General features: G+C 39.8%; 47 protein-coding genes and 1 pseudogene (2 of these 48 cut by a window edge). 28 read left to right on the plus strand and 20 right to left on the minus strand.

The features are described from left to right. Both rlmD and dgt read right to left on the minus strand, forming a co-directional pair. Window positions 1–741 carry the 5' portion of a 23S rRNA (uracil(1939)-C(5))-methyltransferase RlmD gene (gene rlmD / locus MNY66_RS12425; protein WP_047256881.1) on the minus strand. The gene continues 594 nt to the left of window position 1, outside the view, so only the first 741 of its 1,335 coding nucleotides appear in the window; the start codon lies at window positions 739–741; its stop codon lies off the left edge, out of view. A 431-nt stretch (window positions 742–1,172) separates the two neighbouring features. After that, on the minus strand, window positions 1,173–2,696 hold the full coding sequence (gene dgt, locus MNY66_RS12430) for a dGTPase (protein WP_241501002.1): 1,524 nt from the start codon (window positions 2,694–2,696) through the stop codon (window positions 1,173–1,175). Window positions 2,697–2,953: 257 nt separating this feature from the next. Here dgt and mtnN point away from each other — a divergent pair, with 257 nt between their 5' ends. Both mtnN and btuF read left to right on the plus strand, forming a co-directional pair. Continuing rightward, window positions 2,954–3,646 carry a 5'-methylthioadenosine/S-adenosylhomocysteine nucleosidase gene (gene mtnN, locus MNY66_RS12435; protein WP_047256883.1) on the plus strand — a complete coding sequence of 231 codons (693 nt, stop codon included), beginning with the start codon at window positions 2,954–2,956 and terminating at the stop codon, window positions 3,644–3,646. Between the two features lie 121 nt (window positions 3,647–3,767). Further along, the gene (gene btuF, locus MNY66_RS12440) at window positions 3,768–4,613 is read left to right on the plus strand and encodes a vitamin B12 ABC transporter substrate-binding protein BtuF (protein ID WP_241501003.1); all 846 of its coding nucleotides are present in this window, start codon (window positions 3,768–3,770) and stop codon (window positions 4,611–4,613) included. A 151-nt stretch (window positions 4,614–4,764) separates the two neighbouring features. Here the strand turns inward: btuF and erpA are convergent, their stop codons facing one another. After that, a complete protein-coding gene (erpA, locus tag MNY66_RS12445) occupies window positions 4,765–5,109 on the minus strand; it encodes an iron-sulfur cluster insertion protein ErpA (protein WP_047256884.1) in 345 nt (114 codons plus the stop codon). A gap of 413 nt (window positions 5,110–5,522) precedes the next feature. Here erpA and hemL point away from each other — a divergent pair, with 413 nt between their 5' ends. Beyond that, a complete protein-coding gene (gene hemL, locus MNY66_RS12450) occupies window positions 5,523–6,809 on the plus strand; it encodes a glutamate-1-semialdehyde 2,1-aminomutase (protein ID WP_053907752.1) in 1,287 nt (428 codons plus the stop codon). Window positions 6,810–7,002: 193 nt separating this feature from the next. Here hemL and mrcB read toward each other — a convergent pair whose 3' ends face one another. Further along, window positions 7,003–9,519, minus strand: coding sequence for a bifunctional glycosyl transferase/transpeptidase (mrcB, locus tag MNY66_RS12455; protein WP_047256886.1), 2,517 nt, complete (start codon window positions 9,517–9,519; stop codon window positions 7,003–7,005). A 357-nt stretch (window positions 9,520–9,876) separates the two neighbouring features. Next, a complete protein-coding gene (hrpB, locus tag MNY66_RS12460; protein WP_156171057.1) occupies window positions 9,877–12,399 on the minus strand; it encodes an ATP-dependent helicase HrpB in 2,523 nt (840 codons plus the stop codon). A 120-nt stretch (window positions 12,400–12,519) separates the two neighbouring features. Between hrpB and sfsA the strand changes: the two genes are divergently transcribed. From sfsA to panD, 8 genes and pseudogenes are all read left to right on the plus strand, one after another. Next, complete coding sequence (gene sfsA / locus MNY66_RS12465; RefSeq protein WP_241501004.1) at window positions 12,520–13,236, plus strand: DNA/RNA nuclease SfsA; 717 nt, start codon at window positions 12,520–12,522, stop codon at window positions 13,234–13,236. Between the two features lie 185 nt (window positions 13,237–13,421). After that, window positions 13,422–13,877 (plus strand): RNA polymerase-binding protein DksA, encoded by a 456-nt coding sequence (gene dksA, locus MNY66_RS12470; RefSeq protein ID WP_047256889.1) that lies wholly within the window; start codon window positions 13,422–13,424, stop codon window positions 13,875–13,877. A 70-nt stretch (window positions 13,878–13,947) separates the two neighbouring features. Continuing rightward, a pseudogene (gene gluQRS, locus MNY66_RS12475) lies at window positions 13,948–14,847 on the plus strand (tRNA glutamyl-Q(34) synthetase GluQRS). A gap of 404 nt (window positions 14,848–15,251) precedes the next feature. Beyond that, window positions 15,252–16,598: a polynucleotide adenylyltransferase PcnB gene (pcnB, locus tag MNY66_RS12480; RefSeq protein WP_231637039.1), complete on the plus strand. Its 1,347-nt coding sequence runs from the start codon at window positions 15,252–15,254 to the stop codon at window positions 16,596–16,598. Window positions 16,599–16,603: 5 nt separating this feature from the next. After that, window positions 16,604–17,095 carry a 2-amino-4-hydroxy-6-hydroxymethyldihydropteridine diphosphokinase gene (folK, locus tag MNY66_RS12485; RefSeq protein ID WP_047256890.1) on the plus strand — a complete coding sequence of 164 codons (492 nt, stop codon included), beginning with the start codon at window positions 16,604–16,606 and terminating at the stop codon, window positions 17,093–17,095. 62 nt (window positions 17,096–17,157) lie between these two features. After that, entirely contained in the window at window positions 17,158–17,949 is a 792-nt protein-coding gene (panB, locus tag MNY66_RS12490; protein ID WP_047256891.1) for a 3-methyl-2-oxobutanoate hydroxymethyltransferase, read from the plus strand. 114 nt (window positions 17,950–18,063) lie between these two features. Then, a complete protein-coding gene (gene panC / locus MNY66_RS12495; RefSeq protein ID WP_047256892.1) occupies window positions 18,064–18,927 on the plus strand; it encodes a pantoate--beta-alanine ligase in 864 nt (287 codons plus the stop codon). 117 nt (window positions 18,928–19,044) lie between these two features. Next, complete coding sequence (gene panD / locus MNY66_RS12500; RefSeq protein ID WP_047256893.1) at window positions 19,045–19,425, plus strand: aspartate 1-decarboxylase; 381 nt, start codon at window positions 19,045–19,047, stop codon at window positions 19,423–19,425. A gap of 185 nt (window positions 19,426–19,610) precedes the next feature. Here panD and MNY66_RS12505 read toward each other — a convergent pair whose 3' ends face one another. Beyond that, the gene (locus MNY66_RS12505; RefSeq protein WP_047256894.1) at window positions 19,611–20,381 is read right to left on the minus strand and encodes an ABC transporter permease; all 771 of its coding nucleotides are present in this window, start codon (window positions 20,379–20,381) and stop codon (window positions 19,611–19,613) included. Next, window positions 20,378–21,316: an ABC transporter ATP-binding protein gene (locus MNY66_RS12510; protein WP_241501005.1), complete on the minus strand. Its 939-nt coding sequence runs from the start codon at window positions 21,314–21,316 to the stop codon at window positions 20,378–20,380. The genes MNY66_RS12505 and MNY66_RS12510 overlap by 4 nt, the downstream gene beginning before the upstream one ends. 379 nt (window positions 21,317–21,695) lie before the next feature. Here MNY66_RS12510 and can point away from each other — a divergent pair, with 379 nt between their 5' ends. Next, window positions 21,696–22,349: a carbonate dehydratase gene (can, locus tag MNY66_RS12515; protein ID WP_047256896.1), complete on the plus strand. Its 654-nt coding sequence runs from the start codon at window positions 21,696–21,698 to the stop codon at window positions 22,347–22,349. Window positions 22,350–22,469: 120 nt separating this feature from the next. Here can and hpt read toward each other — a convergent pair whose 3' ends face one another. Then, complete coding sequence (hpt, locus tag MNY66_RS12520) at window positions 22,470–23,006, minus strand: hypoxanthine phosphoribosyltransferase (RefSeq protein ID WP_241501006.1); 537 nt, start codon at window positions 23,004–23,006, stop codon at window positions 22,470–22,472. Window positions 23,007–23,408: 402 nt separating this feature from the next. Between hpt and MNY66_RS12525 the strand changes: the two genes are divergently transcribed. Further along, entirely contained in the window at window positions 23,409–23,756 is a 348-nt protein-coding gene (locus tag MNY66_RS12525; protein WP_047256898.1) for a YacC family pilotin-like protein, read from the plus strand. 154 nt (window positions 23,757–23,910) lie between these two features. Here MNY66_RS12525 and MNY66_RS12530 read toward each other — a convergent pair whose 3' ends face one another. Then, window positions 23,911–24,558: a TetR/AcrR family transcriptional regulator gene (locus tag MNY66_RS12530; RefSeq protein ID WP_047256899.1), complete on the minus strand. Its 648-nt coding sequence runs from the start codon at window positions 24,556–24,558 to the stop codon at window positions 23,911–23,913. 555 nt (window positions 24,559–25,113) lie between these two features. Between MNY66_RS12530 and MNY66_RS12535 the strand changes: the two genes are divergently transcribed. Both MNY66_RS12535 and MNY66_RS12540 read left to right on the plus strand, forming a co-directional pair. Beyond that, a complete protein-coding gene (locus MNY66_RS12535; RefSeq protein ID WP_047256900.1) occupies window positions 25,114–26,349 on the plus strand; it encodes a Tm-1-like ATP-binding domain-containing protein in 1,236 nt (411 codons plus the stop codon). Window positions 26,350–26,414: 65 nt separating this feature from the next. Continuing rightward, on the plus strand, window positions 26,415–27,245 hold the full coding sequence (locus MNY66_RS12540) for a phosphoenolpyruvate hydrolase family protein (RefSeq protein ID WP_241501007.1): 831 nt from the start codon (window positions 26,415–26,417) through the stop codon (window positions 27,243–27,245). A 133-nt stretch (window positions 27,246–27,378) separates the two neighbouring features. Here the strand turns inward: MNY66_RS12540 and MNY66_RS12545 are convergent, their stop codons facing one another. Beyond that, the gene (locus tag MNY66_RS12545) at window positions 27,379–28,275 is read right to left on the minus strand and encodes a diaminopimelate dehydrogenase (RefSeq protein ID WP_047256902.1); all 897 of its coding nucleotides are present in this window, start codon (window positions 28,273–28,275) and stop codon (window positions 27,379–27,381) included. A 384-nt stretch (window positions 28,276–28,659) separates the two neighbouring features. Between MNY66_RS12545 and MNY66_RS12550 the strand changes: the two genes are divergently transcribed. Both MNY66_RS12550 and MNY66_RS12555 read left to right on the plus strand, forming a co-directional pair. After that, window positions 28,660–30,006, plus strand: a complete 1,347-nt coding sequence (locus MNY66_RS12550) for an MATE family efflux transporter (protein WP_047256903.1) — start codon at window positions 28,660–28,662, stop codon at window positions 30,004–30,006. Between the two features lie 331 nt (window positions 30,007–30,337). Next, window positions 30,338–31,663: an L-cysteine desulfidase family protein gene (locus MNY66_RS12555; RefSeq protein WP_047256904.1), complete on the plus strand. Its 1,326-nt coding sequence runs from the start codon at window positions 30,338–30,340 to the stop codon at window positions 31,661–31,663. Between the two features lie 102 nt (window positions 31,664–31,765). Here MNY66_RS12555 and yjiA read toward each other — a convergent pair whose 3' ends face one another. Both yjiA and MNY66_RS12565 read right to left on the minus strand, forming a co-directional pair. Then, entirely contained in the window at window positions 31,766–32,734 is a 969-nt protein-coding gene (gene yjiA, locus MNY66_RS12560; RefSeq protein ID WP_047256905.1) for a GTPase, read from the minus strand. A gap of 217 nt (window positions 32,735–32,951) precedes the next feature. Continuing rightward, on the minus strand, window positions 32,952–35,102 hold the full coding sequence (locus MNY66_RS12565) for a carbon starvation CstA family protein (protein ID WP_047256906.1): 2,151 nt from the start codon (window positions 35,100–35,102) through the stop codon (window positions 32,952–32,954). Between the two features lie 672 nt (window positions 35,103–35,774). Here MNY66_RS12565 and MNY66_RS12570 point away from each other — a divergent pair. Next, a complete protein-coding gene (locus MNY66_RS12570; protein ID WP_241501008.1) occupies window positions 35,775–37,385 on the plus strand; it encodes a GMC family oxidoreductase in 1,611 nt (536 codons plus the stop codon). Between the two features lie 123 nt (window positions 37,386–37,508). Here MNY66_RS12570 and purT read toward each other — a convergent pair whose 3' ends face one another. From purT to MNY66_RS12585, 3 genes are all read right to left on the minus strand, one after another. Next, window positions 37,509–38,687 (minus strand): formate-dependent phosphoribosylglycinamide formyltransferase, encoded by a 1,179-nt coding sequence (purT, locus tag MNY66_RS12575; RefSeq protein ID WP_241501009.1) that lies wholly within the window; start codon window positions 38,685–38,687, stop codon window positions 37,509–37,511. A gap of 165 nt (window positions 38,688–38,852) precedes the next feature. Further along, on the minus strand, window positions 38,853–39,773 hold the full coding sequence (gene rarD / locus MNY66_RS12580) for an EamA family transporter RarD (RefSeq protein WP_047256909.1): 921 nt from the start codon (window positions 39,771–39,773) through the stop codon (window positions 38,853–38,855). A 254-nt stretch (window positions 39,774–40,027) separates the two neighbouring features. Then, window positions 40,028–40,972 carry an aminoimidazole riboside kinase gene (locus tag MNY66_RS12585; RefSeq protein ID WP_047256910.1) on the minus strand — a complete coding sequence of 315 codons (945 nt, stop codon included), beginning with the start codon at window positions 40,970–40,972 and terminating at the stop codon, window positions 40,028–40,030. Window positions 40,973–41,379: 407 nt separating this feature from the next. On the opposite strand from MNY66_RS12585, the gene MNY66_RS12590 reads away from it, so the two are divergent. Further along, window positions 41,380–42,834, plus strand: coding sequence for a glycoside hydrolase family 32 protein (locus MNY66_RS12590; protein ID WP_241501010.1), 1,455 nt, complete (start codon window positions 41,380–41,382; stop codon window positions 42,832–42,834). Window positions 42,835–43,041: 207 nt separating this feature from the next. On the opposite strand, the gene MNY66_RS12595 is transcribed toward MNY66_RS12590, so the two are convergent. Then, the gene (locus MNY66_RS12595; protein WP_047256912.1) at window positions 43,042–44,037 is read right to left on the minus strand and encodes a LacI family DNA-binding transcriptional regulator; all 996 of its coding nucleotides are present in this window, start codon (window positions 44,035–44,037) and stop codon (window positions 43,042–43,044) included. 496 nt (window positions 44,038–44,533) lie between these two features. Between MNY66_RS12595 and MNY66_RS12600 the strand changes: the two genes are divergently transcribed. The 8 genes from MNY66_RS12600 (at window position 44,534) to ghrB (ending at window position 52,558) form a co-directional block, all read left to right on the plus strand. Further along, window positions 44,534–45,166 (plus strand): response regulator transcription factor, encoded by a 633-nt coding sequence (locus MNY66_RS12600; protein ID WP_241501011.1) that lies wholly within the window; start codon window positions 44,534–44,536, stop codon window positions 45,164–45,166. 423 nt (window positions 45,167–45,589) lie between these two features. Further along, the gene (gene dhaM / locus MNY66_RS12605) at window positions 45,590–47,047 is read left to right on the plus strand and encodes a dihydroxyacetone kinase phosphoryl donor subunit DhaM (RefSeq protein ID WP_047256640.1); all 1,458 of its coding nucleotides are present in this window, start codon (window positions 45,590–45,592) and stop codon (window positions 47,045–47,047) included. A gap of 250 nt (window positions 47,048–47,297) precedes the next feature. After that, complete coding sequence (locus MNY66_RS12610) at window positions 47,298–47,855, plus strand: iron transporter (protein ID WP_047256641.1); 558 nt, start codon at window positions 47,298–47,300, stop codon at window positions 47,853–47,855. Between the two features lie 128 nt (window positions 47,856–47,983). Further along, window positions 47,984–48,319, plus strand: coding sequence for a cupredoxin domain-containing protein (locus MNY66_RS12615; protein WP_241501012.1), 336 nt, complete (start codon window positions 47,984–47,986; stop codon window positions 48,317–48,319). A gap of 36 nt (window positions 48,320–48,355) precedes the next feature. Then, window positions 48,356–49,201, plus strand: coding sequence for an FTR1 family iron permease (locus MNY66_RS12620; protein WP_241501013.1), 846 nt, complete (start codon window positions 48,356–48,358; stop codon window positions 49,199–49,201). Between the two features lie 54 nt (window positions 49,202–49,255). After that, on the plus strand, window positions 49,256–50,146 hold the full coding sequence (locus tag MNY66_RS12625) for an EfeM/EfeO family lipoprotein (RefSeq protein ID WP_241501014.1): 891 nt from the start codon (window positions 49,256–49,258) through the stop codon (window positions 50,144–50,146). Window positions 50,147–50,157: 11 nt separating this feature from the next. Continuing rightward, the gene (gene efeB, locus MNY66_RS12630) at window positions 50,158–51,474 is read left to right on the plus strand and encodes an iron uptake transporter deferrochelatase/peroxidase subunit (RefSeq protein ID WP_241501015.1); all 1,317 of its coding nucleotides are present in this window, start codon (window positions 50,158–50,160) and stop codon (window positions 51,472–51,474) included. A gap of 103 nt (window positions 51,475–51,577) precedes the next feature. After that, the gene (ghrB, locus tag MNY66_RS12635; protein ID WP_241501016.1) at window positions 51,578–52,558 is read left to right on the plus strand and encodes a glyoxylate/hydroxypyruvate reductase GhrB; all 981 of its coding nucleotides are present in this window, start codon (window positions 51,578–51,580) and stop codon (window positions 52,556–52,558) included. Between the two features lie 67 nt (window positions 52,559–52,625). Here ghrB and MNY66_RS12640 read toward each other — a convergent pair whose 3' ends face one another. From MNY66_RS12640 to MNY66_RS12655, 4 genes are all read right to left on the minus strand, one after another. Next, window positions 52,626–53,792 (minus strand): glycerate kinase family protein, encoded by a 1,167-nt coding sequence (locus MNY66_RS12640; protein WP_047256647.1) that lies wholly within the window; start codon window positions 53,790–53,792, stop codon window positions 52,626–52,628. 168 nt (window positions 53,793–53,960) lie between these two features. Then, entirely contained in the window at window positions 53,961–54,344 is a 384-nt protein-coding gene (gene crcB, locus MNY66_RS12645) for a fluoride efflux transporter CrcB (protein WP_047256648.1), read from the minus strand. 47 nt (window positions 54,345–54,391) lie between these two features. Then, window positions 54,392–55,525, minus strand: coding sequence for an ion channel (locus tag MNY66_RS12650; RefSeq protein WP_337260528.1), 1,134 nt, complete (start codon window positions 55,523–55,525; stop codon window positions 54,392–54,394). A 295-nt stretch (window positions 55,526–55,820) separates the two neighbouring features. Then, window positions 55,821–56,066, minus strand: coding sequence for a helix-turn-helix domain-containing protein (locus MNY66_RS12655; protein ID WP_241501018.1), 246 nt, complete (start codon window positions 56,064–56,066; stop codon window positions 55,821–55,823). A 728-nt stretch (window positions 56,067–56,794) separates the two neighbouring features. Between MNY66_RS12655 and MNY66_RS12660 the strand changes: the two genes are divergently transcribed. Then, on the plus strand, window positions 56,795–57,671 hold the 5' portion of the coding sequence (locus MNY66_RS12660; protein WP_241501019.1) for a phosphoethanolamine transferase CptA. It continues 833 nt past the right edge of the window; only the first 877 of its 1,710 coding nucleotides appear in the window; the start codon lies at window positions 56,795–56,797; its stop codon lies beyond the right edge, outside the window.

Genomic DNA, 57,671 nt, shown 5'->3' on the forward strand with positions numbered 1-57,671 from the left:
CGTTTCAAGCTGGCTATCCCCCTGGTTTAGTAACACCTTGAGACTATGCTGCAATGCAAATTGATGCAATTGTAGTTTATCTGCTTTGGGAAGCGGATCGAGATGCCGTAATACCACCATCAGCACATTATCGGCATAGATTAGCTCAACATGACCCAAACGCGGGGCGGATTTTAGTTGATTTAGGCATTTTGATAATGGCAATAAAATATTTTCTAGCTCAGGCTGCATGACTGGGCACATTTTTATGTCCACTAGCGTATTCGACTGACTTTGCCTAAAGCCCATCACCAAATGCCGTTGTTTTGCTTGGTATTGAAGCCCCAAGCGTGCTCGGCGCCGATAACCGTATTCGGCACCACAAATTACCGGTTCAGCGGATAATTCAACGCCAGTTTCTCTGGCGACTAAACGAGATAAAACATCGGCTTTACTTTTTCGTTGTAAAGCAATTGCCGCATGTTGTTGCTGGCATCCGCCACATTTAGCAAAATGCTGACATTTAGGTACCACTCGCCAAGGGCTGTCTGAAAAGCGTTTAATGATTTTCGCCTTGCCAAATTGACGTTTTTCTTCGATTAATTCAACGCTGGCTTCTTCTCCGGGTAAGAGACCGGCAACAAAAATTGTTTTACCATCAGCACGAGCAACGCCCTGCCCTGCGGCATCTAAATTATCTGCACAAACCGTGAGAGTACGGCGTTGAATGGAACGGCGATGTGGCGAGTAAAATTGCACCATATTAGTCACTACGAGGAATAAAATTTTAAGTTAACCCTATTATAAGGGGAAATTAACTTTCTGGCACCGAACTTCTTAAAAAGAATCTGTAAATTAGTCAAGCAAAGACATAATTCATCCGTAAGAACAGCGCATTAATTAATACATCATCATCGATATTCAACGACGGATATTAGTCTATTTTGCCTTAGCTCTATCGTTATTATCATTGAAATATGATTTATCATTTATTGACTGAAAATAACGTATCTAAGAATGTCATATTTTTCTTAAGTATATCATTTACCCCGAATACTTTAACTAAAAAACTGTGAATTAAATTGAGGCCACATAATAAAACACATCTGATTTACCTTTATTAAGGGTTAAATCCATTATTGATAGTCATAACAAAACCATTAACCAAACTTTAAGTTGATAATTAAGCTTAATTAATTGCTTACCATAAATTTACGATATTCTTCATATGCATAATGATCAGTCATGCCACTGATATAATCTTGAATTAATCGTGCTCGATAATAAAATTCCAACATATCTTTTTCTTTATCATCAGTGGCAGCGATCTGTTCAATAGCTTCTCGATAAGAGAGCCGATGCTTATTGGATAACTTATGCAATAATCGAGTTTCAATAAAATAATCTGGGTGGTGATCATCTTTAGCTAATGCCATAAAATCGACGCGAGACATCAATAATAACGGACGGTAAGCATCAAGCAGCCCATTGATAATTTTGTAACCTTGTAATTCAAGTTGTTCAACTTCAGGGTGACTAAAAACATGACGAGAAGCAACGCGTTTTAATGCCAATAACAATCGATGTTCTTGGCTTTTATCTTCTAATAATGCGCTGTTAAAATGTCCAGAATAAATATCTGGCAAATTATCGATAAATCTCTGGGCACTATAAGGCGCTAATTTACTCGTAATATTGACCCGTAAATACATAAAAAACTGATCTTGCTGAATACGCCGAGTATGATTATTGCTAATATTTTTATACGCTCGAATAACTGTTTGCTCAAACAAATCACCCGGTGTAACGTCGCCCCATTCTTGGCGAATATAATCCTTCAACTGATCGACGGTAAATATGCCTTTTTCAACTGCGTCATCTAGATCAGCAATACAATACGAAATATCATCGGCAGCTTCCATAATATATGACAATGGGAAGCGGCAATATTTATCCATATTTAACGCTTTGCATAATTCACTAATAAACGCAGATTCTGACCAGTAATAGCCGGGTTTTTTCATTAGATAATTAAATTCAGGCGGGATAGGCGCTAAATCATAAGCTCCTCGAGTATATTTTAAAATGGAACCAATCTGGGCATAGGTTAAATTCAATTTAAGTAATTGATGAGCCATACGTAGCCCCTGCGCATTACCTTCAAATAAACACAGATCGCGACGTAATTGGCGACGAAATAAATCCCCCCTTGGTTCACCCGTTAATTTTAGCGGCGCAATAAAACAGGGATCGGCTTGCTGGGTATCCCATTGATATTCTGGTGATAATAGCTGTTTAAACCAACTCTGAATCGCCGCTTCACCAAAATGTCCAAACGGAGGATTACCAATATCGTGCATCAAACACGCCATTTCGACTAAACTTTCAAAAGCATCAATTCGATCAGTTAATCCATAGTGTTCAATCAAACCGCGTTTTCTTAATTCAGCAAATACAGTTTTAGAGATATAGCGCCCAACTTGTTGAACTTCAAGGGAATGAGTTAAACGACTTCTTACCGCCGCATTTTGTTCTAGTGGAAAGACTTGGGTTTTCTGTTGTAAACGGCGAATAGCTGCGGAATTAATAATTCGACCACGATCGCTTTCAAATTGGCGATTAATTAAATCTTCATCATCTGGAATTGACGTAATATTTTTTTGGCTATTATAACTGCGCTGGTAACTCAATTTTTGTTTGAAATTAATCTCAGCCATTGATTTCCCCTTGGCTTATTTGGCGGTATCTCATCATCACTTAATTAATGATAAAACCTTATAGCCACCCGACTTTTCAATGCTACACTTAATGGCATTAGCGCTGTAACGGCTCATATTATGGTTCGGGAGGCAGTTTATTATTTTCATAATTTATTACTACTTTTTATATTTACTCATCCCCGCTAAATAATCTACCATAATTGAGCGAGTATACAGACGTAAGTGTTTAATTAACCAACAAAGAGTATCACATAATGAAAGTCGGTATTATAGGTGCAATGGAGCAAGAAGTGACCCTTCTGCGCGCTCAAATTGAAGGGTGTCAAACACTGGCTCTTGGCGGCTGTGAAATTTACAGCGGTAAATTAAACGGGATTGATATCGCACTACTAAAATCAGGTATTGGTAAAGTATCGGCGGCAATTGGCACCACTTTATTACTTGAGCACTTCAAACCCGATTTTGTTATCAATACTGGCTCTGCCGGGGGATTAGACGCCTCATTGAATGTTGGCGATATTGTGGTTTCTACTGAAGTGCGCTATCACGACGCTGATGTCACTGCTTTCGGCTATGAACCAGGCCAAATGGCACAATGTCCACCCGCGTTCATCGCTGACGAAAAATTAATTGCACTGGCAGAAAAATGCATCCAACAATTAAATTTAAATGCGGTTCGTGGCTTAATTTGCAGTGGCGATGCCTTTATTAATGGCTCTGAGCCGCTAGCACGTATTCGCCATATCTTCCCGCAAGTGGCCGCGGTAGAAATGGAAGCCGCAGCTGTCGGCCACGTTTGCCATCAATTTAACGTGCCATTTGTGGTGGTTAGAGCAATTTCTGATGTCGCAGATAAACAATCTCACACCAGTTTTGATGAGTTCTTACCTGTAGCCGCACGCCAATCTTCATTAATGATTACTGCGATGCTCACTGAGCTTAATTAATCATCATACTAATCACTGTGCTATTAATTTGCGCGATAAAAATAATTGGCGTTATTGATAGCACATAGAATTATTGGTTTTATTAACTGTCGCTAATTTTACCTATCACGGATCGCGCGCGATGCATAAAATACACGTTAGAATTCCCCCAATCGCAGCCGTTATTTTCACCCTGTTATTTACCAGTATATTTTCAATCACAGCAAGTTATGCAGAGGTAAAACAACGTGTTATCAGTTTATCACCCGCTAATACAGAGCTAGCCTACGCCGCAGGCATGGGAGATAGTTTAATTGCAGTTAGTGCCTATTCCGATTATCCCCCTGAAGCCAAAAAACTAGAACAAGTTGCTGATTGGCAAGGGATTAACTTAGAACGTATTATTGCCTTAAAACCTGATTTAATTCTCGCATGGCGCGGAGGGAATCCGCAGCGGCCGCTCGACCAAATCGCAGCCTTGGGTATTCCGGTGATCTATTTTGATCCCAATTCAATCAATGAAATTATTGCGGCAATAAATACGCTAGCAGAATATAGCCCACATCCTGATATCGCTAAAAAATCCACACAATTATTGCAACAGCAATTAGATGATTTACATCAGAAATATCAAAATAATGCCATAAATAAACCGGTATTTATTCAGCTAGGAACGCAGCCACTGTTTACCGCCGGAGGGAAAACCTTACAAAATGAAATTGTGGCTTTATGTGGGGGACAGAATATTTTTGCCAACAGCCAAATTCCTTGGCCGCAAGTGAGCCGCGAACAAGTTTTAGTCCGTCAGCCGGAATATATTATTATCGCAGGTTCTGAAGATCAAAAATCAATTATTGAGCAGTTTTGGCAACCTCAAATGAAGGTCAAAATTATCTCATTAAATCAAGATTGGTTTCACCGAGCCGGTCCGAGAAGCCTACTAGCCGCTCAACAATTGTGCGCGCAAATCAATCCTATCAACCAATAAACCAAATTTAATGACGATAAAAAACCAAGGGGCGGAGCCCATCCCCTTGGTCATTTTGTAGCTCGCTGACCACTGACCATTCAGTACCACGAAAATTAGTGGGCTGAATATAGTGAAATAGGGGGGGATTCTAATCGTATTATCACCAACATCAGACACTGAAAGATGAACCACAGCCACACGTCGTTTTAGCATTCGGGTTGGTTACAATAAAACGTGATCCCTCAAGACCTTCGGTGTAATCAACACAACCACCGACTAAATATTGTAAGCTCATAGGATCAACAACCAGTTCAACGCCTTGTTTCTCGATTGTTAAATCACCTTCATTGACTTTATCGTCAAAGGTAAACCCATACTGAAAACCACTGCATCCGCCGCCGGTGATATAGACACGTAAACGCAGATTTGGATTCTCTTCATCAGAAACCAAGTCTTTAACTTTAATCGCTGCTGCATCGGTAAATTGCAGAGGCAGTGCTACATTATCACTCATTTCATTACTCCAAACCGGAAACCGGTAATCTCATTCAGAAGCCAGCAAGGCTTACTCTGATCTGTCTCTACTCTAAATACTGCCCTTAAACTGGCGCAGTTGCAGAACATGATAATTCACAATAGTCCGACAAGATAACCCGGTAAAACTCAAGGTAATCTAATGAAATAACATCAATTTGAATTTTTTGTTATTTCTATTTGAAAACCCTTTATTCATCGCCTTATGCTGAGCACACCTGCAACCTAAAGTATGGCGAGTATCGTAATTATCTAATACCCGACCAATGGGTTCAACTATTGTGACACTTTTTGGCACTTTTGGAAAACAGTGCTGCGGAGTATTTGGCTTAACCCCTACAGTGCTTTAGAATGGCGGTATTAATTAGCTCACCTTCTTACTTGGAGCCCTGAATGAGCCATTCTCAAACACTTTATGACAAAGCACAACAACTTATCCCCGGCGGCGTAAATTCACCGGTACGTGCCTTTAACGGTGTCGGCGGTACCCCTCTATTTATTGAGCGGGCTGATGGTGCCTATATCTATGATGTAGATGGTAAATCTTATATTGATTATGTCGGTTCATGGGGCCCGATGGTCTTAGGTCATAATCACCCAGCCATTCGTGATGCCGTACTAAAGGCGGTTAATAAAGGCCTGAGCTTTGGTGCACCAACCGCAGCTGAAGTACAAATGGCAGATTTAGTCTGCGAATTAATGCCATCCATTGATATGATACGTATGGTTAACTCGGGAACCGAAGCGACTATGAGCGCAATCCGCTTAGCCCGTGGTTATACCGAACGTGACAAAATCATTAAATTTGAAGGCTGCTATCATGGCCACGCGGATTGCTTGCTGGTTAAAGCGGGCTCAGGCGCGCTAACCATGGGTGAGCCTAATTCTCCGGGCGTGCCAGAAGATTTTGTAAAACATACGCTGACCTGTACTTATAATGACTTATCTTCAGTGCGTCAAGCGTTTGAAAACTACCCTGAGGACATTGCTTGTATTATTGTCGAGCCGGTCGCAGGTAACATGAATTGCATTCCGCCAAATCAAGACTTTTTACCGGGCCTACGCGCACTGTGTGATGAATTCGGTGCCTTGCTTATCATTGATGAAGTCATGACAGGCTTCCGCGTTGCCCTAGGTGGAGCTCAAGACTACTACGGCGTAGTGCCAGATTTAACCTGCCTAGGTAAAATTATTGGCGGCGGTATGCCTGTCGGCGCATTTGGTGGGCGTTTTGATGTAATGCAAAAACTGGCTCCTATTGGCCCAGTTTATCAAGCAGGGACTTTATCCGGTAACCCTGTCGCGATGGCGGCGGGATTAGCCTGTTTAAATGAAGTCGCTCAACCTGGCGTACATGCTCGACTCGCGGAATTAACCGACAAGCTGGCGCGTGGATTAGAAAAAGTAGCTGAAGAAGAAGGGATCCCGCTGGTCGTCAATCATGTTGGCGGCATGTTTGGTATTTTCTTCACCGATGCCAAACGCGTAACTTGCTATCAAGATGTGATGCAGTGTAATACCGAACGCTTTAAACAGTTCTTCCATTTAATGCTGCAAAAAGGGATTTATTTAGCCCCTTCAGCCTTCGAGGCAGGTTTTATGTCGATTGCTCATAGCGATGAAGATATTGATAAAACTCTTGAGGCAGCACGCGAAGCATTCGCCAAAATGGACAAATAATCGTTTTTACTGATGCTCATTAATCGGTATCAGTACAGCCCATAAAAAAATGCCGCGCTCTGTATTTATACAACGCGGCATTTTTATGGCTATCGAATAACTGATTTTAGAGAGTTACAAATAACCTAACTCTCTATTTTCAGGTTAATAATTAACCCACTGTTACTTGTTCAATACAGCGTAAGCCACAAGGTTAATTATTACCGCCAAACATCTCTTTAACCCAATCCGGTGCATCATTTTCTTGTGGTGGATTAGCATTATTATTTAAATTCCAATTTGGTTGTTGTGAGGACTGTGTTTCACATAAATATTGTGGATTTTCAGTCCACACAGGCAACACACGCCCTCCGCCAAATTCTGAACAATTAAATTGTCCATCAGCATTAACGCGCATCTCAACGATACCTTCTGGCGGACGATTAATCAGTTCTAAAGGCGTTTGATTATCTAAATAGCGTTGATAAATCTTCAGAGCGCCTGTAGAGCCCGTCAAGTTAGTTGGACCATTATTATCACGGCCTACCCAAACAATGGTAACTTCCTTACCATCAATTCCCGCAAACCAACTATCACGTAAGTCATTGGTTGTTCCGGTTTTGGCAGCTAAGTTATATTTTGCAAACTTAGTTTTTAATGCACGCGAGGTTCCTTGATCGACCACTTGCTGCATACCATATAATGCCAAATAGGCAGCCTGAGCAGGAACAGCTCGCTCCGCGGAAGGGTAACTTTGATAAATCTCATTACCATCACCATCAATGACTGAGCGTAATGCCGATAACTTCGCGCGATTACCGTTACCACCAATGGTTTGATACACCTGCGCTGTTTCAATAGGGGTTAAGTTTATCGCGCCAAGTAGCATGGCCGGAACTTTTTCTAATACATTGGCCGGTGCACCTAAGCGCACAAAAATATTAACCACTTGATCAAGCCCTACTTCTAAACCGAGGTTAACGGTTGGAATATTTAGCGATTTAGCTAACGCATCAACCAACATCACTCGGCCACGGAATTGGCGATCATAATTGTTTGGTTTCCATGTTTGATTACCCACTTTCAATGCTAATGGCTCGTCGGATAGCCAAGTATTTAAACGGAAGCGATCAGGCTCACTTAATGCGGCTAAATAGACCGGAGGTTTGGCCAATGAACCAATCGAGCGACGAGCATTCAGAGCACGATTAAAGCCTGAATATTGCGGCTGAGAACCTCCGACCATAGCCCGAACTTCACCATTAATTCGATCAACGACAACAATGGCGCCTTCTAAATCATTAATTTTTCGTGTTTCTCTTAAATTTGCTACGCCTTTTTCTACCGCGTTTTCGGCTGCATCCTGCGAAACAGGGTCGAGAGTAGTAAAGATTTTAGCCCCAGATAAATTATCAAATTTATCCCCCAGCTTTTCGCTCAATTCTTGACGAACCATTTGCATAAATGCCGGCTGTGGAGTAATCACGCCACTTTTGGCTTTAACGCCCAGTGGGCGAGCGCTGAGAACATCGTACATTGCCTGATCAATAACACCGCGCGATTCCAATAATTTCAAGACTACATTGCGGCGTTCTAAGGCAGATTTAGGATTGCGCCACGGATTATATAATGAGGCACCTTTGACCATGCCGACCAATAAAGCCTGCTGATCAAGACTGAGTTCATCAACCGGGCGACCGAAATAATATAAGCTCGCCAATGGGAAACCACGAATTTGATCATCGCCACTTTGGCCTAAATACACCTCATTGAGATACAATTCTAAAATACGTTGTTTGCTATAACCGTAGTCCATCAGTACCGCCATATAGGCTTCGTTGGCTTTACGGGTAAGTGTGCGTTCGTTCGTTAAAAATAAGTTTTTGACTAATTGCTGAGTTAAGGTACTGCCCCCCTGCACGGCACGTCCAGCGGTTAGGTTGGCTATCACTGCACGGCCAATAGAATAAATGCTGACACCGTCGTGCTCATAGAATCGGCGATCTTCAGTTTCTAATAGCACCTTAATTAACGATTCAGGAAAATCTTCAATCGGTAGTACTAATCGCTGTTCATTATTTGGCGACTGTAACATCGTGATTAATTTTGGATCGAGACGGAAGAAACCAAAAATACGGTTATTTTCCATATTCTCAATTTTAACTAAGCGCCCTTTTTCAAAATATAAACGAGCAAGGATCTGATCTTCTTTTTGATCAGGGAAATTAAATGGCCGACGCAACATCTCAATGGTGTTGCCTTTCACCACAAATTCCCCAGCGCGGGTGATTTTATTGACTTGTCGATACTGCATGCCATTCAACAAGCGTACCATTTCGGCTTGACTATAATCCATGCCTGGCTCGAGGTTGACCATACGGCCATACACCGCGGCAGGAAGATCCCACACTTTGCCGTCAAGGCGTTCACTGACTTTTTGGTATAAATAAACCCCATAAATGCCGACTAACAGCGTAATAACCAAGGCGATTTTGACCAATAGCCAAAACCAACGCCATTTACTTTTTTGCTTATTCGGACGCCCTTTTTTGCTTTTCTTCGCCATCAGTTCGTCCTCTTGCTGATACTCTGTATGTTCATTAAATTGTTCATCATCGAATGGAGATTCATCATAATCATCCCGCCGCTGACGGCGACGAGAATTCGCTGGTTTTTTAGTTGGGCGTGTTTTTTTACGCTTGCCTATGGGTTCAAAATCTTTACCTGACATTTGCACCTATCATATTCAATTTTTACGTTTTTTCACGTTTAACTGTTCATGTTCAACTATCTTTTTAAGCTATAGGGTACGATTATTTAACCGGCTTAAAATAAATGTTTTGCACTGATTATTACGGGCTCTGCATCGGCTTGATTTTTAATCTATTCAGCCTCTGGTTGGAGTAATCTTAACTTATTGACGATTTTGGCTTACATTGCCCCTTAATTCACAGAGGAAAGCTCCCAAATAGACACAAAACTCTAATAAACCGTGGGGTGCTTACAGTGAAAGTCCCACCTAAAAATCAAATAATATCAAATTAATTCAATTAATTAACTAATAATCAATAGCCTATTACTTTCTAGATTAAATCGACTCATTACGCCGATCCAGTGCTTTTTTAGTTTTTTGCGTCGGCAAAGTTTTTACGGGATCATCAGGCCATAAATGTTTCGGATAACGACCTTTCATCTCTTTTTGAATTTCACGATAGCTACCTTTCCAGAACGCATTTAAATCTTGGGTAATCTGCAACGGGCGCATTGCGGGTGATAATAAAGCCAATGTCACGATTATTCTTCCGCCCGCAACGGTTGGATTATGCGACTCACCATACATTTCTTGCATGCGTACCGCAATAACTGGCGGTTTATCCAATGAATATTCAATGCGTACATTATTTCCAGTCGGTGTGAGATAATGTGTCGGTAACATAGTTTCAAGCCATTGCTTTTGTTGCCAATCTAACCGCTGAGTTAGCGCTTGTTGTAAGTTAATTGCGCGTAATGTGGCTAAATCTTTTACTCCCGATAAAAATGGCAATAGCCACTCATCGAGGGAAGCTAATAGCGATTCATCATCGACCGCAGGCAAATCCATCTCAGGGAACCATTGAGCCGCTAATTGTAAACGAATACGCAACTGCAAGGCGGCATCACTCCAGACAAAGCCTTGTAATCCATTATTTTTTACCCAGTATAATAGCGCTTGGGTTATCTCCTTCGCTGAGGGATTAGCTAAACGCTCCGAGCGGACAATTAATTCACCGCACAAAGTACGCCGCCAAGCAATTAAGGTTCCACGTTTTTCATCCCATTCTACCGCTGCTTGCTGGTTAAATAACGCCGGGCAGTGATGCTCTAATTGCTCAATATCAACGGCCACAGCCAGCCCAATGCTGGCATCCGCGCTGTAGTCTCCTTGCCATAATTGAGCGGCAATCACCCACGCTTGATCCGCCAAACTATCCTGTGGCTCAATTTGTGCTCCAGAACCATTAGCTAATTGAAAACGTGACTGATTATTACGATTTTTAGCGATTCTATCGGCAAATCCTTGCGCCAATAATAAAGCCAATGCGGGATGGCTCGCCAATTGTCGGCTGTCTTGCCCCGTTACTTTAAGACCACAGATTTGTGAGGCACGGTGACACCATTTGTCGGTTGGCGTTGCTAGCCAAATTGCTATATCAGACAAACCTTTGCTGCGCGGCGGATCTTCTAATATAGCGATTATTAATCCAGCCAATTTAATCAATGCGTTATCATCAGTTTGTTGTGCATAAAACAGTATGGCGGATAACCGGGGCTCGCTTCCAGCCGCAGCCATTTTTTGCCCTTTCGGCGTCAGTGTCACTTTATGACTCAATAAATCGTAGGCGCGATGATTATCCTGATCGCGAGCGGTGCTTGTTACGGCGCCTAATTGCGCCAGTAATTTATTCGCCGCCCGAATATGCATTTCTGGTGGATAATCTAACCACGATAATTGTTGGGGGGTTTGGCATCCCCACTGTAAAATCGATAGCCATAACGCGCTCAAATCACTGTGTAAAATCTCGGGTTGGCTATGCTCAGGGGCTCTCTCCGCCTGTTCGCGACTGAAAAGATGCCAACAAACTCCCGGCTCTAAACGCCCGGCACGCCCCGCCCGCTGGATCATCGACGCTTGGCTAATTTGCTGTTTAGTTAATTTCGTTAAACCATTACGCGGATTAAACTGGGCTATGCGTTCCAAACCGCTATCGACCACCAGCCGAATACCTTCAATGGTCAAACTGGTTTCAGCAATATTCGTGGCTAACACAATTTTTCGCTGTCCGACAGGCGCTGGCAGAATAGCTTGCTGCTGCGCTTGTATCGATAACGCGCCATATAACGGACAAAGCAAAATATCTGGTGTTACACGCGCCGAAAGCTCGGTTAATGTCCGCTGAATTTCGCCAATTCCCGGTAAAAATAACAACAGCGATCCCGAGTGCGAGCACATCAATTGCCAAACAGCCGAAGCAACTTCAGCCGCAAAGGGTCTATGCGGATTCAAACGCTGAAAATGCCGTTCTACCGGAAAAGAGCGCCCTTGAGAAACAATCACTGGAGCATCTGGGAACAAGCTGGTTAAACGCTTGCTGTCTAATGTCGCTGACATCAATAAAATACGCAGGTCTTCGCGTAATCCTTGCTGAATATCCAATAATAGCGCTAAACCAAGATCAGCCTGTAAACTACGTTCATGGAACTCGTCCAGAATAATTAACCCCACACCTTCTAATAATGGGTCTTGCTGCAACATGCGGGTTAATATGCCTTCGGTTACCACCTCAAGGCGCGTATTCGCACTGATTCGACTCTCGGCTCTCATACGGTAGCCAATTGTCTCTCCGATGGGTTCGCCATATTGCTCGGCCAAACGGTAAGCGACATTTCGCGCTGCAATACGCCGAGGCTCCAGCAGGATAATTCGCCCCTCAATGACCCCACTCTTTAAAATTTCTAATGGCAGTGCCGTCGACTTACCCGCACCTGTTGGCGCATGTAATAGTACTTGATTGCTATTTTTTAATGCGGCAAGTAAAGAGTTACTTACTTGATATATAGGTAATAATGACACTATTATTCCTCATAATTGTTCTCTTTTCGCTCACCATCATGGCAAAATGATTAACTTTTAATGGCCGACATTGTAGCATTGCCCGCCAGTTTATTAACTCTATCCAATAACGGAGCCTTCATGGAATTTACCCCTCCTTTGCAACCGGCGATATTAGTCAAACGCTACAAACGATTTTTAGCGGATATCGTTACGCCAGAAGGTCAATTAATGACGATTCATTGTGCAAATACCGGCGCAATGACGGGTTGTGCTACCGAGGGCGATAAAGTTTGGTATTCAACGTCCGATAACCCTAAACGTAAATACCCTCACAGTTGGGAATTAACCCAAACACAAACCGGCGATTGGATAGTGGTTAACACGCTACGCGCCAATGAATTAGTTGCCGAGGCTCTAACAAAAAAGATCATTCCAGAATTATCTGAATATAAATTTGTCCAAAGAGAAATTAAATATGGAGATGAGAATAGTAGGATTGATTTTTTATTGACCGGAGACAAACTGCCAGCATGTTATATTGAAGTAAAATCAGTGACTTTGCTACAGAATGGTCAAGGATATTTTCCCGACGCCATTACCCAAAGAGGACAGAAACACCTACGTGAGCTAACAATTATTGCTAAAGAAGGAAAAAAGGCCATACTGTTGTTCGCTGTAATGCATTCGGGTATTCAGCAAGTATCAGCGGCAGCGCATATTGATAAGCAATATGCATCATTATTGCAGCAAGCGATTGAGTGTGGTGTTGAAGTCATTTGTTATCAAGCAGATATATCAGAAAAGGAACTTTTGCTGGCTAAGAAAATTGACTTTGTTTCGATGATAAAAGAGTAGTTAATTCATCAATATAATGGTAGCTGAGCATTGCGGCTAAGAAAAAGGCAAACACGCGTCTGTTCACAGCATTGCAAAACTCATAGCAGGAACGATTGCCAAGAAGGCAGGCTTCTGCTATTTATAGCGACCTTTATTTTTCCCCATTGGGGTTAGTGTTAAATTGCGTGTGTAGGAGAAGTATTATGCAAGAAGGGCAAAAACGTAAGACCTCGTCCTTAAGCATTCTCGCCATTGCTGGGGTTCAGCCCTATCATGAAAAAGCTGGCGAAGAATATATGAACGACGCTCAGTTGGCTCATTTTAAGCTCATTCTCGAAGCATGGCGCAATCAACTCAGGGATGAAGTCGACCGGACAGTTACTCATATGCAAGATGAGGCCGCTAACTTTCCAGATCCTGTTGATAGAGCCGCTCAGGAAGAAGAATTCAGTCTTGAATTACGTAACCGAGATCGTGAACGTAAGTTGATTAAAAAAATCGAAAAGACCTTAAAGAAAGTTGAAGATGATGACTTCGGTTTCTGCGAGTCTTGTGGGGTTGAGATTGGCATTCGCCGCTTAGAAGCTCGCCCTACAGCTGATTTATGTATTGACTGTAAGACATTAGCAGAAATTCGCGAAAAGCAAATGGCTGGCTAATTACTGACTTATGGAGTCCTCGACGGCGCATACTGTGGTTATGCGCCGTTATAGGAATATTTACACCGCCATGAAAACCGCTAATTCATCTTCAAAACCCTACATTGGCCGCTTTGCCCCCTCTCCTTCAGGTGATCTCCATTTTGGATCGCTAGTTACTGCTCTTGGTAGTTACCTACAAGCTAAATCTCAACATGGCCAATGGCGACTACGCATCGATGATATTGATCCGCCACGTGAAGTTCCCGGCGCCGCAGACAGTATTCTCGCTACCTTAGAATGCTACGGTTTATACTGGGACGGTCCGGTGGTTTATCAATCTCAACGTCATGCCGCTTATCGCGAAATTTTGGCTGAGCTTATCCATAATAATCAATGTTATTATTGCCGATGCACACGCCATTGTATCCATGAGATGGGAGGGCTGTATAATGGTCGTTGCCGCTGGCTGAATTGACCGGCAACCAATGCCGCATTGCGAATTAGCCAATGCCATCCTATTTATGATTTTAATGATAGGATCCGGGGGACCGTGCATACTGAACCGACAATCGCTGAAGAAGATTTTATTATTCATAGAAAAGATGGGCTATTTGCTTATAATCTGGTGGTGGTAATTGACGATCATTATCAGGGAGTGACTGAGATAGTGCGTGGTGCCGATTTAATTGCCCCGACATCGCATCAGATATCGCTGTATCGACATTTATCGCTGCCAGAGCCAACTTATGCCCATTTGCCTCTGGCATTGAATAAAGATAATAATAAGCTATCGAAGCAGAATCATGCTCAGCCAATACCCACCTCAGACCCACGGCCGGTATTGATTGAAGCGCTGAATTTTCTGCAACAACCGTATATAGATGGCTGGCAAGAAATAAGCATTGAACAGTTATTGGCACTAGCAATAAAAAATTGGGACTTATCATTAGTCCCTGATTATGACTCTGTCACCACAAAATTTCAGTAATCAGTCACTTTTATGAGATTGACCATTCTCAAAAAAAGTTCTGTAGGCTATGATTAGCCGCTTATTTTTATTTTTTGACATTAGTGATTAAATCGAGGTGTACTATTTTTAACCGAGTAGCAAATTTCTGCCGTAACTTATTAGCACGTGACGATAAAGCTCAACGTGAACTACAGGCAGCCAGTGAAAGGCCAGTCACTAATTCTGACCGACTGACTACAGCGGAAAAACAGCCTAATGAGCAGCCTGAGCGCCAGCCAAATAGGCAGTCTGACGATAGATATTCTGAAAGGCAGAAAACTAAAAAACGCCCACAGAGATCGGCAGATAGACCGACGAAAGCATCGACGCCAGAAGTGACTCGTCGTCGCAAGCATGCTGATACGCCAGTCGATGATGAACCGATGACAGTCATTCCACGGGCGGCACACTGCATTTCACGCAATGATATCAGCAATAATGCGCTGAAAGTCCTTTATCGTCTGAGTAATTCGGGCTTCGAGGCGTATCTCGTTGGTGGAGGCGTTCGCGATTTATTATTAGGCAAAAAGCCAAAAGACTTTGATATTACGACCAATGCCACCCCCGAACAAATTCGTAAATTATTCCGTAATTGCCGCTTAGTCGGGCGTCGTTTCCGTTTGGCACATATTATGTTTGGTCCTGAAGTTATTGAGGTGGCTACCTTCCGTGGGCATCATGATCCTCAGACAACCGAGGAGCAAGAAGATAAAAATCTGTCCCAGCAAGCCAAAAGTGGCATGCTGCTGCGCGATAATATTTTCGGCTCAATTGAAGACGATGCTATCCGTCGTGACTTTACGATCAATAGTTTGTATTACAATATCGCTGATTTTACCGTTCGCGACTATGTTCACGGCTTACAAGATTTAAAAGACGGTGTTATCCGTATGATAGGCGACCCAGAAACTCGTTATCGTGAAGATCCAGTTCGCATGTTACGAGCGGTACGTTTCGCCAGTAAACTGGATATGAAAATAGAACCGTTAACCGCAGAGCCGATCCCTCGTTTAGCACCGCTGTTAAAAGATATTCCTTCTGCGCGTCTGTTTGAAGAATCATTAAAACTGCTGCAAGCTGGACAAGGGTATGCGACCTATAAGATGCTGCGCCAATACGGTCTGTTTAAACAATTATTCCCAATTTTACAGCAGAATTTCACTGAACACAGTGATTCCCCAATGGAATATATCATTGATCAGGTTCTGAAAAATACCGATTCCCGACTGGCTAATAGCCAGCGAGTTAATCCAGCATTCTTATTTTCAGTCATGTTATGGTATCCCCTCGCTGAACACGCTGAAAAACTGTCTCAAGAAGGCGGATTAGCCTATTACGAAGCTTTTGCTTTGGCGATGAATGATATTCTAGACGAACAATGTCACTCTATTGCTATTCCGAAACGTATCACCAGTACCATGAGAGATATCTGGCAATTACAACTGCGTCTGCCGCGTCGCCAAGGACGTAGAGCCAATAAATTAATGGAGCACCCTAAGTTTAGGGCGGCGTTTGATTTACTGGAACTGCGGGCTAATGCCGAACCGCATCGCAAAGAATTGGTTGAACTTGCACGCTGGTGGGATGAGTTCCAAGTGGCTAATAATAGCCAACAACGCGAGATGATCACCGAGCTAGGACAAACGCCAGCACGACGCCGGACTCGTCCTAAAAAATCGCATTCTGGCGCTCCACGTAAACCGCGTAATAAACCACAGGATAATGAGTAATCACTATGGAATCTGTTTATATTGCGCTTGGCAGTAATTTAAATGACCCGCTTCAACAGATTAATGCGGCTATTGAAGCGCTAAAAACGATTCCTCACAGTGAACTTATTACGGTTTCTTCCTTTTATCGGACCAAGCCCCTTGGACCGCAGGATCAACCGGATTATCTCAATGCTGTAGCGCTATTAATCACGGCGCTACAGCCTGAAGAACTACTTTCACAGACACAGCGTATTGAGCTCGAACATGGGCGTGTACGCAAAGATGAACGCTGGGGACCGCGAACGCTCGATCTCGATATTATGTTATTTGGTACCCAAACTATTGCCACACCGCGTTTAATCGTTCCACATTACGGCCTAAAAGAACGCGAATTCATGCTTTATCCTTTAGCTGAAATCGCCCCAGATTTAATTTTTCCTGATGGCGAACCGCTGTCAAAAAGACTCTCACTTGTGCCCCGCAACGGATTGATGCTCTGGCACCAATCATCCTAACAGCCTCGTCAAAAGTTCGACCATTGTGGCTGTTTTAGACGTAACTTACGGAGGTTATTAGCATGAAACCAATCACTCTGGCCTATCTAAGTCAGTTCAAAAAAGAAAAACGCAAGTTTGCTACCATAACAGCCTACGATTCAAGTTTTGCCCAGTTATTCGCAGAACAAGGCATTCAAGTCATGCTGGTCGGCGATTCTCTAGGAATGACACTGCAAGGCGAAAGCTCCACGCTTCCAGTCACGGTTGAACATATTGCGTATCATACCCGTTGTGTCCGTAAAGGGGCGCCTGACGCATTTATTATTGCGGATATGCCCTTTATGAGTTACTCCAGCCCAGAGCTAGCCTGCCAAAATGCAGCTATCTTAATGCAAGCTGGTGCAAACATGGTCAAAGTGGAAGGCGGTAGCTGGTTGTGTGATACAGTGAAAATGCTCAGCGAACGCTCGGTACCGGTTTGTGGCCACCTTGGCTTAACCCCACAAGCCGTGAATGTTCTTGGCGGCTATAAAGTTCAAGGTCGTGATGAAGTTACCGCTAACCAGCTGATAAAAGATGCGATCGCCCTTGAAAACTCAGGTATTCAATTATTGGTTTTAGAATGTATTCCAAGTGCTTTAGCGTCACTGATCACCGAAGAATTACTGCTACCGGTGATAGGAATTGGTGCAGGAAATGGAACTGATGGACAGATTTTAGTTATGCACGATGCGCTAGGGATCACCCCGAAAGCACCGACATTTGCTAAAAACTTTTTGGCTGAAGCCGGTAATATTCCTGATGCTATTCGCTTATATATCGAACAAGTGGAAAACGGCAGTTATCCTGATGCTGAACATTCATTCGAATAATTGATTCTATACGGTTACTGACTGCGCTCACAAATACACTATGAGTGTAGTTATTTGCCATCTTTCTTACGGTTTAGATAATTTAAGTTATTACATTAATAAAGGAACTTGAGTATGCTTATCGTTGAGACTTCGCTAATTTTACGCCGTGAAATTCGCCGCTGGAAACAAGAAGGTAAACGTATTGCGCTTGTCCCTACTATGGGTAATCTCCACGATGGGCATTTAAACCTAATCGATGAAGCAAAACAGCAAGCAGATATTGTGATTGCCAGTATTTTTGTTAATCCGCTACAATTTAATAATGCGTCTGATTTAGATAATTACCCAAGAACACTGCAAGAAGATTGTGAGAAACTTAAACGTCGCAATATTGATTTAGTCTTTGCTCCTTCAGTAAAAGATATCTATCCCACAGGGATGGAAAAACAAACCTACGTTGAAGTGCCTGAGCTGTCGGAAATATTAGAAGGTGCTAGCCGCCCAGGTCATTTTCGCGGTGTCGCCACAGTAGTTACTAAGTTATTTAACTTAGTACAGCCAGATATTGCCTTTTTCGGCGAAAAAGATTACCAACAATTGCAATTAATTCGCAAGATGGTCGCTGATCTGTCATGGGATATTTCTATCGTCTCTGTACCAACGGTCAGAGCAAAAAATGGATTGGCCTTAAGTTCTCGCAATAATAATCTTTCTGCTGACCAAAAAAAAATAGCGCCCAAATTGTATGAAATTATGCAAGCAATCGGCGTAAAACTGCAATCCTCTACGGCAGATATTCCCTCGTTACTGACTGAAGCTGAAGATAAATTACGTGCCGTTGGCTTTACTCCCGATGAATTATTTATTCGCGATGCACAAACGTTAGCTCCATTAACTGCCACCAGCCGTACTGCAGTCATATTAATGGCAGCTTGGTTAGGGCAAACCCGCCTAATTGATAATTTATCAGTCTCTCTTCCACCGCAGATAGACTAAAAAAACTGTTACTGCATTGATTTGCATTTATTAGTCGGTGGGTCTATCAATCGGACTACCTATCATAGATTTGCCAAACTATGGCTATATTATTCAATAGGTTATTAGGGGAAATACATGCTACGTACCGTACTCCAAGGCAAATTACATCGTGTTAACGTGACTCAAGCCGACCTACACTATGAAGGTTCTTGTGCCATTGATCTCGATTTTATGGAAGCGGCAGGGATACTCGAATATGAAGCCATTGATATCTACAATGTGGATAATGGCCAGCGTTTTTCAACCTATGCGATTGCAGCTGAACGCGGCTCAAAAATAATTTCAGTCAATGGCGCCGCGGCTCGACTAGCAGCCGTTGGTGATAAATTAATTATCTGCTCTTACGTTCAAATGGAAGACAGCGCAGCGCGGACACATAAACCAAAAGTCGCTTACTTTGATGCGGATAATACCATGAGCCGAATAGCTAAAGCGGTACCGGTACAGGTCGCTTAATCAACGCATTATGCATTGATTTACTCCGTTATCTGCTAATCTCCCCCGTTAATCAATATTACTAGGGATTTTTTATCTTTTGCCTGCCGCAAAAATTAACGCCACAGATGACCTCTATGGCGTTAATATTATGGTGTTAACATTATGGTGTTAAAACGCTAGCTTATCTTAATAAGAACAATCGATTAGCTGCGTAGGCCACGACCCTTCTCAATTAAATACCAAGTTAACAGATAAAAAACCACTAAAAAACCCATAAGCACACTTAACGTCACAGTTAACGATACATCAGCAATACCTAAAAAGCCGTAACGGAAACCGCTTATCATATAGACTATCGGATTCAGTTTTGACACTGCTAACCAGAATGGAGGCAATAAACTTAGAGAATAGAATACTCCCCCAAGATAAGTTAATGGTGTTAACACAAACGTCGGAACAATGCTGATATCATCAAATGTTCTAGCAAAAATCGCATTTAATAGACCCGCCAGGGAGAAAACAATTGCGGTTAATAACAAAGTTATGATGATCATTGGCCATGAATGTATCTGCAATGGCACAAAAAATAATGATACTAGAGTAACGAAAAAGCCGACCAAAATACCACGAGCTACCCCGCCGCCAACAAATCCAGCGATGATCACATGGGTCGGTACCGGGGCCACGAGCAGTTCTTCAATATTTTTCTGAAATTTCGAACCAAAAAACGAAGAACAAACATTGGAATAAGAGTTGGTTATCACCGCCATCATGATAAGCCCGGGGACGATGAATTGCATATAATCTACGCCCCCCATATCACCAATTCGTGAACCGATTAAATTACCAAAAATTATAAAATACAAAGACATAGTTATCACAGGAGGCAGTAATGTCTGTATCCAAATTCGACCAAATCGTGTAATTTCTCTTATCCAGATAGTTTTTAATGCTACCCAATACAAGGCGTTCATTGCGCCTCCTTCTGTACTGAATCTGATTCTTTTTTAACTAAATTCACAAATAATTCTTCCAAGCGATTCGCTTTATTACGCATGCTCAAAATTTGGATACCTTGTTCCCCTAACTGGGAAAATAACCCATTAAGCCCTTGCTCACGCTTAACATCGACTTCTAAAGTCGAGGTGTCTAACAAACGGGAAGCATAACCTTTTAATTGCGGGATCGCACTTTTAGCGCCTAAATCAAAAATAAATGTTTCTGATTCCAACTGACTAAGTAGTTGTTTCATACTAGTGTTTTCAACCAAATCACCGTGCTGAATAATACCAATATTACGGCATAGCATTTCGGCTTCTTCCAGATAATGGGTGGTCAAAATAATCGTTGTACCTTGATCATTCAGGTTTTTTAAGAACCCCCACATTGAACGACGCAATTCAATATCTACCCCTGCTGTCGGCTCATCAAGGATTAATAATCGCGGTTCATGCATTAGTGCACGAGCAATCATCAAACGGCGTTTCATACCGCCAGACAAGTTACGCGCACGTTCATCACGCTTTTCCCACAAATCTAATTGCGTTAAATATAATTCGGCGCGTTGGTGCGCAATCGACCGAGTAACGCCGTAATAACCCGCTTGATTCAGAACAATCTGTAGTACCGTTTCAAACGGATTAAAATTAAATTCTTGCGGGACTAACCCTAATTGTCGTTTGGCATTAACCACCTCTTTATCGAGATCATATCCAAACACTTTAACCGAGCCGCTAGTCTTATTCACCAACGAACTAATAATGCCAATAGTCGTCGATTTTCCAGCGCCATTAGGGCCTAACAAAGCATAAAAGTCACCATCTTCTACGCACAAATCAATGCCACGCAGTGCTTTCACGCCACCGGCATAGGTTTTTGTCAGCTGCGATAATTCAAGTGCATATGTCATATATATAAAAACACCTTTTATTCTTGAACTGATTAAAAAAAAATATGTATGAATGATGCCATTTTTTTACTACATTTGTTATGCCGAAAGAGGTTAAAAGCTAGATGGTGACCAAATCGACAAGTTCAATGTATCAATAATCAACTATAAATTAATAAGTTAGAATAAATATAAAAAAATTTACAACAAATTATTAATTAATCAATTAATCTTGTATATGCTAATTGATTCCAATTAGCGGTCGACAATTGTTAACAATTAGTTGATATGCAGATTCAAGTAGACTATTTTTATCGCTAAAATTAGTTAACAATTATGCAACTTGCAGTATGATTAATAGAATAATTTTAACGCTAAGAATTATAACCAGGCATAGATCATGATGAAGAAAATCGAAGAGCTGTTCGCTAACAATGAAAAGTGGTCAGCCTCTGTAAACGAAGAAAGTCCTGAATTTTTCAAAGAATTATCCAAGGCTCAAAATCCACGTTTCTTATGGATCGGCTGCTCAGATAGCCGTGTTCCCGCAGAAAAATTAATTAATGCAGCGCCGGGCGATCTATTTGTTCACCGTAATGTCGCTAACTTAGTGATCCATACAGACCTTAACTGCCTTTCAGTTATTCAATATGCGGTAGATGTATTACAAGTTGAGCATATTATCGTTTGTGGTCACTATGGTTGTGGTGGTATCGAAGCTGCTGTTGATAATACCGAGCTCGGTTTAATTAATAACTGGCTATTACATATTCGCGATATTTGGTATCGACACAGCTCAATGCTCGGGGAACTGAAACCGTGTGAACGTTTGAATCGGCTATGTGAGCTTAATGTCGTTGAACAGGTATATAATCTTGGCCATTCAACTATCATGCAATCCGCCTGGAAACGTGGGCAAAAAATCATGATCCACGGCTGGGTTTACGGTATCAATAATGGTCGTTTACATGATTTATATGTGACAGCGGATAGCCGTGAAAAATTAGAGTTACGTTATCGTGAATCAATCGCTAACTTAACCCAGAAAAAATAAATGCCCACTCTCTGTTGGTACTACTCCATTCATCCCATTTGATGAATACAACCCAACAAAAAGGCCGCCAATCTTTAAATTGCGGCCTTTTTGTTGGCTATTGTCATATGACTAATTGAATTATTCGTCCAACAGAGTCACATGGCCAATATACGGTAAGTGACGATATTGTTGTGCATAATCAATACCATAACCAACAACGAATTTATCTTCGATAGAATAGCCAATCCACTCTACAGGGACATCGACTTCACGGCGCGATGGCTTATCTAATAAAGTACAGATAGCCACAGATTTTGGCCCACGTAAGGCCAGAATTTCACGAACTTTATTCAGCGTATTACCGGAATCAATGATATCTTCTACGATTAATACGTGCTTATTACGGATATCTTCATCCAGATCTTTGACAATTTTAACATCACGACTGGAATTCATGGTATTACCATAGCTAGACACGGTCATAAAATCAACCTCATGCGGCGCTTGGATTTTCCGGCATAAATCAGCCATAAAAATAAACGACCCTTTTAACAAACCAACTAATACTAAGTCGCCGTCAACATCTTGATAATGAGCCGTAATTTTTTCGGCTAACTCACTCACGCGCTGGTCAATCTCTTCTTCAGAGATCATCACTTCTAAAATATGTTTCATGATCTATTGGTATCTATGGGGAATGGAAAGCGTGACATTTTAACATAGGCAGCATGCAGACGCGATAATATTGCCAATAATGATAATTTGAATGAAATATTCATGATAAAACATCTAGTTAGCAACTAATCAGTATCCTACTTAACAGATAGAGCAATATCATTTATTTCAAAAACATGATTTAATCTGTACAGATAAACTTGATTCAATCTAAATATATTAGTAATAACATAATGATTTTCAACAAATATTCCACTTAATTTTTGATCTAACTAATTGAATATTCTGAACCATGGGATAAATTATTGTGGTTATTTTCCGATAACGGTAAAAGCTATAGGTTACTAACAATTCTATTATTATGTTCACGTAACTTGACATAAAAACGGTATAGAATACTGAATGCATAAAATTATCTTATTTTCATACATAGTTTCACTACTTAGTTTCAGTGGTGTTGCAAAAGCACTTTCACCTAGCGAAGCTGAAGATCTCGCCGATCTAACAGCGGTATTCGTTTATCTTAAATATGACTGTGGTTATTCACAAATTCCCGATCGTGAAATTGAACGTGCGATTATCTATTTCGCCCAAACCAATAAATGGGATCTGACTAATTATAATTCTCTAGATATGTCGAAGCTCAATAAAGAAAGTTATACCGATTTAAAAGGCATTCCACTCTCTAATGAATTTAAATGTCAGTCTCTGGCACGTGATTCTCTGGGGTTATTTGCCTATGTCAAATAATTATTAAGCTATTTTAGCTTGCATACCGATGATATATTGAATGCTCCGCTTGCGGTTATAATAACTATTATATATCTGTTCTTTAAAATACTTTTTAAGTTGTCGCCTTAAAACCGCACAATCAATATGTGCAGTTTTCGAGGCTTATTTTTTCTTATTCTTCAGTTTTTTCTGATTTCTGGTTATCAATAATCGATTGATTTAAAATCGCTTTAGCCATCCACTGTATCATGGCCATAACCTGGGCATTATCCATTTTCCAAATATCTTTTAATACTAATAAAATTTCTGAGCCATAAATAACAGAAAAAGCTTTTATCGTTTTATCAATAATATCTGACGAGAATTCAGATTCCATTGGCTCAGCAACCATCGATAATATCTTTTTACGATTTCCGCGCTGAAAGCGCTTTGCCTTAGGATCTTCATTATTATGCTGTGATCGAGTTTCTGCCCATTGTTGCAGTGAAACTTGTAATGCAGCACGCAAGGCGCCTTCATGTTCAAACATTCGCGGATACGAATAATTAATTAATTCGCTAATGCGCTCTTCTGTTTTATCACTTTTTGGTCGCCAAGTTAAAATAGGCCCGAGACTTTCATTGACCGTTGCTGTAATTAAATCGCTTTGGGTGGGGAAATAACGATACGCGGTGGCCCTTGATACTCCAGCCTCGGTAGCTAATTCAGAAATCGATGGCATGACCCCCTGCTCAAACATCGCCATTGCCGTTCCGATAAGTAAATGATAGGTCCGTTTACGTGTACCGGTGTAATTATGGGTTGGCTTATCTTGTAGCATAAATAAAATCCTGCTCAGTGTTTAATCTATTTTATAGTTTATATTACATTAATCATATCAACTGATTAACATCATTAAACTATTGGCGTCTCTTTTTTACTAATTATATTAGCTCATATGTTAATAAATATAATATTAACCCTAGGCTTTATTTTAATCTTGGCAATTTACTATATAAGCGCCTACCTAAAATATTCATATACTTAATATTATAAGTAATCGCTGATTTATTGCTCACTTTTAGATGTAAATAGGCATTTGTAGCGATAAACCACTATAAGTATATATTCCGATCTCCATCAGACATAAAGTAGCACATTAATTGCATATATCTCATTATATTCATCGCTAATTTAAATAATTTTTATTTTTCTTTTTTATAATATTATATTAACAATCATTTTATGATCATTAGCATCATTTTACGATTATTAATGATTAAGTATCAAGTTTAATGAGACAAAGGTCTCATATTTGACAATTCGCAAATGATACTATAGTCTCATTGCGGTTATAATCCATTCGCGAATTGATCTTATCAATGAGGATTATCTTCTGAGCAAACACCAGGGTTTCATTTATTTAGCCTCGACGCTAGATACTAAAAGTGCTGAGATTTTTTATCTTAGCCAATTAATACAAGATGCTGGACTACCAGTAAAAATTGTTGATTTAACCACCAAGCCTAGTGTTATCCCTCCTACTGTTGATGTTAATGCGGATACCATCGCCGCTTATCATCCCGAAGGAAAAGATGCAGTTTTTTGCAACGATAGAGGCAATGCAATTGCTGCTATGGCACTGGCTTTTGAGCATTATTTATTGCAACAAGATGATCTCCTTGCCATTTTAGGGCTAGGGGGCTCAGGCGGAACCGCATTGATAACCCCGGCCATGCAAGCCCTACCGGTTGGTATTCCTAAATTAATGGTATCAACTATGGCTTCTGGTGATATTTCAGGGTATATCGGCGCGAGTGATATTTCGATGATGTATTCAGTAACCGATATTTCTGGGCTGAATATTATTTCTCGCAAAGTATTAAAAAATGCCGCCTATATGATTGCAGGTTCAGTCTATTTTAATCTGCGCGAAGAACAAGTCACTAAAAGCAAGCCTGCTGTAGCATTGACTATGTTCGGGGTTACTACCCCTTGCGTCCAGCTTTTGACCCAACAGCTGGAAAGTAATTTTGATTGCTTAGTGTTTCATGCCACTGGCAGTGGCGGCAAAGCAATGGAAAAACTAATTGATAGTCATTTATTACATTCAGTGTTAGATATCACGACTACCGAAGTCTGCGATTATCTCTTTGGAGGCGTTTTAGCCTGTGATGACGATCGTTTTGGTGCAATAGCCCGCACTCAGACCCCAAGTATAGTTTCTTGCGGTGCCTTAGATATGATCAATTTTGGTCGCCCGGCAACTATCCCGGTGGCACACCAAGACCGATTGTTTTACAACCATAATTCTCAAGTTACGTTGATGCGTACCAATAGAGAAGAAAACCATAAAATGGGTATTTGGATCGCTGAAAAACTAAATCGCTGCACGGGAGATATCACATTTATTATTCCTACGGCTGGTTTTTCCGCGCTAGATATTGAAGGGGGCCCATTCTGGTTGCCAGAGGCTAATCAAGCATTTATCGATGCTTTTATCCAACACTATAAACTGACTGCCAGCCGAAAATTAGTCTTGAGTCCTTATCACATTAACTCAGTCGAATTTAGCCAGCAGCTGCTCAGCTTACATGACGACCAAAGCAAATTAGCGCTATTGGTCAGCTAATTTTTAAAATATGAAAGATCCCGATAAAAAATGAGAGATATTTCAGCCAAGCGGAGTTCAATAACATGAAGCATAGCCGTGATCAATTACTCAGCAAATTCAGAGCGATGATAGCGCGTAAAGAACCGATTATCGGGGGCGGTGCAGGCACCGGTTTATCTGCAAAATGTGAAGAGGCAGGCGGTATTGATCTCATCGTTATCTATAACTCGGGGCGCTACCGTATGGCGGGTCGAGGATCATTGGCGGGGTTATTAGCCTACGGAAACGCCAATGAAATTGTGATGGATATGGCCAAAGAAGTTTTGCCGGTGGTGAAACATACGCCGGTATTAGCGGGCGTGAATGGTACCGATCCCTTCTGTCAATTTGATCAGTTTTTAGATGCCGTTAAAGCTATTGGTTTTTCTGGCGTTCAGAACTTCCCGACCGTCGGGCTGATTGATGGCGTTTTCCGCGCGAATTTAGAAGAAACGGGCATGGGCTATAGTTTAGAAGTCGATATGATCCGTCTCGCTCATGAAAAAGGCTTATTCACCACGCCTTATGTATTTAATCGTGAGAATGCGATAGCCATGACAGAAGCCGGAGCCGATATCATTGTTCCACATATGGGATTAACTACTGGCGGCAATATTGGTGCAGATACCGCATTAACGCTGAAAGATTGCGTGCCCTTAATTAATGATTGGGCCAATGCCGCAAAATCCGTTAGAGAAGACATTATTGTGCTATGCCACGGTGGGCCTATCGCCACGCCTGAAGATGCTCAGTATATTCTGGATAATTGCCCTGATTGCCATGGTTTTTATGGTGCTAGTTCAATGGAACGTTTACCAACAGAAATTGCATTAACCCAAACCACCACTGAGTTTAAAGCGCTTAAGCGCGACTAAAATAAAAAGCTATTTATAATATTTATTATTCTATTTTTAACACAATATATTTAAACAACACCAGACCAAACGCCTACATATTTATTGTAGGCGTTTTTTATCCACACAACCTTTTATTTATACCTATCGTGATTTATACCAATTTCGCGATCAGCGTAGCTAAATCACCCTGTAAAAAATTCACGGGTGGGATCTCAATTACAGTATATGCCCCCGCCGGTTGTTTAATACTAGCTCTCGCCGCGGAAACCATAAATTGAGAGGTTAACGCTGGATTATTAATGCGCATAGAATATTCAAATAATTGATTATGTGTGCCGCCAGAAACACCTTTATGGCTCATTTGTACCCCATGCCCCACATCTTTCAACGCATCAACGCTATCGACTTGACGTACATGTGTTTCATCTGAGGCAAAATAGCTATCTGCTTTGATCGCCGTAGCTACGGTCTCAAAATCAGCCTCTGGCGCTAGTTCGATATACACCATACGACGATGCACCCCGGTCCCCAAAGGGATAGTGACCGATAATGCATCTTTAACACCAGTAACTGCCTTAGCGGCCACACTGTGCCCCATACTCATACCGGGACCAAAGTTAGTAAATGTCACACCTTTAGGCGCCATTGCCAGCATTAATGTACGGATAATTGAATCAGAGCCTGGATCCCAACCCGCAGAGCAAATAGCGACACTATTATGCGCTTTAGCCACTGCATCAAGTGCCTGTTTTAACGCCACAATATCGGAATGAACATCAAAGCTGTCGACAGTATTAATACCCAGTTTTAATATTTTCTCTGCCAGTGGTTGAATAGCTCGCGTCGGTGAGCACAGCAGAGCAACATCGACCATACCCAGTTTTTCAATCTCATTAACGACAAGATAATCAGCTAATTCTACAGGGATCTCGCTTGTATTACGGCGTACAACCCCGACGATTTCAAAATCACTGGCGGCTTGTAAGGCTTCAAGGGCGTATCGGCCAATATTGCCATAACCCACAATAGCCGCTTTTATTTTTTTCACTCCGCGCTCCTATTTATGCATGTTATGCATGCTCATTAATTAAATTAATATTTATTTCGTATCGTTCATAATCAAGCTTGACGATCTCTCGGATAATTGCACAATAACGCAATATATAAATCATCAAATACCCTAAAATAGGTCACCATCATGCAAAAAATAGAGCTATCAAGCCAGTGATAATTAAGCAAAAAATCAACTTAATATGATTGTCTGTTTTTAATACTGTTAAGCAATGATTAATCCGTGTAAAATCCGCAAACTTTTTATATTCTATCTCACTCAATATCCCAGATAATTCGAGTTTATATTGTGATTCGCCGAGAGAAATAACGCGCTTGCAACTCGATCTATACGGATAAATTTAATTAATGAAGGTTTTAAATGCATCAGTCAGATGTCACTGAGCGCTCGCTCTATTCCCTGAGCTGGCCGATATTTATCGATATTTTTCTTCATCTGGCCACTCTGCTTATCAATACTTATATGGTTAGCCATGTCTCTACGGCGTATCTTGCTGCCATGGGGGTGGGTAATCAGGTTTTTGACCTATTCATCACCATTTTTAACTTTATCAGTGTTGGATGCAGTGTGGTTATCGCTCAATATTTAGGGGCAGGAAAACGCGATAAAGCCAGCCAAGCGATTCATATCTCGATCGCCTTTAACTTATTATTAGGCTGCTTAAGTGCGCTAGTCGCTTTATTTTTTGGCTACAAAATACTAAGTATAATGAATACCCCTGCCCATTTAATGGATGATGGATATGCTTATTTGCATATTTTAGGTATTTGTTTAATTCCAGAAGCCATCAGTATTATTCTCGCGGCTTGCTTACGAGTCCACGGCAAAGCTCAACCCGCCATGTGGGTTACCTTAGTAGCGAATATAATCACCGTTATCGGTAATATGATTGTTTTATATGGCTTCTTTGGATTACCACAGTACGGATTAGAAGGAGTCGCATGGTCAACAGTAATTGGGCGCATTGTTGCTGTTATCTTACTGTTCTGCTTATTATTCCTCGGCTTACGTATTAAGTTCTCTTTTTCTCTGTTGCTGCTGTGGTCGAGATCAATGCTGGGTAAAATCCTGCATATTGGCTTGCCTTCTGCCGGTGAGAATTTAGTCTGGATCCTACACTTCATGACCGCATCGGCCTTCATTGGACTGATGGGGGAAACCTCGTTAGCCGCTCAAACGCTATATTTCCAATTATCGTTATTTATTATGCTGTTCGGTATCTCGATAAGCATCGGTAATGAAATTATGGTCGGCCATTTAGTCGGAGCTAAACGTTTTCAAGACGCGTTTTCTCGCGGCGTTAAAAGCCTGAAAATGGGCTTTTTTGTCACCATCGGTATCGTGTTGGTATTCTGGTCATTGCGTCATCCGATTTTAGACGCTCTAACTGAAGATAAAAGTATCGCTGAGCTATTATTACCGTTGTTCTTATTATCGGTATTTTTAGAGCCCGGTCGTACCATTAATATTGTCATGGTAAATGCTCTACGCGCCGCGGGTGATGCACGTTTCCCACTGTTTACTGCCATCATCTTTATGTGGGGGGTCGCTATTCCACTGGGCTATTTCCTCGGGATTAAAATGGAAATGGGTCTGCTCGGTATTTGGCTCGGTTTCTTTGCCGATGAATGGCTACGAGGGCTCACCAATGCTTGGCGCTGGCGCTCGAAGAAATGGCAAACTAAACGTTTAGATCTTGAAGGCTAATCTATTGATCAGGGGTAACAATTTCCAGTGCCCCTGAATAAGTTAACGATAGCCAATAAATATAAACAACGCTGTAAATACCGTCATAGCCTAGCCCGAGTAAACTGCGGATACACCGCTTTATTCGCGCTGGGCTTTTTTATGCCAGTATTAGGCTAAAAACAATGCCATAACACCATTGAAAAGAAAAATAATCTATTAAATGAAAATAAAAGAGAAATAACTCCCAACAAATAGATTAAAGACAACAAACTTAGTGAAACTTTTCTCTTAATAATTGATTAAAATACAGATAGATTCTAATGGTATTATTTGGGGCTAAGTTATCGACATGGACAATCATACACATTCAGCACTGTGGCAATATTTTATTCGTGCCGTAAAGCAAGAAGTAAAACCTGCGTTAGGGTGTACAGAACCGATTTCTCTCGCTTTAGCCGCGGCTAAAGCTGCTGCATATCTGGATGGCGAAATTATTCGTATCAATGCTTTTGTCTCGCCGAATCTGATGAAAAATGGCATGGGTGTAACCGTTCCAGGGACCGGCATGGTTGGATTACCTATCGCCGCAGCATTGGGTGCAATTGCCGGAGATGCTGATGCAGGACTCGAAGTATTAAAATCAGCCTCTCCTCACTCGATTGAACACTGTAAAAAAATGTTAGCTCAAGGCCAAGTGACCGTTGATATTAAATTCCCATGCGAAGATATTATCTATTCCGAAGCCAGCGTTTTTAGTGCTACTGGCTCCGCGACGGTAGTGATTGCCGGCACACACACTCGCGTGGTGAAAATTATCCATAATGGAATAACCGTACTGGATTTAACTGCCGCGAAGACAGATATCGATACGCCTATCGATTGCGCCGCAGATATTCCATTGCAAAAAGTGACCGCCAAACAAGTCTATCATTTTGCCACCGAGGCGCCTTTTGAGGATATTAGCTTTATTTTACACGCTGCATCCCTCAATGATGCACTCTCGCAAGAGGGGCTTAAAAATGTCTATGGACTGCACATTGGTAGGACATTACAGGCGCAGCGTGAACGCGGACTGTTATCTAAAGATTTACTGTCAGAAATCATGATCCGTACCTCGGCCGCCTCTGATGCACGTATGGGCGGTGCAGTATTGCCGGCAATGAGTAATTCTGGGTCTGGAAATCAAGGAATTGCAGCGACCATGCCGGTATTAGTGGCTGCCGATCATTTAAATGCTAGCGAGGAACAGCTCGCTCGGGCACTGATGTTATCGCATTTAATGGCCATTTATATTCACAGTCAATTACCGCCGCTTTCAGCATTATGTGCAGCAACCACAGCCGCAATGGGGGCAGCAGCAGGAATTGCGTGGCTACTCGAAGCGCGTTACGAAGTAGTCGCCATGGCAATCTCTAGCATGATAGGCGATGTCAGTGGAATGATTTGTGATGGCGCCTCTAATAGCTGCGCGATGAAGGTCTCCACCAGCGCTAGTGCCGCCTATAAAGCCGTGCTAATGGCGTTAGATAATAGCTGCGTAAGAGGCTCTGATGGTATTGTCTCTGATGATGTCGATCAGTCAATTGCTAATTTGTGTGCTCTTGCTAAAGGGTCAATGCGTCATACAGATGTGCAAATTATAGAAATTATGGCTAGCAAAGCTAAATACGCGTAATAGCCATTTATTTCCCGTACAAAGCCATAAAAAACAACAAGAAGTGCGGGTTTAGCGCCTTCTTGTTGGGCTTAATAATGACGATCTCAATTACTGTTAGAATCAATGCTCAGCTAATTTTAAACTGGCAAATTTCTGACGGATTAGCGACTCTGGCAAAGAAACCCCAATAAAAACCATCACGCTATTACGCGGCTCATTTTCTTGCCATTCACGATCCCAATCAGCGCTGTATAAACGCTGAACGCCTTGAAATAATAACCGGCAAGGCTGATCAACAATCGATAAAATTCCTTTATAACGTAATAGATTATCAGCAAAACTTAGCAATAATTCTTCCATCACCTGCGATACCGCCATTAATTCAACCGGATAATCGAGCTCGACCACTATTGATTGCACTTCATTTTGTTGTTTGGGTACAAAGCGTAATTTGGGTTGGCTGATATTCAATTGATCATTTAAAATAAAACCTTGTACATCAAAGAGTAAACCAACATCAATGGCCCCATGCGTTACTGAATAAACCGGTGCTCTGGCATTAATACGCTGTAAACGTTCAATTAATACCGTGTTGTCTGAGTTTATATCCGTTTTAGTCAGTAAAATACGGTCTGCGTATCCTATTTGTGCTTGTGCTATCGCAAAATCATTCAGTTGTTTTTCAGCATGAACCGCATCAACTAAGGTAATGATACCGTCTAATAAAAAACGCTCACATAATGTTTCATGCGAGAAAAAAGTCTGCGTAATAGGCCCTGGGTCGGCCATGCCGGTACATTCAATCAATAAACGGTCAAATTCAATCTTGCCGCTATCAACACTGTCCAATAAATCTAACAGTGCATCTTCTAATTCACTGGAACGACTGCAACAGATACAGCCATTGCTTAATGTTTTTATTTGCGTCGCGCGATCACCGATTAATTCATCATCTATCGGGACTTCGCCAAATTCATTTTCAATAACCGCAATTTTATACCCATGCTGTTCATTTAAAATATGACGTAATAGCGTGGTTTTCCCCGCGCCTAAAAAACCGGTTAAAATTGTGACAGAAATTGGTTTCATCGCTTATCCTCAGCTCTCTTCTTTTTTGGCTTGGCTCAACCCGCCGATTGATTATGATGAAATAACTGTATCCTATTAAACAGATCACGACCTTAGCGGTGCTCACTCTTTCTGTGTAAATAAAACAGTTTCATCAAGATAACCCATAAAAAAATGCCCCACACAGTGATAACTCAGCATGCAGGGGCATTTATCATTGACTAATCAATACCAAATATTAATGTGAAGAAGTTTTTACACCTTCTTTTGGTACTGGTACATAAGGCGTTTCTGCATCTGTACGATTCGGATTTTTCAGCGCTTTCATTGCTGTTTTAATACCGAAGAAAATGATGCCATAAACCACGACTAAGAACAGAATACTTAAGCCCGCATTGGTGTAGTTATTGATAATAATATGGTTCATATCGATAACTTGCTGAGCAGATAGATCTGTACCGCCCGCTGCAATTTTCTCTTTATATACATTAGCTAAGTATAAGAAACCTTCAAGTTGTGGATTATCACTGAACAGTTTCAGTCCTAATGCCCATGTTGTACAAATCAATAACCAAACCGCCGGTAAAATAGTGACCAAGACGTATTTTCCGCGTTTCATTTTGATTAATACCACGGTACTCAGAACTAAGGCTACCGCAGCCAACATCTGGTTGGAGATACCGAACAGTGGCCACAAGCTCTTAACACCGCCCAGAGGATCAACAACGCCTTGATACAATAAGTATCCCCAAAGACCCACACAACCCGCTGTTCCGATAATACCCGCAACCAGAGAGTCTGTTTTCTTCAAGAATGGAACAAAGTTACCTAATAGATCTTGCAGCATAAAGCGGCCAGAACGTGTACCGGCATCCAATGCCGTCAAGATAAACAGCGCTTCGAACAAAATACCGAAGTGATACCAAAAGCCCATATTTGCCGCAGGTATAATTTCATGGAACACATAAGCAATACCCACAGCCAAAGTGGGCGCACCACCTGCACGGTTCAGTACAGAAGGCTCACCGATATCTTTCGCAGTTTGCAGAATTTGCTCAGGCGAAATAACAAAGCCCCAAGAACTAACAGTTGCAGCTGCGTGAACAGTCACATCTTTCAGCTGCGCCATAATCATCGCGCCATCAGGACCTCCCAGCTCATGCAGATTAGGCATAGTGATACCTAATGCGGCTGGTGGGGTATTCATCGCAAAATACAAACCTGGTTCAATAATTGAAGCTGCAACTAAAGCCATAATAGCGACGAAAGATTCCATCAACATCGCACCATAACCGATATAACGTGCATCTTTTTCATTTGCCAGCAGTTTTGGTGTGGTTCCTGAAGCGATTAACGCATGGAAGCCAGAGACCGCACCACAAGCAATGGTGATAAATAAGAACGGGAATAACGTACCTTTCCACACTGGACCAGTACCGTCGATATACTGAGTTACCGCAGGCATTTTCAGCTCAGGGTTCAGAATAACGATACCAACAGCTAAACCGACGATAACACCGATTTTCAGGAAGGTTGCCAAATAGTCACGAGGCGCTAAAATTAGCCAGACCGGTAACAGTGCAGAAATAAATGCATAACCCACTAATACATAAGTAATTGTAGTATCTTTAAAGGTTAATGCTGGGCCCCAGTATGGGTCATGTGCAATCACACCACCGAACCAAATCGCCATAATCAGTAACACAATACCGATAACTGAGATTTCTCCCACGCGTCCCGGTCGGATATATCGCATATATACCCCCATGAACAGCGCAATAGGCACAGTAGAACAAACAGTAAACACACCCCATGGGCTTTCTGCCAAGGCTTTAACCACGATCAGCGCCAACACGGCAAGAATAATGATCATGATAAGGAAACAGCCAAACAGAGCTAATGTTCCGGGAATTGGACCTAATTCTTCTTTAATAATTTCACCTAATGAGGCGCCATTACGACGAGAAGAAATAAACAACACCATAAAGTCCTGCACCGCACCGGCTAATACCACACCCGCTAGCAGCCATAATGTCCCCGGTAAATAACCGACCTGAGCAGCTAACACCGGTCCAACTAACGGCCCCGCCCCTGCGATTGCCGCAAAGTGATGCCCAAACAATACATTTTTATTGGTTGGAACATAATTCAAGCCATCATTATTAATAACGGCAGGTGTCGCACGCGTTTCATCCAGCTTCATTACTTTTTTAGCGATATATAAGCTGTAATAACGATATGCGATAAGGTAAACCGCAACAGATGCAACCACAATCCATAGTGCGCTAATATGTTCTCCGCGTCTGAGTGCAACTACTCCCAGACACACCGCACCTATAATCCCTAAAATCATCCAGGGAACGTGCTTCAAGATACCATTTTTGTTCATATAACACCCTTCTGAGGTAAAACGAACATGTGAATTAATGTCAGTATTGGCAGTTCAGTTAGTATGTGTTCTGAGATCAGATTGAGTTTCTGCCATGGTGCGTATGATAGAAACATCTAGGCTAAAAAAGCGCAGAGCCTGCCTGAACGGTTACATATAATATTAAGCGGTCATTTTTGACTGATGAATGGTTTTCTATTATCACTAACAGAGGTAAAACTGTGATGTAGGTATCATTTTTCTTTTGTTTTCAATATGTTATTTTATTAACAATTATCATTGTTCGTTAATTTATTGTTTGTTTTTAGTCAATTATCTTCGGTCGTTATATATTTTAATTGATTTAATTTTCATTAATCTACAACCTAGCAGCACCATTGAAGATTATTCTGATCTTAAGCTAAACAAATAACGCTTTATTTTCTTTATTAATCAAACTTATTAATTATTTAATGATTAGTAAGCTAATTAGTAATTTTATCTAACCTTAGTATATCCTCCTACTCTGTGACTCTAGCTTATCGGCAATCTATCGAGATCAAATATTGGCATAAACATGAGCTAATTTACGCTTATTAAATCACATATTTTGATATTCATTTATAAATTAATAAATAAATCATGTAACTTATTAGCAACATAAAAACAACATAAAACAGACCGAGAATCATAATGAATGTAAATAGCTATGACTATATTATTGTTGGCGCAGGATCCGCCGGTTGCGTCGTTGCCGCACAGTTAATCCAACAAACATCAGCTCGAGTCTTACTGATTGAGGCGGGTGGTAGCGATAATCATCTATTTATAAAAATGCCGGCTGGTGTCGCTAAAATTATTGAGAAAAAAAGTTGGCCCTATCAAACAGAACCTGAACCTCATGCCAATAATCGCCAGATGCAAATCGCACAAGGTAAAGTTCTCGGCGGCAGCAGTTCAGTTAATGGAATGATTTATTTACGCGGACAATCACAAGATTATGATAACTGGGAAAAACTATATGGCTGTAAAGGCTGGAGCTATCAAGATGTTCTGCCATGGTTTAAACATGCCGAGAATAATGAAAGCCTAAGTAATAACTATCATGGTAATAATGGACAATTACCCGTAAGTGAGAATCGCTATCGGCATCCATTATCAATGGCGTTTATTCGCGCCGGGCAAGAATATGGCCTAAATTATTCAATTGATTTTAATGCTGAAAATCAGCAAGGAGTGGGATATTACCAAACGACCACTCATAACGGTGAGCGAGCCAGCACCTCTCGGAGCTATCTAAAAAGCGTCAGCAATAGCCCACGACTGACTCTCAAATTAAATACCCAAGTAAATCAGATTATTATCAACGATGGTATTGCAATCGGCGTGATTTATCAGGGCGCTGATGGGAAAAAAGTCCAAGCCATCGCACAACAAGAAGTTATTCTCTGTGCCGGAGCCATGGGATCGGCTAAATTATTAATGCTGTCGGGGATTGGGCCGAAAAATCATCTTTCTGAGCTTGATATTCATCCTCTTATCGATCTTCCGGTCGGTAAAAATTTCCATGATCACCTACATATGTCAATCAATGTGAGCACCAAACAGCCGATTAGTCTATATGGTGCAGATCAAGGACTGAATGCATTACGCCATGGTGCACAGTGGCTAGCATTTCGTACCGGCGTATTATCATCAAATATTCTAGAAGGCGCGGCATTTATTGATACCAATAATCAAGGTCGGCCTGATGTCCAAGTTCATTTCTTGCCAATTCTAGATAGCTGGGATGATGTCCCCGGAGAACCATTACCTGCAATTCATGGCTTTAGCTTAAAAGTGGGCTATTTGCAGCCTAAATCTCGCGGGCACATCCAATTACGCAGCCGTGATCCAGCAGCGCCGTTAAAAATTAATGCCAATTATTTAGCGGATCCCGAGGATTTAGCAGGCTGTAAGCGCGCCGTAAAATTTGGCTTAGCATTATTACAATCACCATCATTAAAATCAGTGAGTGCAGAAATATTAATGCCGCCGATCGAAGCACAGCAAGATGACGCGGCGTTAGATGAGTTTGTACGTAATTTTTGCAAAACAGTTTACCACCCCGTCGGGACTTGCCGCATGGGGACTGATCCGCAAACATCCGTGACTGATTTGCGTTTACGTGTACATGGAATACATCAGCTACGAGTAGTCGATGGCTCAGTTATTCCCGAAATAACCAGTGGAAACACCAATGCGCCGACCATTATGATTGCCGAGCGTGCAGCAGCGATGATTATTGAAGATCAAGCGCATTAAAATTAATCGAGGTTAATCATCATCGTAGTAGTCATAAATGCTCAGCGATTAATCATTGAGCATTAATTATCTTTATACACGCTCATATCCGCCGATATTATCTTTCGACGGATTTCAAAATATTTATCCTTCAACCACGACTTGAGACGCGGCATTTATTGCGCTGGATAATGCGTCATCTATCGAATCAGCCGTTGCCAATGTCACGCCTAAACGGCGGAAACCGGCAATTTCAGGCTTGCCAAATAAACGCAATTGAACATTATTTTTTAATGCACTATCCACTCCCGAGAAAGTCACATCTCGGCTATGTAATTGCGGTAAAATAACCGCTGAAGCGCTCGGCCCATATTGACGAATTTGACCAATTGGTAAACCTAAAAAAGCACGTACATGCAGTGCAAACTCAGATAAATTCTGAGAAATCAAAGTCACCATACCGGTATCATGCGGTCGCGGGGAGACTTCATTAAAAATCACTTCATCACCGCACACAAATAACTCAACCCCAAATAGGCCATAACCGCCTAATGCGCGGACAATTTTTTCGGCCATTTGCTGGGCATTATCCCAAGCTTTATCGCTCATTTTCTGCGGTTGCCATGAACAACGGTAATCGCCTTTTTCCTGACGATGCCCGACCGGAGCACAAAAATGAATACCATCCACAGCATTGATGGTCAGTAAGGTGATCTCAAAATCAAAATTAACCATTTTTTCGATAATCACTCGCCCTTGCCCAGAACGTCCACCTTCCTGAGAATAAGCCCATGCGGCAGCTAATTCATTTTCGCTACGAATAATACTCTGCCCCTTGCCAGACGAGCTCATCACCGGTTTAACAATGCAAGGAAAACCAATCTGCTTAGCGGCGGCAACAAATTCTACGTCACTATCAACAAAACGATACTCTGAAGTCCGTAATCCTAATTCTTCGGCGGCTAAACGACGAATACCTTCGCGATCCATAGTCAATAAAACAGCTTTAGCACTCGGTACGACTTTTTGCCCTGCTTGCTCCAACGCGAATAAGGTTTTAGTCGCTATAGCTTCAATTTCAGGCACGATAAAATCTGGCTTTTCCTGCGCAACTAACTCACGTAGCGCATCACCATCCAACATATTTATGTTATAACTGCGATGAGCGATATGCATTGCAGGCGCATGCTCATAACGGTCTACCGCAATTACCTCAATTCCTAAACGCTGGCATTCAATCGCCACTTCTTTGCCTAATTCACCAGAGCCTAATAACATGACTTTTGTCGCAGATGAACACAATGCAGTTCCGAGTTTAACCATTTTGTCTTATTTCCCATGCTCAAAATAATAGCCCAAGTATAAACGCAATCGTTTGCCTTGGCTATTAAGATAGAAAACTTTGTCTAAAAAGCTAACGCAAAATCTATTTACACTAGCTATTTTTCAATAAAACTGTTGGCTTTTGAACTCTCAGTTATAAATAATCTAAAGGGTTTTATCGCGCCCAGTAATAAACGGCGGATTTTTATGATGCTCGATGTAGCGTTTATGGAATAAAGATAAAATACAAAATAATAGCCCGATCCAAATTAGCGAGAAACTTACACCTTTGACACTATCGAATAATTCATTGAATAAGAATATTGCTAATAAAAATTGAATTGTAGGTTCTATATATTGGGCGAGACCGATAACGGTTAAGGTGGTACGTTTTATCGCTGCCGTAAAGAACAATAGTGGCAAAATAGTCACTGGCGCCGTCAACATATAGAGCAATTTTATCTCAAAGTCGCCACTAAGAACCGCGCTTTCACCTTGATTATCCAGCCAAAACATAATAACGATTGCTAAAGGCAATAACCATAATGCCTCGAGAAACAATGAAGTAATCACATCAAAGCGAATAAATTTACGAATTAAACCATAAATTGCAAAGGCACTACCCATGACTAATGCTAATAATGGCAATTCACCATATTGTAATATTTGATAACCCACCCCAGCTAAAATAAACATAACTGCCATCTTTTCTGCAATAGCCAAGCGCTCATGTAAAAATAACATCCCAAGCAAAATAGAAAATAACGGATTTATAAAATAGCCTAAACTAGCGGCTAAAACTTGCCCATGAGTTAAAGCGTAAGTAAAGGCGCTCCATGAAACCGCCATCACCGCAGAACTGAATAAACATAGAATAATCGAGCGCTTGTCTTGCCAAACTTGCTGCCAGAACGTTTTATTTTTTATTAAATATCTAATTATCAATAATAAAGGAATTGACCAGATAATACGTTGAGCTAATAACTCAAGCGGCTGTGCGCCGGGCATTAATCGATAATAAAGCGGAGTGATCCCCCACAGAATATAAGAAAATATAGCCAGTGCGACCCCTGAGCGGTACAACATATTTAGATATCCAGAAATAAATGAATTAATAACAGAATTGACTGACTATAATACTCTTTTCTCACTGAAAGAGACACTTTCTATTTATGATTATAATTATAAGAATAGTAGAAAAAACAACCAATTATCTGAGGAAATAAACTCATAATAACTACGCGAGTAAGCGTTGGATAATAATGGGGAAAATAAAAACTATATTAATATAGTGCTGGGCATCAAGATAATAACATCATGATCCCCAGCAATTCATAATATTAAATTTCGCGCTGATGCAGTGGCGGTTGCTGGCGAATAAAATCAGCCAATTCATCATGGGATGGCGCCGCAGCAATTGCCCCTTTTTTAGTCGTCGCTAATGCACCACAAGCTGAAGCTTGAGTGATTATTTTCATAAAGTATGCGGCCTCATTAGCCACGCCGTATTCAGCAATAGCCGCCAATAATCCAGCCATAAAAGCATCGCCTGCTCCTGTGGTGTCTACGCTTTCAACTAAATACGCACTGATAGCAACACGCTGTTGCTTGGTAATGACTAAACAACCTTTTGAACCTTGGGTGACGACTTTTAAACTCGCAGGATACTGATTCAATTTGTCAACGGCTTCAGATAACGTAGGGCACTGTGTCAGCCACAATAATTCTTCTTCTGATAATTTCAGAATATCGCATTGACGCGCAAAGGCATCCACAGTTTGATGCATTAACACTGGATCAGACCACATTTGAGGGCGAATATTTACATCGAAACTAATCAGCCCTTCAGACTTACGCATTTCCTCAATCGAACGACTTAAAGAATCACGGCATACCGAATGAACCAAGGCTAACGAACAAAAATGCAGAATATCTTTACCAAAAACAGGCAGATTTTTCGCAGTTAAAAACTGATCTGCTGAGGGAGAAACTAAAAAGGAGAATTCGCGCTCGCCATTTTCATGCAATGAAACCAAAACCGTACTGGTGCGATATTGTTCATCAAATTCCATCGCACTAGTATCGACGCCCATATCAAACATCGTTTTTTGCATGAAATGACCGAAGGCATCTTCACCGACCCGTCCAATAAAACCACTTTGCTGGCCTAATCTGGCAATTCCTGCCGCGACATTAACCGGCGCTCCACCAGCACAAGCTTCATATTGCATATTTTGCAGTGGGATTAAATCGACAACCGCATCACCCAACGTCCAGACTTTCATAAATTCCCCCAGAGATTATTCTCTTTTATATAGAACAAGCCAAAAACTAGAATTAAAATTATACTTAATTCAAACGATAGTAAATTGATCCGAGGTATAGAAAACCAGCAAACGAAGGCTCTAATATTCTTACGCCTCAGTTATCATCTTAAACTGAGTGGCGAAGCAGTTAAATAAGCAACGGATCGATACTGAAATTATGGTATTTAGATTAAATAGATGAATAAAAATAACACTAGCCAAAACCACCTGTTAACGTTAACATTTATTGAGAAATAAATCGATATCTCATTCTCTGACTGGCGAATAAAGACCATCTAAATAATAGAGAGTAATGAATGGATTCTACGTCTTATTCATTAAGTCAGCCCTTAGTTAAATCCCCCTGAAGATACAGAGGAGTGATTATGAAACAACGTATTGAAAAAGCGACAATTGCCCTTAATGAATTAAGAAAAACATTAGATATTAATTTTTATCCAAATTATCACTTAGCCCCTTTTGCCGGTTGGTTAAATGATCCTAATGGTTTGATTTATCACAATGGTACTTATCACGCGTTTTATCAGCATCATCCATTCAGTGAAAATTGGGGGCCGATGCACTGGGGGCATGCAACCAGTAGCGATATGGTGCATTGGCAACATCAACCTATCGCATTAGCGCCGGGTGATGATTATGACCGTGATGGCTGCTTTTCTGGCTCTGCCGTTAGCCATGATGGAAAACTCTATTTATTCTATACCGGTCATATTTGGCTTAAAAAAGAACATGATGATAGTGCAATCTATCAGGCTCAATGTTTAGCCATCAGTGAAGATGGAATTCATTTTGAGAAAAAAGGCGTAGTGATCCCTTCACCTGAAGAATATATGCATTTTCGTGATCCTAAAGTATGGTTTCAGGATGGTCGTTGGTGGATGATCGTTGGTGCGCGGGATAAAAATGACCTAGGCCAAGTTCTACTATTTAATACTGAAGATCTGCTTAATTGGAGTTCTGATTATCAAGTTATCGCAAAAACTGATGATAATAATGTATATATGTGGGAGTGCCCTGACTTCTTCCCTCTCGGCGACAAATTTATCACCTTATTCTCGCCTCAAGGTAAAAAGCCTGAAAATTATCAATTCCGCAATATGTTCCAAAGTGGCTACATTATTGGTCAATGGGCTCCGGGACAACCGTACACAATCGAACAATCTTTCCAAGAAATTGACCATGGGCATGATTTCTATGCGCCTCAAACCTTTGAAGCAGCAGATGGCCGGCGTATTGCGATAGCGTGGATGGATATGTGGGAAAGTAGCATGCCATCAAAAGCCGATAATTGGGCTGGATGTTTTACTGTGCCGCGTGAACTAACTCTGACCAAAGAAAATAAAGTTATTATGACGCCTGTGGTTGAATTAAATTCTTTGCGTCAAGAACATCAATCTGTGAGCTCCATCGAATTATCTAAGAATACCGCGCAACTGCTCAAAGATAATTGTGAGTCTTGCGAGGTTGAGCTGTTATGGGATTTAAAAGACAACACCACCGAGAAATTTGGTTTCTGGCTCGGCCAAGGATTACAATTCTATATCGATGGGCAATCTCATCGCCTGATCCTTGAAAGACATTATCCCGATAATGTGATTAGTGATTATCGTAGCGCTGAATTACCTGCAACGGATAAACTTAAAATTCGTGCTTATATTGATCGTTCAAGTATCGAGATTTTCATCAATGACGGTGAATTAACCTTCTCAAGCCGTATTTATCCTAAAAAAGATCAACGTGCACTGAAAATATTTGCGATTAATGGCCCAGCAAAATTAGAAAGTGGAAATATCTGGGAATTAGCCGGTTCAATTAAATGACCAAGCTAATGTTCGAGAACCAGTAAGCGTAAGCTAGTACGATATAGAGACTAAAAAACTAAATTTACCTCGGATCTTATGTATCGATCCGGGGTGTTTCACGGTATTAATTATGATCTCGTTTATCTAAAAAGATTCTCACGCCAATATCCACGTATAAATGCTGTTAAACTAACCAAACAGCTATATAAGCGCTGATATTCACAACTATAAAGAATCCCGTTCCAACACATCACAGCCAATATATTGGATACCTTGCAATTGACGCTGCTGAATAATATGCAAAGCTGCTTCTTTACCCAATTGATAATGAGGTAACTCTACCGTAGTTAATGCTGGATAAAATAATTTCCCTATACCGATCATATTATCATAACCAAGTACCGCAACATCATCTGGGATCTTGAAGCCTTTGCTCAATAATACCTGATAAGCTAAAAAGGCAATCCTGTCATTCCCACACACCACGACATCAAAATCAGCTTGGTCCCCCTGGCAATGATTATTAATCAGTTCAATTACATCTAAATAATGCTCATCACCCCATTCAAGGTGATATTGCTTTAATCTATCTAGAGAAAGCCCTGCATCTTGCCATGCTTGTTCTGCGGCTTGTCGACGCACCAGTCCCGCCATCGTTTGCTGTGGAATATATAAACAAAGTGGCCGGCGATAACCTTTTTTGATCAACATTTCTATTGCTTGATATTGCCCATGATAATCATCAGGAATATAAGCAGGATATTGTTTTTCTTTATCTACGCAATTAGCCAGTACTAAAGGTGTATGATTCAAGCTATCTGGAATAATAACTTCTCTCAGCCCCATCGTCGTAAATATAATACCATCTGGGCGTTGAGAGATAATTTGTTTCACTGCCCTTTCTGGCGAATCTCCTGACGTAATATTAACCACAAAACTACTCCAGCCATATTTCCTCGCTGTTTGTTCTATCGATAATATAATTTCTACCGAGAATGGTGTGGTGGCAGTATCGAGAGCGAGCACGCCTAAAGTTGATATACGAGAGTTTTTTCCTCTAATTTTTCGAGCTGAAAAATCAGGGACATAGTTTAGTTCATCAATTGCTTTTTGTACCAGTTTTAAGGTCTCTGGTTTAAGCATCTCAGGGTTATTTATTGCACGGGATACCGTCATTAATGAGACCGATGCCAATCGCGCAACATCTTTTAAAGAAGCCATGGAGTCTATCTACTTTTGCCAGTTAGCAGTGATCGGGTATAGCTTTGATTTTAGCATGTTAACGATAACGCGCGTGAAAATAATTTTTAAACCTTAATCTTATCGCCTCTAAGACATAATTCGACACAAATAAAACCAATTATCACTTTTTATGACTGTTACTTTTCGATATTCTAATACACTTCAAAGCAAATTATCATATAATGAATATTCAATTTCTGAGTTTAAAATGCGAGTAAAAAAATATAAACATAACCCATTGATAAGAAACAAAAAACACCATTAGGTCGTTTTTCATACAATTAGGCAAAAATATATTTAGCCAATTTTTTCATTACAGCATAAGAAATTTTCCTTATGTAAATAATCGATACATTTAATTATAAAACATAAAAAAGATTAAGTAATACCTATTACATCACAATTTATGTGTCTATATGTATATTAATTTTAATTAAGTCTTATAAATTAAAAATTTGTGCCAAAGGAGATAATAATGGAAAAAATCATTCATATAATTATGCACGATGACAATGCCACTAAAAACAAGCTTGAATTAATAATGGAGTCTATTGGTGGAAAAATTAGATTTTATAAAGACGAACAATCCTTTATTAGTAATTATACTTATCCGGTAACTAACGTTACTCAAGAATGTATTATTAAATATATAAATAATGAGGATTACCTATCAATATCAGGAATTAACGCATTGAATAATAAGGATAATATCATACCTGTAATTATTATCACTGAAAAACCATCGATTGAAATATGTCGTGACTCATTCAAGAATGGGGCTTTTGAATATTTCCATCTTCCACTAAAAGGCTTTGAACTTCAGGATGCTATTAATAATGCATCGGATGTATTTAAGAGATCATTTGAGCGTTATCAATTATTTACTTCTTTATCAGAAAAATTCAAAAAATTATCAAATAGAGAAAAAGAAGTAATGGCAATGATACTTGATGGCAATACTAGCAAAGAAGCCGCTGAAAAATTATCTCTATCCCCGAGAACAGTTGAAGTTCATCGTTCCAACATATATACCAAGCTAAAAATAAAATCATTGCCACAATTGGTTAATGAATATAGCTATATAATAACTTATACTGAAAATATATAACTAGAACTTCATTCTTTATAATTTAATAAATTAAGTTATTTTTGTATTTTTTTAAGTAAAAATAGCTATTAGCTTCAACTTTTCATTTTGATTTGTAGTTAATCTCATATTAATTGATGGATAAGGTATTAAATATAAAATTTTACTAAGTTGGCGTATTTTTGTATAAATTATATGCCAATTTTATTGTGTAAGGATTAAGGATTGGCATTCTTATAATACTTTATTTTAATACCTACTCCTTTAGTGTTAATTCATTTATCTTTATCGAGATACGTTTTGCACGATCGAATTATTCTTTGATCAACTCATCGACTAAATCGGGAGGTAGTTAACATTAATCACCATCCTACCTGCCTCCCAGGCTCTATTTAAGTATATTGTTTGTCTCTTTAGAGATTATTCCAATGTTGAGAGGTAGTAATGATAGGTTTAGTCATTGTTTCACATAGCGCAAAACTCGCAGCAGGAATAGAAGAATTAGCTGCTGAGATGCAAAATAGTACATATTGCCAGATAAAAATTGCCGCCGGTATTGATGACCCTATACACCCAATAGGTACTGATGCCATACGAGTAATGGAGGCTATAGAAGCATTATCTGATGCAAATGCAATTATTTTATTAATGGACTTAGGCAGCGCGGTTCTCAGCGCTCAAACCGCGGTAGAATTATTGGCTACAGATCTGGCGGCAAAAACGTATTTCTGTGCCGCCCCGATTGTTGAAGGCGCTATCGCTATCACCGTTGCCGCATCCACCAACACAAATGTCTCTATCGATACACTTTTGTCTGATGCTGAAAATTCATTAATCGCTAAGCAAGCTCAATTAGGTGATCTCGCAATACATTCAAACATCGCTCCCCTTTGTGTTGATAATATCAATACTCAAAATATAGATATTAAGAATAGTGTTAATTATCTATGGGTAGTGCGAAATGTTAACGGATTACATGCTCGTCCAGCAGCAAAAATCTCCGCTCTGTTAACGCCATTTGATGCTCAATTGATTTTAGAAAAAGGATCGCAACAAGTTAATCCTAAAAATATGAATCAAATTGCTTTACTGCAGATACGCCAAGGTGATCAAATTAACTTAATCGCCAGTGGCAACCAATCTGAGGAGGCGATTAACGCCTTTAAAATATTAGCTGCCGACAATTTTGGCGAACCATTAGATAATTCAACCACCCTATTTTATGGTCAAAAATCTATCGAGCCTATCGTGTCTGGGCTGTCATTTCTCTGGCTACGCGTAGCACCATCACTCAACCTAAGAATCAATACACAGAATAAATCAGAAAAACAAAAACTTACGATAGCATTAACTCAGGTAGCCCAAAATTTAAATCTCATCGCCCAACACGCAGAAAAGACATATGGTGCATCAATTGCTGAAATCTTTAGGAGCCATGAAATTTTATTAACTGATCAAGAAATTATCCAGCAACTTAATCAATATATAGAACAACATCAAACCAGTGCTTATACCGCGATTGATAAAACCTTTGCTGACATTGCGGCGCAATATAGACAGATTAACGATGAATATCTGCAAGCCAGATATCTTGATATTGATGATTTAAGACGGCAATTATTATTGAGTTTAACCGGACAAAAAACGCAGTTTCCTACTTTCGGACATCCAACTCTTATAATTTCAGATACACTTTATCCTTCTGAAATCATTCAGCTAGCTTGTTCTAATATTATAGGTATAGCACTAAGTGATGGCTCACCTTATGCACATACCGCAATTATCGCCCAAAAAATGGGGATACCAATGCTGGTAAATTTAGGGGATAAAATATTGTCTATTCATAATAATAGTAAGTTAATCATGGATCTAAAAAAATCATTGCTCACTATTCACTCATGATTATTTTTAGCCGATAACACAATAAATACGTAATCATTTAATTTAATCTAGCGGTAAAAATAGCCAATAAATATAATATTAAGTATGCATAGAACTTTTATTATATTCATTATTAAGGATACTTAACTAACTGATTAACATTGATTATTTAACTACTATTAAAATATGTAAATTTCATCTTGATATTTTTTAATAATAATGATTATCATTGACGTTCCAAAATATAAAAATCATATGGCAAGGAATAATCATGAAACCTGCTTATCAAGTTGTTGTTTCAAGTCTCGTGTTCTTTTCTGCGACTGTTTTTGCACAAGAATACCCAATGGGTCAGCCCGTTATCAAAGATGGTATGGAGATCCAAGGCGTCTATTTGCAACCAATCACTATGGATACAGAAGAAGGGCATCATGCTGCTGCACATCTTGCAGCAGATAAAGCAGATGTCCATTTAGAAGCCGATATTCATGCAGTTGAAGATAATCCTAACGGTTTTGCAGAAGGCGATTGGATCCCTTATCTGACCATTGAATATACTGTCACTAAGTTAGGCGACAAGCCAGAAACACAATCAGGTACATTTATGCCAATGGTGGCTAGTGATGGCCCACATTATGGTGAAAACGTAAAATTAAATGGTTTCGGTAAATATCGCGTAACTTATAAAATCTTACCGCCTTCTTATAACAAGAATGTCGCCTTTGGTCGCCATATTGATAAAGAAACAGGCGTCGCTCCATGGTTTAAACCCTTTGAAACTTCTTGGGAATTTGACTATGCAGGCGTAGGTCGTAAAGGCAGTTATTAATCATATTTTGTATTGAATTAGATAATACCCGTCGTTTATTTTATTGATAACGATGGGTGTTTCTATTCAGAATCAGCTTGATAAATAACTATAATGTTTTTCCCTTCCTCATTTCTCGGACGTGTAAAATGAGAAAATCAGTACCTTATCTATTGTTATTTATATCATTTTTTATGGCATGCCAAGCAATTGCCGCCGAAAAATATACCGTCGAATTAGAAATGAAAAACGGTGATCTAATCCCCAGAGTGCTCGAAGTCCCAGCTAAAACAATTATTCGGATAAAAATTACCAATGCAGGTACTGAACCCGCTGAATTTGAAAGTACCCAACTTAGAAAAGAAAAAGTTCTCGCGCCAGGTGCAAGTTCAGTGGTAGTCATTGCCCCTTTGAAACCAGGGACTTATTCCTTCTTCGATGATTTTCATTTATCGCATCCTAAAGGCGAGATCATTGCTAAATAACATAATAAGAACTCACCAAAGTAAGTAGGAACAGTTATGGGTCAAATCCTGTTTGTAGTATGGCGCGAAAGCTTTGAAGCGCTACTCGTTATCGGCATTATTTATGCATGGATTAAACGTCATCCAGATGCTGGTACCGGAATAAAATTTTTATGGGGTGGCGTAGCTCTTGGTATCGTATTATCGATTGTACTCGCGCTGTTAATTTATGGCGTATTCAATGTATTAGATGATACAGGCCAATCCTTTTTCATGATCTTTATGGAAATTTTTGCCGCTATTTTGATCGTACAAATGGTTTACTGGATGAATAAAAATGGCCGTTCAATGCAATCCAGTATTGAGGCTGGTATTAGCCGTAATGCAGAGCGACATTCATGGTGGGGAGCGCTATTTATTATTGCCATCGCGATTGCGAGAGAAGGCAGTGAGATAGTCGTGTTCCTTTCTAGCTTTATCATGGGATTAAATGCCGAAACCGCCCCTTCTTTCTTCACTGAGGTCATCGGCGGGATTATCATTGCAGCGTTAACACTGTATATTTTCTTGCTGACTTATCGATTAATTTCTTGGAAAATATTTTTTAATATTACCGGAATTGTCTTGTTATTCCTCGCATTATCGCTGTTATTAAGAGGTATGGAAGGAATAGCTAACCTGCTATTGGAATACGATATAGTCTTACCTGACTTCTTAATTTATCCCGTCTGGGACACTACTAATATTCTCGATGATTCAACTATCAGCGGCAATTTTATCGCTTCATTCTTTGCCTATCGCGCCCAACCTATTGGTTTAAGTGTGATTACTTTTATCCTTTACTGGGTTATTATTAGCTGGCTATTTTATCGCAGCCAACCTCGCAATAAATCAGTCCAGTAAGCTAACCATTTAAGTTAATGAGATAAATTAGATAGTCGATAATGCGGTAAGAGTATGAATAATAAAATAGTGAAAACAATTAGTTCGGTCATTTTATTGAGCCTGTTATCAACAACAGCCAACAGTAAAGCGCTTAGATCGCCAGTGCAAACTGGCGATGAAATTATTATTGCCAAAGGCGATATTCCAACGCCTATCAAATATCAATCTATTATTAGCCATTATATGAGCTATGTAATTGCTCAGTTAGATCTCATGATCCAACAATTAGATATTTTACAACGGGCAATTAATCAGCAACAACTGATGGATGCGCAAGCAGCGTATATTTCGGCACATCAATATTATGAAATGGTACGCCCAATTATTATGTTATTTGGTAATACCGACCGAGTAATGAACTCAACCGCTGACTATTATTTACAACGTGAGCAAGATTATCGTTTTATTGGTTTTCATCGTGTTGAATATTTTTTATTCGACCAAAAAAATCTTACGCTAGCAAGCCCAGCGGCAGAAGAATTACTCACCAAAGCCAAAGATTTAAGAAAACGCATGGCTACTGAGAGCATTGAAATACCTAAATTAGTTCAAGCCTCGGCTGATTTTATGGAAATGATCCTCGAAACTAAATTAGCCGGTAAAGAGCAACTCTATAGCCAATCAGACATAACCGATATTGCGGCAAATATTGCGGGTTCAGAAAAAATAATTGGGCTTATAACCCCTTTTATTAATAAAGATACCTTAACTTCATTGACCCGTAATTATGCAGCTATCAATAAAATACTCGATAATTATCGATTAACAAATAACACATACCAGCTTTACTCTAAACTTTCACAGCACGATAAAATGGATCTTTTTTCGCTTATTTCACAACAAGCGGAACGATTAGCTGAGCTTAGGGCGCAAATGGATGTTGATGTATATTATAAATATTAGGATATTGACTTATGCTACCCAATAAATTATCTAAAATATCCGACCAGCACCGTTTGGAGCTCCAGCAGCCAATCAATACTTCGCGTCGTCAAGCACTTAAAACACTGGCGCTAGGTGGATTAGCCATTGCTAGCCCATCATTACTGGCTAAAACCAGTGAACCAGAAAAAACCTCAGAAACCAATAAAATAGCCCAGTTCGATCAACAAATTAACTATCAAGGGCAGCATCAAGCGGGAGTTATCACGCCCGAACAAAAAGAGGCGATTTTCATTGCATTAAATATTACGACAAAACACCGCGATGAAGTTAAACGACTGTTTCAGCTACTCACCCAACGAATTGCATTTTTGACACAAACTCAGCGGCTTCCTGCTGATCTGAATGATAAAATGCCCCCCGCCGAGTCTGGCATTTTAGGCTCATATTTACAGCCTGATTCTTTAACCATCACAGTTTCTTTAGGGAATTCTATATTTGACGATCGTTTCGGATTTCAATCTCAAAAGCCATATTACTTGACTGAAATGACCAGCTTTCCCAACGATCGTCTAGAAAAACAGTGGTGTGGTGGCGATATCGTGTTACAGATTTGTGCCAACAGCAAAGAAAGTACTCTATATGCTTTAAGGGATATCTTAAAATATATCACGCCTTATGCAGCTCCATTATGGAAAATAGATGGCTTCTTACCAGCGCGAGATATTGAAAATAAAAGTACACCGATTAATTTATTTGGCTTTAAAGATGGAACTGGTAATGCCCCTTCTTCTGATAATCAATTGATGGATGATCTTATTTGGATAACCTCCGGTAGCAAAGAACCGACGTGGTGTACTGGGGGAACTTATCAGGCTATCCGACTGATCCGCTTTAATTTAGAATTTTGGGATAGAACACCGCTTGAAGATCAGGAAAATGATTTTGGCCGCCATAAAACTACCGGCGCACCGATTGGAATGAAGCATGAAATGGATCCGCCAGAATTTGAACAGGATCCTCACGGTGATCGCATTTTATTTGATTCTCATATGCGCCGAGCAGAGCCTCGTAATCCACATCGGCATAGCGCTAAATTACGCCGTCGTAGCTACAGTTATTCCCTCGGTCTCACTAACAGTGGCTTATTAGATATGGGTTTGATTTTTGTCTCTTATCAAAAAAACCTTAAAACTGGTTTTATTGATACCCAAAAACGTCTAAATGGTGAACCTCTAGAGCGTTATATTAAACCTTTTGGAGGCGGTTATTATTTTGTGTTACCGGGGATTGAGAGTGTGAAAAACTCGCTAGCTGAGAACTTATTTGCGGCAACCAGCCAAAAATAATTAACCAAAGAAAGCTAAACTGAATCAATGAAATAATAATACAATGGATCATAATTAATCCTTGAGAAAATCCAGACTTAAAAATCATAAATTGGAGCATCAAATGAAACCGATAATCGCTCTGTACAAAAAATTACCCGATAATCTAATTAAACGGCTACAACAACATTTTGATGTACAACTCTTAGATAACTTAGATTTAAGCGATCCAAAGGTCATCCGAGTTCTAGCTAATGCACAAGGACTACTTGGTTCTGGCCAAAACGTGGATAAAAATCTGTTAGCGAGAGCGCCTCATTTAAAAATCGCATCAACAATTTCCGTTGGTTACGATAATTTTGATGTCGATGCTCTAAACAATAATAAAATTTTGCTCACCCATACCCCTACCGTACTCACAGAAACTGTGGCTGATACCACCATAATGCTGATGCTAATGGCTGCACGCAAAGCACTAACCGTTGCTGAGCGTGTCAAAAAAGGGGAATGGACAGATAACATTGATGCAGATTGGTTTGGTTGTGATGTTCATCATAAAACGCTAGGAATTATCGGCATGGGACGAATAGGTAAAGCGATAGCCAAGCGTGCATATCATGGATTTGGAATGCCAATACTCTATTATTCCAATCATCAATCCCTGCCAATAGAGCAACAGATGGATGCGCATTACTGTGAGCTAGCGGATTTACTGGCACAGTCTGATTTTGTATGCATAACCGTGCCATTAACCGCAAAAACAGAACATTTAATTGGTCGTCAGCAGCTCGCATTAATGAAAAAAAGTGCCATTCTGATCAATACAGGGCGAGGAAAAACGGTTGATGAAGCCGCATTAATTGAAGCGTTAAAAACGCATCAAATACAAGCCGCTGGCTTAGATGTATTCGCTCAAGATCCCTTAGATAAATCGTCTGAGCTGTTGCAATTAGACAATGTAGTTTGCCTACCACATATTGGGTCTGCAACCCATGAAACCCGCTATGCGATGGAAGAATGCGCGGTTGATAATTTAATTAAAGCTTTTGCCGGTCAGCTACACGAGAATTGTGTTAATCCTCAAGTCATTGATGCTAAAAATTAATATTGATATAAGATTGCAGTTGATCATATTACCTTTCTGCAATCTGTCCACTTTTTCGCAACATTTATCAGTCCATCGATACTTTAGTAGCGCCACCTAACATGCCGCCAAGGCGTAATAGCTGCGCCACTTGCTGCGCCGCATACTCCAGATTAATTTCCCCTGCTATCAATGCATTAGGTAAGGAACTTAACCGGGGCAAAATACTCAATGCCACATCGATACCATGCTGAGATAACCCCTCAATATCATCACCAAGTATACCGCTTAATGCAATCACCGGAATAGCGTGCTTTTTAGCCTCAAGAGCAACGCCAATCGGTGCTTTTCCTGCTACTGACTGGCCATCCATACTCCCCTCACCAACAATAACTAAATCTGCGTTAGCCAATGCCGCAGCAAGACCTGATGCCTGCATAACCAACTCAATACCCGAGGTAACCAAAGCATTCATAAAAGCAATTGCTGCCATAGCTAATCCGCCCGCGGCACCCCCTCCAGGATAAGCCCGATAATCGATACCCGTTATTTTTTCGATAACATCAGCGAAATTATTCATTCCCTGTTCCAGTTGATCGACCATCGCTGGGGAAGCACCTTTTTGAGGACCAAATATATTAGCCGCTCCTTGAGGGCCGACCAGGGGATTATTGACATCACAAGCGAGCTGAATCTGTATATTTTTCAATCTAGGATCAAGCTGGGAGTCATCAATATAATCAATTAATTGTAAATATTGTCCGCCTAATCCTAGCTGATTATGCTCAGCATCATAAAATTTCATTCCCAGCGCCTGCATCATGCCCATCCCACCATCTACTGTAGCACTACCACCGACACACAATATAATCTGCTGGACACCAAGAGAAAGCGCATGTTTGATTAACTCGCCCGTTCCGAAACTCGTCGTCACTAATGGATTCCGTTGCACCGCAGGTACTAACATTAATCCACTCGCCGCAGCCATTTCAATGACAGCTAAGGTGCCTTTGTGCAAAATACCATAATGGGCATCTACTGGTTTATTTAGCGGTCCTGTAACTTGGATCTCGACTCTCTGCCCATTATTGGCCGAAATTAAGGCATCCACTGTGCCTTCACCGCCATCTGCAATAGGAAAACAAAAATAGTCAGCGTCCGGATAAACTCGACGAAATCCACGTTTAATCGCTTGAGCTGCCTGCTTAGCGCTCATACTTTCTTTGAATGAATCAGGAGCAATTATAATTTTCATTATTTTCCTTGCGATATGCGATATAAGACTCGATTTAAATTCAATAGCTCACGATATTATGATTATAAGCCAAATTATATTTTTAGAAGGTGATAATAATAGAAGATAAATTCACGCGGAAGAATGTCAATTACCGGAGTCCTATTAACAATACACATTTAATATCAATCACTTATTTTGCAATAGGTTATAGCTCAATATCCCTAAATAAGTCATTAATAATGAACTCGATAAATGTATAAATATCTCAAATATTCCCTGAGCTACTTTTCCTTCTTGGAAAGATAGCATCACCTCAAGAGAAAATGTTGAAAATGTCGAGAGCCCACCACACAATCCAGTCATTATTAATAAACGCCATTCAGGGGTAAGTGTGGTTTGTTGTGAAAAAAAAGCAAAAGAGAAACCAATAATATATCCGGCAATAACATTGGATAAATAAGTCCCTAAAGGTAATAAGGTAATCAAAGAATTCAATTTTAAACTTAAAAACCAACGCCCCAATCCCCCGATAACCGAACCGATAGAGACTGCTATTATCATATTAAACATTGTCTACCTGAGCTTATTTTATTCTTTTATGATTCAGTTTTTATTATCTATTTTTCAACCACATTATTAATCAAAAAATCATCAATAACGCTATTAGTAATAGTTTCACCACAAAGCATTTTCATTAATACTTGTGCGCTTAGTGAAGATAATGAAAACATCATATCCGGATGTAAACGACGAATTTTATCCATATTATCATCTTGATTGACCATTACCATGATCTTAGCTGTTGGCAAAGCTAGCTCTTTAGTAGCAAGAAAAGTAAAAGTATTTAAGGCATCATTATCGGTCATGATCAAAATACTTTTCGCCGTTTTTATATAAGCCGCATTTAAAATATCCGTATTAGAAGGATCCCCAGTAATAATATTGTCTTTTTCTGGGAAAATATGACGATATTCTTCTCGGCATAATACTGCGACCGGTAAACCCCGTTGTTTTAATCCGTTATAAAGATGAATAGCCAAAGGGGTACTGCCGATAACGACATAATGATCTTTCATATGAGATAACCTTTTACGTACAATTTCTTGCGTACCTTTAGCCACAACACCAACAACATAAACCACCGAGGTGGTAAATATAGTAATTCCAAAAATAATCACCGTAACAGTAAACATCCTGGCATCAACGGATATCGGTACAATATCGCCAAATCCAACCGTCGTCATACAGACTAAAGCAAAATATAATGCGGTAGGAACATCTTTAATATTTGGGGAAAACTCAGTCCCTATATAAAGCGTACCAAAAATAGAATAAATAAGTAATGCAACAATACAGATAACAGCAACAAAACCGGCGCTGGTTAAACTATGATGAGGATATTGTTTCCAAAATACGCCTAAAGATACAAATAAGGCTAAAGAAAACCAACCTTGAGCAATATGCTCTTGGGCAACTCTGAGATCTAAAAAGGTCATTATGGCTAACAGAAAAGCTGCAAATAACCAGGCAACTCTGGCCCCAGTTAGCATAAAGAAAGAAAGGAAAATCAATGAAATGCCGAGAATAAATCTAGGTATATCAAGTAGTTTCATGATACCTAATGATTTAAGCCATTCTGTAAATCCACTAGCTCGCCAATCAATATATGCAGTGTAAGTATTAAGTATCGGATTTATAATTAAAAAACCATCAACAATAATCAATACTGACAGCAATAATCGAATACTCACAAAGCGCTTAAAAAATATAATAATAGGGTTAGATAACATAATTTATGCTCATAAAAAGAACAGCCAGTACAGCGACTCGCAGCACTAAATGAAAACAACTTACACAACGTTAAATGTAGCATGAAGATGTACATCTATAAATCTAGCCTTTGCTGCTAGTTACAACAACAAATTTAACTAAATTTAGTCGTTACGTTACCGTAATCAGAGATAAAATGAAATCTGATTAACCAGTCTTTTTATGATTGCATTTATTACGATCAATAATAAAAAATTAACATTACAATAAATTATTCTATTTATCTAATTCATCATTATCTATGTAATCGATAATTTCTTTTATTTCAATATTAAGAATTTTAATTATTCTTAATAAATTCCATAATTTTAAATTATTAACGCCACGTTCATAACGCGAATATTGTTGTTGACTAATCCCTAATTTTTTTGCCATCTCGGCACCAGAAATTTTCTTTTCCTTACGTGCGTTTCTAATTAAACCAGAGATATGTCGATACAAAGTATTTTCATTTTTAATCATAAATCCCTTCAATTTCCGATGAAAATAAAATTTACTAATAATTACTTATAAATAGAACAGATAATAGGTATATTAATTTAAATTAATACTTTCAATTACATAACAGATAAAATAATAATGTTAGAGCTATTGGCGATATTATACATACATAATAACTAAGTAAAATCACTTATACCATACAATTATCAATTATTGATAGGACTAATCTATGAGTAATAATTAAACATTAATTTAATTAAAATGAAAAGATATTTTAAATGATCATTTAACAAGCATTTAAAATGATAAAAAATAATAAATATTTTAAATACAAAACAATTAACCATCACATTAAAAGTTTCAGTCAAAGGTAATATCATACAGCCTGAATAACAAGCTAATTAAAAACCATCAACCTATGCTAAAGGTAAATTAAAACAACATAACCATCGGTTAAAGAACATAATATGAACATTTAATTGGTTTTAAATAGCAAAACAAAATAAAAAATCAAAATAAAAATTCAAAATAAATAGGATGGATATTATTTAAAAACAATTATTAAGATTTGAACCCTAAGGGTACGATGATAAAAAGCTATCTCAATGATACTTCAAGTTGTATTATGGCTAGCTTATTTATCTTTATGTAAATAAATCAAACTAGATCAGTAAAATTTCAATGTGAACCACGTGAAGTATGTGATCTAACCCTCAGATAAAATTAAGATTAATTTAAGCTAGGATATTATGGTTAACTCTTATCAAAAGCAAAAATTCAGCTGGTCTAGCCTAATATGGCTACTGATTTTTTTCTGGTATTTTTCATCTTTGATCCAGATTTATATTGTCATTAGTGGACAAAGTAATTCTATCGGATTAAGAGATTCATTGCTTTATAGTACATTATGGTTAATCCCGGCGTTACTGTTTCCTCAACGCATCAAACTAGTTACCGGTATTATAGGCATCATATTATGGCTAGCATCTTCAGTTGCATTAGCTTATTACATCGTCTATGGGCAACAATTTTCACAAAGTGTGTTGTTTATCATCTTTGAAACCAATACCAACGAAGCCGGTGAGTTCTTAACCCAATATTTCAGCTTTAAAGTTATAGGTATATTATTGATATATGCTTTAGGCGCATTATTACTTTGGCGAAAAATAAAACCAGTCTATTTACCAACATCAGGAAAATGGATTAGCTCTATTTTAATTCTTAGTATACTTTTTGGTATTCCTTATTATAATAAAGGAATAAAAAACAACCAACCAATGAGTAGAATTGTTGCATATGTAAACAGCAAATTAGCCTATGCTACCCCATGGCAATTTATTAGTGGCTACTATCTCTATAAGCATCAACTAGCTAATATGGAAGAGCTTATTAATGATAATAGTAAAATACCTCCCTTGACTAATTTCATTGATAATAATCCTAATCAATCTGAAACATTAGTATTAGTAATTGGTGAATCAACCAGCCGTGATAGAATGAGCCTATATGGCTATCCACGCCAAACTACGCCTGAATTAGATAAATTAAAACGTGATTATCCACAAAATTTAACCGCATTTACTGATGTTGTTACCCCTCGTCCATATACCATTGAAACATTACAGC

The sequence above is a fragment of the Moellerella wisconsensis genome (genome assembly GCF_022592395.1).
Lineage (GTDB): Bacteria > Pseudomonadota > Gammaproteobacteria > Enterobacterales > Enterobacteriaceae > Moellerella > Moellerella wisconsensis.

Excerpts from the sequence above, each read along its gene's own strand:
- dgt (WP_241501002.1), bottom strand. The coding sequence starts at position 2,696 with ATGGCTGAGATTAATTTCAAACAAAAATTGAGTTACCAGCGCAGTTAT.
- mtnN (WP_047256883.1), top strand. The coding sequence starts at position 2,954 with ATGAAAGTCGGTATTATAGGTGCAATGGAGCAAGAAGTGACCCTTCTG.
- btuF (WP_241501003.1), top strand. The coding sequence starts at position 3,768 with ATGCATAAAATACACGTTAGAATTCCCCCAATCGCAGCCGTTATTTTC.
- erpA (WP_047256884.1), bottom strand. The coding sequence starts at position 5,109 with ATGAGTGATAATGTAGCACTGCCTCTGCAATTTACCGATGCAGCAGCG.
- hemL (WP_053907752.1), top strand. The coding sequence starts at position 5,523 with ATGAGCCATTCTCAAACACTTTATGACAAAGCACAACAACTTATCCCC.
- mrcB (WP_047256886.1), bottom strand. The coding sequence starts at position 9,519 with ATGTCAGGTAAAGATTTTGAACCCATAGGCAAGCGTAAAAAAACACGC.
- sfsA (WP_241501004.1), top strand. The coding sequence starts at position 12,520 with ATGGAATTTACCCCTCCTTTGCAACCGGCGATATTAGTCAAACGCTAC.
- dksA (WP_047256889.1), top strand. The coding sequence starts at position 13,422 with ATGCAAGAAGGGCAAAAACGTAAGACCTCGTCCTTAAGCATTCTCGCC.
- pcnB (WP_231637039.1), top strand. The coding sequence starts at position 15,252 with ATGACAGTCATTCCACGGGCGGCACACTGCATTTCACGCAATGATATC.
- folK (WP_047256890.1), top strand. The coding sequence starts at position 16,604 with ATGGAATCTGTTTATATTGCGCTTGGCAGTAATTTAAATGACCCGCTT.
- panB (WP_047256891.1), top strand. The coding sequence starts at position 17,158 with ATGAAACCAATCACTCTGGCCTATCTAAGTCAGTTCAAAAAAGAAAAA.
- panC (WP_047256892.1), top strand. The coding sequence starts at position 18,064 with ATGCTTATCGTTGAGACTTCGCTAATTTTACGCCGTGAAATTCGCCGC.
- panD (WP_047256893.1), top strand. The coding sequence starts at position 19,045 with ATGCTACGTACCGTACTCCAAGGCAAATTACATCGTGTTAACGTGACT.
- MNY66_RS12505 (WP_047256894.1), bottom strand. The coding sequence starts at position 20,381 with ATGAACGCCTTGTATTGGGTAGCATTAAAAACTATCTGGATAAGAGAA.
- MNY66_RS12510 (WP_241501005.1), bottom strand. The coding sequence starts at position 21,316 with ATGACATATGCACTTGAATTATCGCAGCTGACAAAAACCTATGCCGGT.
- can (WP_047256896.1), top strand. The coding sequence starts at position 21,696 with ATGATGAAGAAAATCGAAGAGCTGTTCGCTAACAATGAAAAGTGGTCA.
- hpt (WP_241501006.1), bottom strand. The coding sequence starts at position 23,006 with ATGAAACATATTTTAGAAGTGATGATCTCTGAAGAAGAGATTGACCAG.
- MNY66_RS12525 (WP_047256898.1), top strand. The coding sequence starts at position 23,409 with ATGCATAAAATTATCTTATTTTCATACATAGTTTCACTACTTAGTTTC.
- MNY66_RS12530 (WP_047256899.1), bottom strand. The coding sequence starts at position 24,558 with ATGCTACAAGATAAGCCAACCCATAATTACACCGGTACACGTAAACGG.
- MNY66_RS12540 (WP_241501007.1), top strand. The coding sequence starts at position 26,415 with ATGAAGCATAGCCGTGATCAATTACTCAGCAAATTCAGAGCGATGATA.
- MNY66_RS12550 (WP_047256903.1), top strand. The coding sequence starts at position 28,660 with ATGCATCAGTCAGATGTCACTGAGCGCTCGCTCTATTCCCTGAGCTGG.
- MNY66_RS12555 (WP_047256904.1), top strand. The coding sequence starts at position 30,338 with ATGGACAATCATACACATTCAGCACTGTGGCAATATTTTATTCGTGCC.
- yjiA (WP_047256905.1), bottom strand. The coding sequence starts at position 32,734 with ATGAAACCAATTTCTGTCACAATTTTAACCGGTTTTTTAGGCGCGGGG.
- MNY66_RS12565 (WP_047256906.1), bottom strand. The coding sequence starts at position 35,102 with ATGAACAAAAATGGTATCTTGAAGCACGTTCCCTGGATGATTTTAGGG.
- MNY66_RS12570 (WP_241501008.1), top strand. The coding sequence starts at position 35,775 with ATGAATGTAAATAGCTATGACTATATTATTGTTGGCGCAGGATCCGCC.
- purT (WP_241501009.1), bottom strand. The coding sequence starts at position 38,687 with ATGGTTAAACTCGGAACTGCATTGTGTTCATCTGCGACAAAAGTCATG.
- rarD (WP_047256909.1), bottom strand. The coding sequence starts at position 39,773 with ATGTTGTACCGCTCAGGGGTCGCACTGGCTATATTTTCTTATATTCTG.
- MNY66_RS12585 (WP_047256910.1), bottom strand. The coding sequence starts at position 40,972 with ATGAAAGTCTGGACGTTGGGTGATGCGGTTGTCGATTTAATCCCACTG.
- MNY66_RS12590 (WP_241501010.1), top strand. The coding sequence starts at position 41,380 with ATGAAACAACGTATTGAAAAAGCGACAATTGCCCTTAATGAATTAAGA.
- MNY66_RS12595 (WP_047256912.1), bottom strand. The coding sequence starts at position 44,037 with ATGGCTTCTTTAAAAGATGTTGCGCGATTGGCATCGGTCTCATTAATG.
- MNY66_RS12600 (WP_241501011.1), top strand. The coding sequence starts at position 44,534 with ATGGAAAAAATCATTCATATAATTATGCACGATGACAATGCCACTAAA.
- dhaM (WP_047256640.1), top strand. The coding sequence starts at position 45,590 with ATGATAGGTTTAGTCATTGTTTCACATAGCGCAAAACTCGCAGCAGGA.
- MNY66_RS12610 (WP_047256641.1), top strand. The coding sequence starts at position 47,298 with ATGAAACCTGCTTATCAAGTTGTTGTTTCAAGTCTCGTGTTCTTTTCT.
- MNY66_RS12615 (WP_241501012.1), top strand. The coding sequence starts at position 47,984 with ATGAGAAAATCAGTACCTTATCTATTGTTATTTATATCATTTTTTATG.
- MNY66_RS12620 (WP_241501013.1), top strand. The coding sequence starts at position 48,356 with ATGGGTCAAATCCTGTTTGTAGTATGGCGCGAAAGCTTTGAAGCGCTA.
- MNY66_RS12625 (WP_241501014.1), top strand. The coding sequence starts at position 49,256 with ATGAATAATAAAATAGTGAAAACAATTAGTTCGGTCATTTTATTGAGC.
- efeB (WP_241501015.1), top strand. The coding sequence starts at position 50,158 with ATGCTACCCAATAAATTATCTAAAATATCCGACCAGCACCGTTTGGAG.
- ghrB (WP_241501016.1), top strand. The coding sequence starts at position 51,578 with ATGAAACCGATAATCGCTCTGTACAAAAAATTACCCGATAATCTAATT.
- MNY66_RS12640 (WP_047256647.1), bottom strand. The coding sequence starts at position 53,792 with ATGAAAATTATAATTGCTCCTGATTCATTCAAAGAAAGTATGAGCGCT.
- crcB (WP_047256648.1), bottom strand. The coding sequence starts at position 54,344 with ATGTTTAATATGATAATAGCAGTCTCTATCGGTTCGGTTATCGGGGGA.
- MNY66_RS12655 (WP_241501018.1), bottom strand. The coding sequence starts at position 56,066 with ATGATTAAAAATGAAAATACTTTGTATCGACATATCTCTGGTTTAATT.